This window comes from Nocardia sp. NPDC057227 (assembly GCF_042669725.1).
Taxonomy (GTDB): domain Bacteria; phylum Actinomycetota; class Actinomycetes; order Mycobacteriales; family Mycobacteriaceae; genus Nocardia; species Nocardia asteroides_A.
The window spans coordinates 1-57,123 of sequence record NZ_JBHUXA010000022.1; the positions used below are offsets into that span (position 1 = coordinate 1).

The window sequence follows — 57,123 nt, forward strand, 5'->3', positions numbered from 1 at the left end:
CCCGAGCGGGGGCGGGCCGCGGCGGGCCGGCGGGCGAGCCGGCCTGTAAGCCGGATCCTGTCCTCGGTTCGCACCGAGGGGCGACCATCCATCTGGACACACCGTCGCCGGGTGCCTCTAGCGGTCAACCCGCAGGCTCGGGCGAGCAGCCCTCGAACACCTGCGCAGCCGCACCGCGAGCGGTGCGGCCTTCGACCTTGCTCCGGGCGGGGTTTACCGAGCCGCCCCGGTCACCCGGGGCGCTGGTGCGCTCTTACCGCACCGTTTCACCCTCACCACACGGCCCCGAGGGGCCATGGGCGGTCTGTTCTCTGTGGCACTGTCCCGCGGGTCACCCCGGGTTGCCGTTAGCAACCGCCCTGCTCTGCGGAGTCCGGACTTTCCTCGGCGGCGGGCAGCGACACCGAGGTGCCCGTTCCCGTCGCCGCGGCCGCCCGGCCGACTCGCCCGCCGCTACAGCGTACTCGGTAGCGTCATGTGCCATGGAACGTGTCGAGGTCAGTTTTCCGTCGGGGAGCGATCACTGTGCCGCCTGGCTCTACCGACCGGACGGAGCGCCCAAGCCGCGCCCGCTGGTGATCATGGGACACGGTCTGGGGGCCAATCGGGAAATGGGGCTCGATCGGTATGCCCGGCGGTTCGCCGCCGCCGGGATGGGGGTGCTCGTCTTCGACTACCGGCACTTCGGGGCGAGCGGGGGGACGCCGCGGCAGCTGCTGAGCATCGCCAGGCAGCGCGACGACTGGCGGGCGGCGATCGCCTTCGCCCGCACCGTCCGCGGCTTCGACCGCACCCGGATCGCGCTGTGGGGCACCTCCTTCGGCGGCGGCCACGTGCTCACCGTCGCCCCGGAGGACAGCTACCTGGCCGCCGTGGTGGCGCAGGTGCCGTTCACCAGCGGGTTCGCCGCCGGCCTTCGCAAGGGGCCGATCAGCCTGACCAAGGTGACGGCGATCGCCCTCACCGACGTGCTCGTCGGGCCGCTGCGGCGCAGGCCGATCGGGATCCGGCTCGGCGGGCGCAAGCGGGCCGCCGCGCTGATGAGCGCGGCCGACGTGCCCGCCGGGTTCGGCAGGCTGGCCGAGGAGAGCGAGCGCTACCGGCCGAAGGTGGCGGCGCGGGTGGCCTTCCCGGTGCTCTTCGACTCCCCGGGCAGGCGGGCGAAGAAGCTGCACATGCCGGTGCTGTACACGGTGGCCGACAACGACTCGGTGGCGCCGGTGCAGCCGACGCTGCGGGCCGCCGAGCGCACCAAGCACGCGGTGGTGAAGCGGTATCCGGTGGGGCACTTCGACGTCTACTTCGACGACGTCTTCGAGCAGGTCGTGCGCGACCAGACCGACTTCCTGGTCTCGGTGCTCCGCCCCTGAATCAGCTGTGCCTGCGGAAGATCCGCCAGGTCACCAGCCCGGCGACGGAGCCGAGCAGGACCTTCGGCACCCAGGGGCGGCGGGTGGGGTCGAGCGCGGCGTCCTGGCCGCGCTGCACCAGTTCCTCGGCCTGCTCGCGGATCTCGCCCGCGCGCTCGGCCGCCACCCGCACCGACTCGTCCGGTTCGCCGCCACCGCTCGCCCGTACCTCGGCGGCGATCTCGGCGATCCGCTCCTCGCCCGGCGTTGTCTCGTCCCCGGTGCTGGTCATGGCTGCTTCTCCTTGTCGTGATCGGGAATGTCGCGCAGCGGGAGGAAGGGCTCCTCGTCCGGCGGGAGCCCCTGCTCGATCCGCCTGCCGCGGGCGATCTCGGCGTTGAACTCGGCGCCGAGCAGCACCGCGATATTGGTGATCCAGAGCCAGACCAGGAAGATCACGGCGCCGGCCAGCGAGCCGTACACCTTGTTGTAGGAGCCGAAATTGGCCACGTACAGCGTGAATCCGGCCGAGGCGACGATCCACACCAGCACCGCGAGCACGCTGCCGGGGGTGATCCAGGTGAAGCCGGGCTGCTTGGCGTTCGGCGCCGCCCAGTAGAGCAGCGCGATGGCCAGGCTCATCAGGATTGCCAGTACCGGCCACTTGACGATGTCCCACGCGGTGACCGCCGCTGAGCCGATGCCGAGCCAGCGGCCTACCCGCTCCGCCACCGAGCCGGTGGCGACCACGCCGAGCGCGACGATGCCGAGCAGCGCGACCATGGCCGCGGTGAGCCCGAGCCGCACCGGGACGGTCTTCCAGATCGGGCGCCCCTCCTCGACCTCGTAGATGGCGTTGGCGGCGCGGATGAAGGCGCCGATGTAGCCGGAGGCGGTCCAGAGCGCGGTGGCGATGCCGATGATCGCGAGCGGGCCCGCCGCCGACTGGCTGTTCTGCAGCTCGTTCACCGCGTTCACCAGCAGGTCGGTGCCGCTGCCAGGCCCGAGTTCGCGGATGGTGTCGATCAGCTCGCCGGTCGCGGTGGGGCCGAGCGAGCCGAGCAGGGCGGTGAGCACGATGATGGCCGGGAAGACCGAGAGCACGCTGTAGTAGGTGAGCGCGGCGGCCCAGTCGGTGACATTGTCCCGCTGGAACTCGCCGACGACCCGCTTGAGCACCCCCCACCAGGTGCCCCTGCGCAGCACCCGGGGGCTGCCCGACCAGTCGATCGGCCGGAATTTCGCTCGCATTGCCACATCCGGCATGGTTCACCTCCCGGTCTTGCGCCGGGTACCCGGGTGCCGCTACAGCAAACGGGGGGCGGAAGCCGCTGCGCGGCAGCCGCTTCCACCGGTGACCGGGTACGTGCGGCGCGGCGCCGATCACCCCGCCGCACATACCCCCTGGTCAGCGGCGATCCGCGGCGGCAAGCACCTCGTCCAACCGGGCCGCCACCTCGGCGACGTGCGGCTCCACCATCATGTGCAGGTGGTCGCCCGGCACCGGGAACACCTCGAAGGCGCCCCCGGCGTACTGCGCCCAGCCGTTGTTGTCGCTGTCGAACATGCTGCCGACCATCTTGTGCGCGAAGTCGACGCCCGGCGGCAGCTCGCCCTCCGCGCGGAGCAGCGCGATGTCCCGGTCGAGCGGGGTGAGCTCGTACTCCAGCAGCGCCACGTAGTTGGCGTGGAACACGTCGTAGAGCCGCCGGATGGCCTGCGGCGAGCTCTCCGCCGGGAGGATGCCGGAGTCGATCGCCTCGGCCAGCATGACGTCGAAGAGCGCCTCCGCGCCGTGCACGTCCGGCTCGAACTCGGTGCGCACGGCCTGCTCGCCGCGGGCGTACCAAATGAGCTCGAGGAAGAACCAGCGGATGAGCTGCTCCTCGGCGATCTGCTCGCGGTGCTCCAGCTTGCGCAGCGCCATGGTGTCGAGCAGCGTCACCCCGGCGACCTCGTCGGCCGGGAGCAGCCGCGCCATCTCCAGCGCGACGGTGCCGCCGAAGGACCACCCCGCCAGGTGGTACGGGCCGTGCGGGCGCACCCGGCGGACCGCGTCCAGGTAGGCGGCGGCCATGGCGGGGACGGTCTTCTCCGGGGTGCTGCCCGGGTCGGCGCCCGCCGCCTGCAGCGCGTAGACCGGGCGCTCCGGGTCGAGGTGCCTTGCCAGCGCCAGGTAGCAGAGCACGTTGCCGCCGATCGGGTGCACCAGGAAGACCGGCGCCTTGCCCGGCCGCTCGGTGCCTGGCACGGTGATCGGCACCAGCGGGTCGAAGGTGCGCCGCACCGAGCCGGAGCGCAGCAGCGCCGCCAGCCCGGCCGCGGTCGGCGCGCCGACGAAGGCGTCAAGCGGCACCTCGGCGCCCCAGCGCCGGGAGAGCCCGAGCACCACCCGCATGGCGCCGATGGAGGTGCCGCCCGCCGCGAAGAAGTCGTCGTCGGGGCCGATCTCGCGCAGCCCGGCGAACTCGGCGAGCAGGGCGACCGCGCTGCGCTCGTACTCGTCGCTCGGTTCGCGGCGCTCGCCGGTGGATTCCGGCGCGGCGGCGGCCAGCGCGCGCAGCGCGGCGTCGTCGCGCTTGCCGCTCGGGGTGGTGGGCAGCTCGGGCACCCAGACGAAGCGGCCGGGCACCATGTGCGCGGGCAGCACCGCGCGCAGCTGCTGGCGCAGCGCGCTCTGGTCGGTGATCGCGGAGTCGCCGACCAGGAAGGCGATCAGCGCGCCGTCGATCCCGCCGTAGCCGCGCGCGACGACGGCCGCGTCGGCGATCCCGGGGAAGCGGTCGACCAGGGCGTGGATGGCGATCTCCACCTCGGCCGGCTCCACCCGGAAGCCGCGGATCTTCACCTGGCTGTCGCTGCGGCCGAGGCAGACCACGTCGCCGGTGTTCAGCCGCAGGCCGAGATCGCCGGTGCGGTAGCGGATGCCGCCGCCCGGGCCGGCGACGAAGCGCTGCGCGGTGAGCGCGGGGCGGGCGTGGTAGCCGCGTGCGAGGGTGCGGCCGGCCAGGTAGAGCTCGCCGATGACGCCGTCCGGGACCGGGCGCAGGGCCAGGTCGAGCAGCTCGACGGCGTCGCCGGGGACGGCCCGGCCGATCGGGGGGAGCGCCGGGTACTCGGCGGCCGGGCCGCGCAGTGCGAAGGTGGTGGCGACGTGCGATTCGGTGGGGCCGTACTGGTTCTCCAGCAGGAGCCCCGGTACGGCGGCGCAGAGCGCCCTGATCTCGTCGGTGATGCGCAGCTGCTCGCCCGACGACACCAGCACCCGCAGGGCGACCGGGAAGCGCTGCCACGCGACCGCGGCCTCGGCGAAGGCCTGCAGGGCGACGTAGGGCAGGAAGAGGCGCTCGATCCCGTCGGCGATGACGGTGTCGAGCAGCTCCTCCACGTCGGCGCGCAGGTCGGCCGCGCTGACGCGGAGCGTGGAGCCGGCGGCCAGCGTGCTGAAGATCTCCTGGAAGGCCACGTCGAAGCTGAGCGGGGCCAGCTGCAGGGTGCTCGCCTGGCCGAGCCCGGACGCGGTGCGGTTCTGCCACTCCACCAGGGCGGTCAGGCCGCGGTGCGGCATGGCGACGCCCTTCGGCTCGCCGGTCGAGCCGGAGGTGAAGAGCACGTAGGCGATGGACTCCGGGCGCACCGGGGGCAGTGCCCGCCCGCCGGCCGCGGCGGACGAACCGGCCGCAGCGGACGAACCGGGCGCGGCGGACGGACCGGGCGCGGCCAGCGCACCGGGCGCGGCCGGCACACCGGGCGCGGCCGGCACACCGGGCGCGGCCGGCACACCGGGCGCGGTCAGCGGCTCCGCCGCGGCGAAGACCGCGGCTGCGTCGAGGACGAGCGCGGGCTCGGCGACGATGGCGGCGTGCTCGGCGTCGGCGATGACCCGGTGCGGCTGGGCCCGGTCGATCATCAGGTTCAGCCGGACCGGCGGGTAGCCGACGTCGAGCGGCACGCAGGTGACGCCGAGCCGGGCCAGCGCCAGCACCAGCAGGACCAGCTCCGGGCGGCGGTTCATCAGGATGCCGACCCGGTCGCCGGGGGCGATGCCCGCGCCCGCCAGCGCATGGGTCAGCGCCTCCACCCGCTCCACCAGCTCGGCGTAGGTGAGCCCGCCGGTGTCGCCCGCCAGCGCGATGGCACCGGGGTGCAGCGCGGCCGCCTCGAAGACCAGGGTGCCGACGTCGCGCGCGGTGGCGGGGCCAGCCACCGCGTACGGGTCGGCGACGATCCCGGCCAGCATCCGCAGGTGGGTGAGCGCGACGGTCTCGCACTGGTCGCCGGTGAGCCCGGCGTCGCCGTCCACGCGCAGCCACTGCCTGCCGTCGCGCGGGTCGGCGGCGACCGTGACCAGCAGCTGGAAGTTGGTGTCCTCGCGGGCATCCAGCTCGCCGATGCGCACCGCCCCCTCGCCGAGCAGCGGGGCGAGCAGGTGGTAGTTGACGTAGTTGAAGGCGGTCTCGAAGACCGGCCCGCCCTCGGCCAGGATGGCGCGCAGCGGGTAGCGGCGGTGCGGGTAGGCGGCCCGCTCCCGCTCGGCGATCCGGAGCACCGCGTCCAGCCAGGTGGTCGCGCTCGCGTCCAGCCGGATCGGCAGCGTGTTGAGGAAGAGCCCGGCGACCCGCTCGGCGCCTGCCCGGTCCGGCCTGCCGTGGCCGACGACGCCGGTGGTGACGTCCGGGCGGCCGGTCAGCACCCGCAGGCTCAGGCAGTGCGCGGTCAGGTACACCGCCTTCTCCGGCACCCGGTGCTCGGCGGCGAAGGCGGCGACCCGTTCGGCCAGCGAGCGCGGGACCAGCGCCCGTGCCCGCGGCGGGGCGGCGCCCGCGGGCTGATTGGCCCGCTGCGCGATCAGCGAGGTCGGCTCGGCGCCTGCCAGGCTCGTGCGCCAGAACTCGCGGGACGCCGCGTCCCTGGCGGCGACCGCCTCGGCCCTGGCGTACTCGGCCAGCACCGTGGCCGGGTGCGGCTCGGGGTCGATCGGGGCGCCGCCCGCGCCGATCCGGTGCAGGTAGTCCCGCAGCAACTCCAGCACCGCCGTGGCGACGCTCCAGCCGTCGAGCAGAGCGTGGTGGAAGCTCAGCACGAAGTCGAGCACGACCGGCTCGGCGGCGGTGTCGGTGCGCCGCGAGGCGGCGGTGTCACCGTGCCGCGAGGCGGCGGTGTCGCGCAGGAAGACCCGCGCCTCGTGCAGCGGAGCCACGGCCGGGTCGTAGTCGGCGTGTCTGCGCTGCCGCACGTACTCCTCGACGGCGGCGTCGGCGACGTGCCGCTCGCTCTCGGCGAGGTCGACGACGTTCAGCCGGTGCAGCGCCTCGGCGTGCACCACCTGCAGCGGCACCGAGTACCGGCTCAGCTCGAAGGACGAGCGCAGCGCGGGCTGCCTGCGCACCAGCCCCTCGAAGGCGGTGCGGAACTCGGCCTCCCGCCATGGCAGTTCCAGCCGGTACCGGAAGACGTCCTTGTAGGTGATCGAACCGGCCCGCTCGATGCTGTGGTAGAGCATGCCGAGTTGCAGCGCGGTGGCCGGGAAGGCGTCCTCGGCGCGGTGCAGCGCGGCCCGGTCGATCAGCGGCACCGTCTCCAGCGCCGCGGTGACCGGGGCGGCGAGCGCCGCCGAGCCCGACCCGACCACCTCGGCCAGCCCGGCGATGGTCGGCCGCTGGTAGAAGGCGTCGACCTGGAAAAGCAGCCCGGCGCGCTCGGCGGCGGTGCGCATGCTCAGCGCCAGGATGGAGTCGCCGCCGTGCGTGAAGAAGTTGTCGTGCACGCCGATCCGCTCGATGCCGAGCAGCTCGCACCAGACCCGCGCCAGCGCCGCCTCGACGGGCGTGCGCGGTGCGACCGCGTCCTCCCCCGCGTCGGCGACCTCCGCGGCCAGCGCCCCGCGGTCCAGCTTGCCGTTCGCGGTGAGCGGGATCCGGGCGACCCGCAGCAGCCTGCTCGGCACCATGTACCGCGGCAGCCGCTCGGCCAGCCAGGTCTCGATCCCGGCGGCGGTGGCCTCGCCGACGTAGTAGCCGAGCAGGTGCGCGGTGTGGCCGTCGCGCTCGTCCAGCACCGCGGCGGCCTGCACGCCGGGGCAGCCGAGCAGCGCGTTGCGCACCTCGCCGAGCGTCACCCGATTGCCGCGGATCTTCACCTGGTCATCGAAGCGGCCCAGGTACTCCAGGGTGCCGTCGGCGCGCCAGCGGGCCAGGTCGCCGGTGCGGTAGCGGCGCCTGCCGGACACCCCGCGATCGGCGACGAAGGCGGCGGCGGTGCGCTCGGGCCGGTTCCGGTACCCGCGCCCGACGCCGATACCGGCGATGTTCAGCTCGCCCGCGATGCCGGGCGGCAGCCTGCGGCCGCGGTCGTCGAGGACCAGCAGGTCGATATTGTCGATCGGCCGCCCGATCGGCACCACCGGCACCGGATCCCGGCGCGGCACGTCGAAGTACGAGACGTCGACGGTGCCCTCGGTGGGGCCGTACAGGTTCACCAGCAGCGGCGGCTCCAGCCGCGCCGCGGCGTAGGCGGTGCGGAAGCGCCGTACCAGCGCCGGGGGTAGCTCCTCGCCGCTGCAGAACACCAGCCGCAGCGTGACCAGCCGGTGCACGGCGTCCCGGTCCACCTCCAACTCGTCCAGGAAGGCGGCGAGCATGGAGGGGACGAAGTGCAGCACGGTGACGCCGTGCCGCTCGACCGCGGCCAGGATGCGGCGCGGATCGCGCTCCCCGCCCGGCTCCAGCAGCGCGACCGCGGCGCCGGCGCCCGCCCACCAGAACAGCTCCCACACCGAGACGTCGAAGGTCGCCGGCGTCTTCTGCAGCACGATGTCGGCGCCGGTCAGCGGGTAGCGGCGCTGCATCCAGGTGAGCCGGTTGACCACCGAGCGGTGCTCGATCTGCACGCCCTTCGGGGTGCCGGTGGAGCCGGAGGTGTAGATGACGTACGCGAGCCCGGCCGGGTGCGAGCGGTTCTCCACCCCGCGCGGCAGCGGCCGCACCTCGCCGGGCGCGATCCTGGTGATGCCGAGCCGCCGGTACACCCGGTCGTGCTCGGCGTCGGCCAGCACGAAGCGGGCGCCGCAATCGCGCAGCACCGTCTCGATCCGGCTCGCCGGGTAGCCCGGGTCGAGCGGCACGTAGGCGCAGCCCGCCCGGACGACGCCGTGGATCGCGGTCAGCATGCCGGTGGAGCGGGGCAGCACCACCGGGACGCAGTCGTCGCCGGTGGCGCCGAGATCGGCCAGCCGCGCGGCGATCCCGGCCGCGGCGGCGGCCAGCTCGCCGTAGCTGAGCGGGGCGGCGCCGGGCTCGGCCGGCAGCACCGCGATCCGCTCCGGCCCGGCCTCGACCTGCTCGAGCAGCTGCCGGTCCAGCGTGGTGTAGGGGAACTCCGCGCGCGGGCCCGCCTCCCAGCCCGCGATCCGCTCCGCGGTGCGGAAGCCGACCAGCGGCAGCTCGCCGATCGGCGTCTCCGGGGCGGCGAGCGAGGCGGTGAGCAGCGCGCCGAACGAGCTCAGCGCGGCCTCGATGCGCAGGTGATCGTCGAAGACGTCGGTGTCGTAGAGCAGCTGCAGCGTCACCGAGCCGTCGCTGCCGCTCTCCGCGACCACGATGCTCAGCGCCTCCTGGCCGGGGCCGGGGTTGAGCATGGCGCACTTGGCGAGCAGCTCCTGCACGTAGGCGGCGTCCGGCAGCTTGGTGAAGGAGTAGGAGACGTCGTAGAGCGGCGGCGCCGTCGGGTCGGGCGCGAGCGCCCTGGTGAGGTCGCCGAAGGGGAAGCGCTGGTGCCGCTTGCTCGCCTTGATCTGCTGCGCCACCTGGGCGGCGAGCGCGGCGAGCGGCTGGTCGCGGTCGACCCGGACCCGCAGCGGGACGGCGTTGGTGCGGTGGCCGAGGGTGCGGTAGGTCTCCGCGGTGGCCCGGTTCAGCATGGGGCAGCCGAGCACCACCTCGTCGGTGCGGTGCACCGCGGTGAGCCAGGCGGCGAGCGCGGCGGCGGTGTAGGCGTAGGCGCTGAACCCGGTGGCGCGCACCCGGTCCATGAACTCGCCGGGGATCATGGTGCCGTAGTGGCCGCGTACCACCAGCGGGCGACCGGAGCGGCCGGGGAAGAGCGCGGGGCGCACCCCGTCCAGGGTCGCGAGCAGCGTGGCGCGATCGCTGTCGTAGTCCGCGGAGGCCAGGTAGGCGGCGTCGGTCTCGGCGATGGCGCGGTAGGTCGCGGCGGAGCGGTCGGTGTACTCGTTGACCGGCTCCGGCTGCGCCAGCTCGGCGAGCGGCACGTCGGTCATGCGGTAGGCCGAGTCGAGCTGGGCGATCACCAGGTTCAGGCCGTAGCCGTCCATCATCGCGTGGTGCACCGAGATGAACAGGAAGAACCGATCCGGCCGGTCGACCACCGCGGCCAGCCGGGCCGGGTGCTCGGGGGTGTCGGTGGCGCCGACCGCCTGCCACATCCAGCGCTGCGCGGCCGCCTCCGGGTCCGGCTCGCCGGTCAGGTCGGCGACCCGCACCGGCGCGATGTCGTCGCTCACCCACTGCCGGAACTCGCCGTCGGCGAAGCCGAACCGCAGCCGCAGCGAATCGTCGCCGCGCAGCACCCGCTCCCAGCAGGCCTGCAGCCGGGGCAGATCGAGCGGGGCGTCGATCCGGAAACTCAGCACCGCCTGCGCGACCGGCTCCGGCGCCAGCCGGAAGGCCACGCCGAGCACATCCCGCTGATACGGGCTCACCGGCCAGGTTTCGGCCGAATCCCCCTGCCCGCCTTGCTTTTCGGTTGTCAAAAGGTCACTCCTCGACGCAGTGCGAAATCACGGGCGGCACGACCATCGATGCCATGTCCCCCTGGTCTCGACGGTCAGTTCGTCGGTGTGCACTCGGTGCCGAGCCGTGCCTGGACGCGGACCCTGCCAGCGGTCGCGGTGGATCGTGGCGCGTGCGAATCGGGTCAGAGCGCGCCGAGCAGCCCCCGCACCGTCTCGTCGGCCAGCCGCTCCGCCCGCTCCGCGGAGACGGCGGGCTCGACGTAGCCGAGGTTGATCGCCAGCTCGCCGTTCAGCGCGGTCGCGGTCGCCGAGACGAAGCCGCAGACCGACATGCCCGCCACGAACTGCGCGCCGGAGATCCGCCACGCGCCCAGCTTGTCCGGGAAGGCGGGGCGCTCCAGGTAGGTGAGACACAGGTGCCCGGGGCCGTTCTTGTCCATCATCGTCACCGCCGACCCGGCCTTCGCGGCGGATTTGGGCGACGTCAGCCGGAGCAGCTCGAGCGCGGCGAGATGATCCCGATCGGCGAGCCTGGTGCCGAGCGCCGCCTCCAGCTCGGCGGCGACCTGCCAGAGCGGCGTCCACGGCGCGTACTCCGCGGTGGAGCTGATCAGCCCCTGGTAGACGCCGACCTCGGCATCCGAGACCGGCAGCTGCTCGCGGAAGTTGAGCAGGCTGCCGATGGCGTAGGTGGCAGGCTCCTCGACCCCCGCCTCCCGCGCGGTGGCGCCGATCAGCGCCGCCGCGACCGCCGCCCGCACCCCGACCCCGTGCTGCGCGCACCTGGCGAGCAGCACCTCCAGCCGGTCGCCGTCGATCCGGCGGTGCAGCACCCGGCTGCGCCGCAGCTTCGGCTCGGCCAGCTCGGTCGGCCGCAGGCGCTTCGCCTTCGTGAACCTGGCCCGCTGATCGCGCAGCACCGAGGAGGCCAGGTGCCTGTTCCCGCCGACGCCCTCCGGGAAGAGCTCCTCCGCGCCGGGCCGCACCGGCGCGGCCGGGTACTCCCCGGCCTCGCCCGCCGCGACCCGCAGCACCTGCTCGGCCACGGTCAGCGCGCTCTCCCCGTCGCCGACGGCGTGGTGCAGGGTGATCAGCAGATCCGCCCCCGACCCGTCCGCGGCGTGCACGAGCACCGCGCGGGCGAGCGGGCCCGCGGTGGTGTCGAACGGCTCGGCGAGCTCGGTGCCGTCGATCTCGGCGAGCCAGCCCTCCGGGTCGGCGGCGGTCACCTCGCGCAGCGGGATCTCCCGCTCCGCCGGGACGAACTCGGGCTCGGTGCCGTCCGGCTTCGCGCGCACCGCCACCCGGAGCGCCGGGTGCCTGCGCTGCACCTCGGCCAGCGCCGCGCGCAGCTGCGCGGGCTCGACCGTTCCGTGCACCCGCGCCCGCGCCACCACGTGCAGCGGGGCCAGCTGGTCGGCGATCCAGTGCCAGCGCTCGGCCGGGGTGAGCGCGCGCGGCAGCTCCGCCACCGGGCCCGCGAGCGGCGGGAAGGACATCGGCTTGCTCAGCTCGCGCAGGAAGAACTCGGTTGGCGCGAGGCGGAAGTAGGTATTGCGCAGCGCGACCAGCTTGGCGTCTGTGGTCTGCTCGATCATGCTGAGGCTGCGTGAGCCGTCGACGAACATGGCCGAGCGCTCGATCCGGGACCGCTCGTAGCGCCGCAGCCCGAGCGCCGGGTCGACCGCGGAGCGCAGCGCCGAGGCCAGCGCCACCGCGTCCTCGATGGCGGCGTTGGCACCCTGCGCGAGCGCGGGCAGCATGGGGTGCGCGGCGTCGCCGAGCAGCGTCACCCGGCCCCGGCCCCACGCGGTGAGCGGCGGGCGGTCCTGGGCGGGCACCGCGAGGATGGCGTCGGAGTCGGTCTGCTCGATGCAGGCGCGCACCTCGGGCGCCCAGCCGGCGTAGAGCTCGAGCAGCTCGGCCTTGCCGCCCTTCCAGTCGGCGGCCTCGGCGGCGGGCAGCGTTTTCGTGCCCCACCAGTAGACCCGGCCGTGCCCGATGTCGTGCAGCCCGAACCGCATCCCGGTGCCCCAGTAGTGCGTCGACGAGCCGGGCCGGACCGCCGCGTGCTCGAACGGGATGCAGGCCAGCCAGCAGACGAAGCCGCCGGGGCGCGGGGCGGCGCGGCCGTGCAGCTGGGCGCGGACCACGGAGCCGATGCCGTCGGCGCCGATCAGCGCGGTGCCGTCGGCGACCCGGCCGTCGGCGAACTCGACCCGCACGTGGTCGGGGCCGTCGATGAAGCGGGTGGCGCGGGCGTCCAGGTGGATGGGGGTGTCACCGACCGCGGTGCGCAGCGCGGCGTGCAGGTCGGCGCGGTGGATCGCGATGCTCGGCGCGCCCAGCCGCTCCTCCTGCTTGCCGACCGGCAGCTCCCGCAGCGGTTTCCCGTCCGGGCGGGCGAAGCGGAAGCTCTCGACCCTGGCACCCCGCTCCAGCAGCTCCCGCTCCAGCTCGGGGCCGAGCGTGCGCAGCGCGTGGATGGCATTGGACTGCACCGAGAGCGCCGAGCCCTGCGCGCGCAGCTCCGGCCCGGCCTCGTAGACCTCGACGCCGATTCCGGCCTGCCGGAGCGCGACCGCCGCGGTCAATCCACCGATCCCGGCACCGAGCACAACGACCTTCGCCGGACCGACCATAGAACGCGCAACTCCCATCGAACATCCCCGGCACCGCGGGCCGGGGCGCACCGGCACCACCTGGCGAGAATGCCCTGCTCACAACCGGTTTCACCGGGAGGAGGAAGTGTCCGTGCTTGACCGCGTGAAAGCCTACCGGCGGCCGGGGCCGGAAACGATCCGGAGTGAGATTCACCGCAGGGTTCCCAGTTCGGTGGGCGGAAACCGTTGCAATGCGCGATAATTCGCAGTCCTTCCGGCCGGTAGCAGCGCTGTGGGCGGAGAACCGCAGGTCAGTGAACGTGTTCTAGAGGTACGAGGTGTCGTTCACCAGGCGGACCGAGGCGCCGCCGTCCGGGTAGAACTCGGCGATCGAGAGCGCGGCGAGGTCGAGGTGCAGGCGGTACAGCAGGGTCGGGCCGACGTCGAGCGCCAGCTGCAGCATGGTCTTGATCGGGGTCACGTGGCTGACGACGAGCACGGTCCGCTCCGAGAAGCGGGCCAGCAGGTCGTCGCGGGCCCGTTCGATCCTGGTGCGCACCGCGGCGAAGCTCTCGCCGCCGGGCGGCGGGAGGGCGGGGTCGCCGAGCCAGGCGGCGTGTGCGCCGGGGTCGCGGGTGGCGGCCTCGGTGAAGGTGAGCCCCTCCCAGGTGCCGAAGTCGGTCTCGATCAGGTCGTCGACGACCTCGGCGCGCAGGCCGAGTGCGTCGGCGGCGGCGGTCGCGGTGGCGTGCGCGCGGGCAAGGGGCGAGCAGACGACGGCGTCGATGCCGCCGCGGACCGCGAGCATCGCCGCCGCGCGGGCGGCCTGCTCTTCGCCGACCTCGTCCAGGGGCGGGTTGCCGCGGCCGGAGTAGCGGCGTTCGACCGAGAGGGCGGTCCGGCCGTGGCGCAGGAGGAGAAGGCGCGTCGGCGCGCCCCTTGCCCCGGTCCAGCCCGGCGCCCGGTCGCGCGCGGCCGCCTCGGCAGCGGTCCCGTCCGGCACCCGGTCGCGCGCGGCACTCCGGGCTGCGGTCGCACCGGGCGCCCGGTCGCGCGCGCCACTCTGGGCTGCGGTCTCGCTGCCGACGGCGACTCTCGGGTGCGCGGGCCGACTGCCCGCGCCGCCGGTTTCCGCGGCGAGCGGCGGCACCTCGATGCCGGCGGCGGCGTCCATCGCCTCGTTGGCGAGGCGATCGGCGTGGCTGTTCTCGGCGCGCGGGATCCAGGTGAAGGTGACGGCGTCGAACTTCGCGATCAGACCGCGCGCCTCCTCGGCCAGCGGGATCATCGACGCGTGCTTGACCTTCCAGCGCCCGGAGAGCTGCTCGACCACCAGCTTCGAGTCCATCCGGACCTCGACCCGGTCGGCCCCGAGCTCGACCGCCGCCTCGAGCCCGGCGATCAGCCCGCGGTACTCCGCGACATTGTTCGTGGCCACCCCGATGCTCGCGCGCCGCTCGGCCAGCACCTCGGCACGCTCCGCGTCGAAGACCACCGCGCCGTACCCGGCCGGTCCGGGATTGCCGCGCGACCCTCCGTCCGCCTCGACGACCACCGTGCCCGGCCTGCCGCTCACAGCCCCGATTCCCTGGTGCGCACCAGGATCGCGCCGCACTCGGGGCAGCGCAGCACCGCATCCGGCTCGGCCCTGGCGATCCGCGCGATCTCGCCGCGGTCCAGCTCGATCCGGCAGGCGCCGCAGCGCCGCGCCTGCAGCAGCGCCGCCCCGACGCCGTGCGCCGCGCGCTGCTTGTCGTAGAGCGCGAGCAGCTCGCCGGGGAACTGCCCGATCGACCCGGCCCGGTCGTTCTCGCAGCGCTGCTGCGCCACGTCCAGGTCGGCGACGGCCTCGTCGCGCAGCCGCTGCGCGTCGGTGAGGTCTTCCTCGGCCTTGCTGAGCCTGGCGCCGGCGTGGTCGTGGTCGGCCGCCGACGCCTCGCGCCGCTCCATCACCTCGAGCAGGTCGTCCTCCAGCGCGCCGCGGCGCCGCTCCAGGCTGGCCAGCTCGTGCTCCAGGTCGGTGAGCTGCTTGGCGTGCACCGCGCCGGAGGTGAGCATGCCGCGGTCGCGATCCTCGCGCTTGCGGACCGCCTCGACCTCGCCCTCCAGCTTGCGGATGTCGCGATCCAGGTCGTCGATCTCGATCTCGACCTTGACCGCGGCATCCTTCTGCGTGTTCCGCTCCGCCTCCAGCCGGTCCACCTCCTGCTGCTCGGGCAGCACCTTCCGCCGGTGCGCGATCCGCGACAGCTCGGCATCGGCGGCCGCGAGCCGGAGCAGCGCGGCCTGGATCGATGGTTCGACATTCACTGCGGGCAGACTCCTGGGGTACGGGGGGTGGGGGGCACGAGCCGGTCCACCACCGTACCGCGCAGCGGGGTGCCTACTCGGCGGGCCTGGTCTTGATGGCGTCGCGCGAGATGAACACGTCGAACTCGCCCGGCGTCGCGATCACCGCGTTGCCGTAGGCCGAGCGCACGAAGGGCTCGGTGTACCAGCGGCCCTCGTCCATGTCCTGGAAGAAGTCGCGGTCCTCGCCGTTCAGGAAGAGGTGGTTCTGCGCGGTGGCGACGCCGTCCAGCCGCTGGCCGTAGAGCCTGGTCACCTTGTACCCGGAGTGGAAGCCGAGTGCGTTCACCCACGGCTCCAGCTCGACGATATTGGCCTGCAGCACCCAGAGGTCGCCCTCCACCTGGTAGGTCTCGGTGCGCTCCTCGTGCTGGTCGTCGCCGAAGAGCGTGACCCGCACCTCCATCCGATGCTCCTGCCCGGCAACGGGGGTGGCGACCACGTGCGCGGCCTTCACCTCGCCCGCCAGCCCGAGATAGGTCTGCACCAGGGTGACCACCCAGAGCAGGAGCAGGGCGGCGACGAGCAGCACGACGCCGCTCGTGCCGCGGCCGAGTAGGGCGCGCAGCCCGTAGGAGCGCATACGGACCAACGCCGAAACCAGCAGTGCCAACGCGACGACGATCGCAATGATCAGACCGACCTGCAGCACCCCGAAATCCACCGGGTAACTCATGCCGTGGTTATACCCCTGCCGGAGCGGGAATCTCGCGCGAATCGGGTACGGAACCGAGCCGTCATCTCCGCGTGACGCGCCGTTCGCCGCTCAGTGCCCGCAGCCGACGGTCCACGGATCGGTGCGCAGCGCCGAAACGTGCGTGGTCAGCCCGGGCAGCGCGCGCCGGACCAGCGCCGCGGCCTGTGCGCACCAGGGGAATTCGGTGGCCCAGTGCGCGGCGTCGATCAGGGCGGGGCCGCCCGCGCGCAAGTGCTCGTCGGCGGGGTGGTGCCGCAGGTCGGCGGTGAGGTAGGCGTCGACGCCGAGGCGCGCGACCTTGCCGAGGAAGGAGTCTCCGGCGCCGCCGCACACCGCGACCGTCTCGACGACGCGCTCCGGGTCGCCCGCGGCGCGGACGCCCCAGGCGGTGGCGGGGAGCGCGGCGGCGGCGCGCGCGGTGAAGGCGCGCAGGGTTTCCGGGGTGGGCAGGGTGCCGATGCGGCCGAGGCCGGTGCCGGTGGGGAGCGCGGCGCGGGTGCTGATGTGGAAGGCGGGTTCCTCGTACGGGTGCGCGGCTCGGAGTGCGGCGAGTACCTCGGTGCGGCGCTTCGGCGGGGCGATCACCTCGAGGCTGTCCTCCGGGACGCGGGTCAGCTCGCCCCGCGTGCCGACGGCCGGGTTCGCGCCTGCCATCGCGCGGAATTGGCCGGTGGACGGGGTGATCGAGGCGCAGTCGCGGTAGTTGCCCGTACCGCCGGCGCCAGCGGCGAAGAGCGCGGCGGTGACGGCGTCGGTGTGCTCGCGGGGGACCTGGACGGTCCAGTTGTCCACCGGGGCCGTGTCCTGCGGATCGAGGGGGCTGAGGTCGGTGAGGCCGAGCGCCTCGGCGAGCGCGTCGGAGACGCCGGGGGCGGCGGAGTCGGCATTGGTGTGCGCGGTGAAGAGGGCGCAGCCCGCGCGGACGAGGCGGTGCACGAGGGCGCCCTTCGGGGTGTCCGCGGCGACGGTGTCCACGCCGCGCAGCAGCAGGGGGTGGTGCGCGACCAGGGCCTGCGCCCCCGCCTCGATCGCCTCGGTGACCACGGCCTCGGTGGCGTCGACGGCGAAGTGCACGCGGTGCACGGGTTCGGCCGGGTCGCCGCAGACCAGGCCGACGGAGTCCCAGGATTCGGCCAGCGACGGGGGGTAGGCGGTGTCCAGCACCGTGATCAAGTCGGCCAGGGTGGTCATGGGCGGTGACTCCGTCCGGTGGGGGCAGGGGTGGCCGGGCCGCGGTCGGGCTCGGGCGCGTGATCGCCGACGCCGGCCCGATCGGCTGCGGCGCGATCAACGGTGGCGGCGCGATCTGCAGCGGCAGCGCGATCAACGGTGGCGGCGCGATCGGCGGCAGCGGATCGGTACTCGCGGATGGCGGTGGTCAGGGTGGCGACCGCCGCGGCGTCGCGGACGGCGACGCGGAGGTGGTCGGGGCCGAGGCCGGGGAAGGTGTCGGCGCGGCGGACGGCGATGCCGCGGGTGGCGAGGTGCGTGCGCAGGGCGGCGCCGCCTGCGGCGCGGAGCAGGAGGAAGGGGGCCGCGGCCGGGGTGTGCACGGTGAGGCCGAGTGCGCGCAGCTCGGCGATCATCGCTTCGCGTTCGGCGGCGATGCGCAGCGCCTCGCGCTCGGTCCAGGCGACGGCGCCCGGCTCGGCGGTGGCGGTGATCGCCTCGAGCTGCAGGGTGCCGAGCGGCCAGTGCGGGCGGCCGTGCGCCAGCCGGGCGAGCAGCTCGGGGGCGCCGAGGAGGTAGCCGCAGCGCAGCCCGGCGAGCGCCCAGGTCTTGGTGAGGCTGCGCAGCACCAGGACGTCCGGCGCCGCGAGCCCGGCCAGCGACTCGGGTTCGCCGGGGACCGCGTCCAGAAAGGCCTCGTCGACCACGAGCACCCGCCCCGGTCTGCGCAGCGCGGTGATCGCGGCCGCGGGGTGCAGCACCGAGGTGGGGTTGGTCGGGTTGCCGAGCACCACCAGGTCGGCGTCGTCCGGCACCGCGCTGGGGTCGAGGGCGTAGGGCAGCTCGAGAACGACCCGGCGCACCGGAACCCCGGCCTCGCGCAGCGCCAGCTCCGGCTCGGTGAACGAGGGGTGCAGCACGACGGCCGCGCGCGACCCCAGCTTCGGCAGCAGCGCGAACCCCTCCGCGGCGCCACCGAGCAGCAGCACCTCGTCCGGGCTCCGCCCGTGCCGCGCCGCCACCGCCTCCCGCGCCCGCCGCTCGTCACCGGCGGCCGGGTACCGGGCCAGGTCGCCCAGCCGCGCCGCGAGCCGCTCCCGCAACCACGGCGGCGGCGCGCCGCCGCGCACGTTCACCGCGAAATCGAGCATGCCCGGCCCCGCCTCCACGTCGCCGTGGTGCCGCAGCGCGGCGTGGTCGATGGTGTCCTCGGGCACGTCCGCACACCCTACGTGGCCGGGCATCGGCGGCCGCGGGGACAATGGCGGTGTGGGTGAGCTGCACGTGTCCTTCGTCCGTACCGGCGATATCTGCCGATCGCCGATGGCGGCGCGGGTCGTCGACTCGCACCTGGAGCGGGCCGGGCGGGTGCGGGTGACCAGCGCCGGCACCGACGACCGGCTCGACCGGGTGCGCGCCGAACTCGCCGGGGAGCCGGGCTGATGCGCCGCCTCGCCTTCCTGCTCCGGCCCAGCTGGCTCATCCTGGCCGCGCTGGTGGTGGGGTTCGCATACCTGTGCTTCACCGTGCTCGCGCCGTGGCAGCTGGGCAAGAACACCAGCACCGAGCACCGCAACCGGTTGATCGCCGATTCGGTGCGCGCCGAGCCGGTCGACATCGGCGAGCTGCTCGCCGCGGACTCCGGGGTGCGGCCGGACGAGGTGGAGTGGCGCCGGGTCACCGCCACCGGCGCCTACCTGCCGGACAGCACCGTCCTCGTCCGGCTGCGGCACCTGGACGGCGCGCCCGGCTACACCGTGCTCGGGGCCTTCCGGCTGGACGACGGGCGGGTGCTGCTGGTCGACCGCGGGCTGGTCAAGGCCGTGGACGGATCGCGGCCGCCCGCCGTTCCCGAGCCGCCGGCCGGGCCGCAGCGGATCGAGGCGCGGGTGCGGGACAGCGAGGGAGTGGCACCGGATCGGGCGCCGTCGACGCAGGACGGGTTCCGGCAGGTGTACTCCATCGACACCGGGCAGGAGGCCGAGGTGCTCGGGGTGCCGCTGACCAGCGTGCCCACCGGGGGGCGGGGCGGGTATCTGCAGGTCGACGCGGGGCAGGCGGGGATCTTCACGCCGAGCCCGCTGCCGCAGCTCGATTCCGGGCCCTATCTGTCGTACGGGTTGCAGTGGCTGGCGTTCGGGGTGATGGCGCCGCTCGGGTTGGGGTACTTCGCGTACGCCGAGATTCGTGCCCGGCGGGCCGAGAAGGGTGGTTCCACCCCGGTCGCGGAGATCGCCGAGGTCTCCTCACCCGAGCCGGTCTCGACCGAGCAGCGGCTGGCCGACCGGTACGGCCGCTCACGACGCTGACCGAGGGGCGGACCGCCGACGGCTCAGCGCCGCCTCCCCCCGGGTGACAACACCCCTGCCCCGGCGACGGCGACGAGCACCGCCCCGAGCTGGACCAGCTCGGAGAGCAGCACGGCCCGGCGGAGGTCCCTGACCTCGGGAGCACGACCGGAGCCGAGGACCGGGCGGAGTTCGGTGCCGTGCTCGTAGCGCGTCGGCCCGCCCAGGCGGATACCGATGGCGCCGGCGGCGGAGGCTTCGGCGACCCCGGCGTTGGGGCTCGGGTGCGCCCCGGCATCCCGGCGCCACGCGGCGAGCGCGCCAACGGCACTGCCGCCGAGCAGCGGCGCGAGCACGACGGTCAGCGCCCCGGTGAGCCGGGCGGGTACCAGATTCGCGAGATCGTCGACACGCGCGGCGGCCCACCCGAATCGCAGGTAGCGCGCGTTCCGGTACCCGATCATGGCGTCGAGCGTGTTCACCGCGCGGTACCCGAGCAGCCCCGGCACGCCCGCGACCGCACCCCAGAACAGCGGCGCGACGGTCGCGTCCGAGGTGTTCTCGGCGATGGACTCCAGCGCGGCCCGCGCGAGCCCGTCGGCATCGAGGTACTCGGGATCGCGCCCGCAGAGCGAGGGCAGCAGCGCCCGCGCGGCCACGATATCCCCGGCCTCCAGGGCGTCGGCCATCCGCCGCCCGGTCCGCGACAGGCTGGTACCGCCGAGAACGGTCCAGGTCGCGAGCGCGACCACGGGCCAGCCACCCCGCCCGACGACCCGCCCCAGCGCGAGCACCGAACCCACCGCGATCACCTCGTGCGCCACCCCGGCCACCCGCGCATCGCGATAGCTCACCCGCTCCAGCGCGAGCGCAGCGCTCCCGAACCCCGCCACCGGGTGCCACCGCCGCGGATCGCCGAACGCCCGGTCCAGGGCGAAGCCGAGCGCGAGACCGAGGGACGTGGAGACGGACACCCGGCGACATTATCCGGTCCTGTCACACTCGGAACGGCCACGTCGTCCACCCGATGACGGCCCGAGAGACGAACGGCGGACGGCATGACCGACGAGACGACCGCGCTGGCGCGCGAATTCGAGCAGCACCGCCCCTACCTGCGCAGACTCGCCTACAGCACGCTCGGCAGCCTCGCCGACGCCGACGACGTGGTGCAGGAGGCGTGGCTCCGGCTGCAGCGGCACACCGAGTCCGGCGGCGCCCCGATCGAGAACCTGCGCGCCTGGCTCAGCACCGCGACCGGCCGGCTCGCGCTCGACCACCTCGGCTCGGCCCGCGTGCGCCGGGAGCAGTACGTCGGCGAGTGGCTCCCGGAGCCGGAGGTGACCGCATCGGCCGACCCCGCCGACCGCGTCACCCAGGATGAGCGGGTGACCACCGCGCTCCTCGTCGTCCTGGAATCGCTCTCCCCCGCCGAGCGCACCGCCTTCGTGCTGCAGGACGTCTTCGGCATGAGCGGCCCCGAGGTCGCCGACGTGGTCGGCCGCACCCCGGCCGCGGTCAGGCAGCTCGCCTCGCGCGCCCGCAAGCGGGTGGAGGACGGCACCCCGCGCTTCCCCGCCTCACCGGACGAGCACGAGAAGGTGGTCTCCGCGTTCGCGCTGGCCTGGCGCTCCGGCGACCTGGCCGCGCTGCTCGGCGTGCTGGACGCCGGGGTCAGCATGACCGCCGACGGCGGCGGCAAGGTGCCCGCCATCCGCAGGCCGGTGGCCGGTGCCGAGCTGGTCGCCAAGCTGCTGGTGGGCTGGTACCACGCACCGGCCGCGAAGCACGGCTGGGGCCGGGCGGTGCTGGTCAACGGCAGGCCGGGGCTGCTCGTCTTCGACGGCAACCACACCGGGGTCTTCGCCTTCACCGTGGACGCGGGCCGGATCACCGCCATCCACGTGGTGCGCAACCCGGACAAGCTGCACGACCTGCCCGACGCCGCCGAGCCGGACTGGTACCTCACCGACCCGGAGTGATCAGTCCAGGTCGGGTGCGGCGACCGGGATGCCGTGCGCCGCACCGACCTCCGGCGAGAAGAGTTTCCCGTTCGCCACGGTGAGCCCGGCGACCAGCCCGCGGTCCGCCCGGCAGGCGGCGCGCACCCCGCGGTCCGCGATGGTGCGCACCGCGGGCAGCGTGGCGTTGGTGAGCGCGACGGTCGCGGTGTGCGGGACCGCGCCCGGCATGTTGGCGACGCAGTAGAAGAGCGCGTCCGCCACCCGGAAGGTCGGGGCGGCGTGCGTCGTCGGGCGCGAGTCGGCGAAGCAGCCGCCCTGGTCGATGGCGATATCCACCAGCACGGCGCCCGGCCGCATCCGCCCGACCAGCTCGGTGGAGACCAGCTTCGGCGCCCGCGCGCCCGGCACCAGCACCGAGCCGATCACCAGGTCGGCGCCGCGCACCGCCCGCTCGACCTCGGTGTCGTTCGAGGCGACGGTGACGATCCGGCTGCCGAAGCGCACCTCCAGCTCGCGCAGCCTGGCCTGGTTGGTGTCGAGCACGGTCACCTGCGCGCCCATCCCGGCGGCCACCTCGGCCGCGCAGGCGCCCGCCACCCCGCCACCGAGCACGACCACCTCGCCCGGCCGCACCCCGGGCACCCCGCCGGGCAGCACCCCGGCCCCGCCCATCGGCGCCATCAGGTGGTACGCCCCGACCTGCGCCGCCAGCTTGCCCGCCACCTCGCTCATCGGCGCGAGCAGCGGCAGCGAGCCGTCCGGGGCGCGCACCGTCTCGTAGGCGAGCGCGGTGACGCCGGAGCTCAGCAGCGCCTCGGTGCAGGTGCGGGAGGCGGCCAGGTGCAGGAAGGTGAAGAGCACCTGTCCCTTGCGCAGCCGCGGGTACTCGGCCGCGATCGGCTCCTTCACCTTGAGCACCAGCTCGGCCGCGCCCCAGAGCTCGTCGGCGTCGGAGACCGCGATCGCGCCGGACCCGGTGTAGTCCAGATCCACGAACCCGGAACCCGCCCCCGCACCCCGCTCGACCAGCACCTCGTGCCCGTGCCGGACCAGCTCGGCGGCGCCCGCCGGGGTCAGCGCCACCCGGAACTCCTGTTCCTTGATCTCCCGCGGTACTCCGATGCGCATGGGGCCATCGTGGCGCAAACTCCGCCGACCCCGTGCCCCGGCGCGCCGCGCGTCCGCACGCCGTGCGCGATCCCGCGGACAGTGCCCCGCTACCGCCAGGAACATTCACACCCGGGCGGGCGCCCCGATCCCGAAGACCACTCCCGGCACCGGAATCCGCAACTGCTCAGCCCGCCCGGCGTACTCGAACGTGCGCCGCAGATGCTCGAGCGTCTCGCTGAAATGCGCCCACCCCTCCCCGTGCACCGGTACGACGACCGCCGCGCCGAGCAACTCCGCCGCCCGCACCGCGCTCCGCGCGTTCAGCGTGACATCGGCGTCCCCGAACAGCCCGACATTCGCCGCCCCCACGTTCAGCACCGCGACGTCGATCGGCCCGGCCCGCTGCACGATCCGCGCCACCACCTCGACCGAGGCATTGTCCCCCGACACGTAGACCACCGGCTCCCCCGCCGCCCGCAGCACGAACCCGGTCACCACCCCGGTCACCGGCTCGCACCCCTCCGGCCCGTGCAGCGCGGGCACCGCGGTCACCTCGACCTCGCCGACCGCGACCGTCTGCCAGGCGGCTAGCCCGCGTACCCCCGGTATGCGCTCGCCCGCGCCCGGCGTGGAGAGCACGAGCGGCACCTCCCCGAGCAGCTCCCGCCCGGCGGTGTCGAGGTTGTCGGCGTGCTCGTCGTGCGAGAGCAGCACCACGTCGATCGGCCCGAGCTCCGCCCGCGGCACCGCGGGCCCGTGCAGTTTGTGCAGCAGAACCGGCCCCGGGTAGTCACCCGGCTCGTCGAAGGTGGGATCGGTGAGCCAGGTGCGCCCGGCGTAGCGGAAACGCAGCGTCGGCCCGCCGACGTGCAGTGCCTCGAAGGAAAACGTCATGCCACCGATGCTCGGCCGCCGCACACTCCCGAACCAGTGGCCCGCAAGCCACACACCGCTAAGATCAGGCCATGCACGAGGTCGCGGTGCTCGCCTTCGACGCCATCAGCCCCTTCCACCTCGCCGTCCCGACCCTGGTCTTCGGCCGCGTCGGCATCGACGGCCCGAGCCCCTACCTGGTCCGGGTCTGCGCCGAACAGCCGGGACGGCTCAGCACCCCCGCCGGTTTCGCCCTGCACGTCGAACACGGCCTCGACTGCCTGAGCACCGCCGACACCGTCGTCGTCCCGAGCTGGCCGCAGGACGCGACCCCCACCCCCCAGCTCATCGCCGCACTGCGCGCCGCGCACGCCCGCGGCGCCCGGCTGGTCGGGCTCTGCCTCGGCGCCTGGGTGATCGCCGCGACCGGCCTCGCCGACGGCAGGGAGCTCACCACGCACTGGGCCGCCGCCCACGCGCTGGCCGCGGCCTTTCCCGCGGTCCTCGTCCGCGCCGACACCCTGTGGTCCGATCTCGGCGACATCGTCACCTCGGCGGGCGTCGCCGCCGCGCTCGACTGCTGCCTGCACCTGGTGCGCACCGACCACGGCAGCCTGGCCGCAGCCGAACTGGCCGGCGCGCTGGTCACCGCGCCGCACCGGAGCGGCTCACAGGCCCAGTACATCCCGATCCCGGTCCCCGACCCCGCCGACGACGACCCGGTCGAGCGCGCCATGGTCTGGGCACGGGCCAACCTGGCCGACCCGATCGAGCTGGACGGCTGGGCCGCCGTCGCGCACATGTCCCGGCGCACCTTCACCCGCCGCTTCCGCGACCGCACCGGCGCCAGCCCGCAGCAGTGGCTGCTGCACCAGCGGGTGGACGCGGCCCGGCTGCTGCTGGAGACCACGGACGAGACGGTCGAGCGGGTCGCGGGCCGGGCCGGCTTCGGCTCCGCGGTGAGCCTGCGCCACCACTTCCAGCGCAGGCTCGGGACCAGCCCGGCCGGGCACCGCGCGCAATTCCGGCCCGGCTAGGTTCGGGGGTATGCGAATCGAGATCGGCGGCCACGCCCCTGACATCGACGAACGCGCCTGGGTGGCGCCCACCGCGACGGTGATCGGCCGGGTGACGCTCGCCGCCGACGTCAGCATCTGGTACGGCGCCGTGCTCCGCGCCGACCTGGAGACCATCGCCGTCGGCGCGGGCAGCAATATCCAGGACGGCTGCGTGCTGCACTCCGACCCCGGCTTCCCGCTCACCGTCGGCAGCGGGGTCTCGGTGGGCCACAATGCGATCCTGCACGGCTGCACCGTCGAGGACGACGTGCTGGTCGGCATGGGCGCCACCGTCCTGAACGGCGCGGTGATCGGCGCGGGCAGCCTGATCGCGGCCAATGCCCTGATCCCCGAGGGCGCGCGAATTCCGCCCGGTTCCCTGGTCGCGGGCGTTCCCGGCAAGGTGCGGCGCGAACTCGGCGACGCCGAGCGCGACGGCATCAAGCTGAACGCCGCTGTGTACGTTCACAACACGGCCACCCACCGGGATGCCACTCCGCTGTGATGGATAACACACCCCCGAGCACCACATGGAACCGTTGGTAACATGATCACAGCGCCCCGCCACGGCGCTGGATCTTCCGGCTTACCGCGGGCGTTGCGTGTGGGCAGGAGGTATCACGGTGGCGTACGAGCGTTCGGGTATGCACCGTCCGGGGGGGCGGATCAGTGTGGCCGACATCGCGGCCCAACCGGGGGGAATCGAGGCGCTGCAGCGCAGGGTCCACGAGTTACGGTGTCGCGGGGTGGATTTCGCGGCGAATGCGATCGAGCGGGAAATGGCGGATTTCGACCTGCCCCGTGGCTGACCGGCAATCCGCGCGGGTGAAATAATCTCGACGGATCACTGCACGTCGACGGGAGATTTGATGTCCGCGGTTCCGCCGATGCTCCAGCGCATCCTGGAGAAGCCCGTGGCCGACGGCGAGCGGTTGCTGGAGAGCGCCTTCTCGGCCTTCCTCGACTTCGGCATCAAGCGCACCAGCATGGGCGAGATCGCGCGCCGGGCCGGAATCAGCCCGGCCACGCTCTACCGCCGCTTCGAGTCGAAGAACGATCTGGTGGAGGCGGTCACGGTGCGCGAGGCGCAGCGCTTCGTCGCCGAGATCGACGGCCGGGTGCGCACCGTCAGCGGCTCCGACGACCAGCTGGTGGAGATCTTCGTCGCCTTCATCACGGCGATCGCGGGCAACCAGCTGCTGCGCAGGCTGCTGCGCACCGAGCCGGAGCTGATCCTGCCCAAGCTCACCACCGACGCGGGCCCGGTCTTGGCCATCGGCCGCACCTACCTGGCGGAGAAGCTGCGTGAGCTAGGCGAGCCCGGCGCCGCCGAGCAGATCGACCCCGACCTGATCGCCGAGATCATGGCCCGGCTCGCGCTCTCCCTCGCGCTCACCCCGGACGGGCTCATCCCGATCGACGACGCCGAGGCGGGCCGGGATTTCGCCAGACGCACCCTGCTGCCCATGATCGGGGTCCGCCCCCGGCCCTGAGCCCGGGCGCAGCCCGAAGGCGGCGTAGACCCGCTCGTCGAGCAGCGCGGCCGCGGTGGCGTCGAAGGGGCGGCCCGCCTGCAGCTCGACCGAGAGCGCGATCACCGCGCGGGCGGCGGCGGTGGCCGGGTCCGGGAGCGGCATGCGGGAGACGTACTGGGTGATCCACCTGCGGCGGCCGGAGTAGAGCCGGTTCCCGCAGACCGCGTCGTACCAGCGCAGCCCCAGGGTGGAGTTGGCGACGCCCATGAGCAGCGCGGCCAGCTCCTCGGCCGGCTCGCCCAGGTCGGCGAGCGAGAGCCAATAGCAGTCGCCGTTCACCACCGCGCCGGAGCGGTCGAGGGCGAAGCGCGGGACGGCGCTGATGTCCGGGAAGACGACCTTCGGCGCGCGCCACAGGTGCGGGCGCTGCGGCACCCAGATCTCGAACCACGCGCGCCCGCCCGCCGCCACGTAGTGCCTGGCGGTCAAGGCCTCCCGGTGCGTCGCCAGGTACGCCGCGGCGGCCGGATATTCGGCCAGGTCGACGGGGGTGCGCCGGGCCACGGCGGTGTCGTACGGGTACAGCACCCGGACATCGCGGCCGCGCTCGATCCGCCACGGCGCCAGATCGTCGTGCGTCAGCAGCGGACGCAGCAGCTCCGGCTCCGGGCTCGGCCGCACCGCGTCCCACCGATCCGAGATGAACACCGAATCGGCCGTCGTCTTGATCCCCACCCTGATCCGCCCCAGCTCCCCCGCGCGCCGCCAGGTCGCCGCATCGATCGCACCCAGCCAGGCATCCAGCTCCGGATGCGAGAGCCGCCACGGCCCCGCACTCCCCCGCCCGGAAGCCGCGCCGCCGCCGAGCGCGCCCCGGCCCGCACCCCGCGCAGCCGACGAAACTCCCGCGCCCGCGACGCCCCGCGCCGGCTCACGTCCTCCGCCCACAACCCCGGCAGCTGATCCAGGACCTCCGCCCGCGACCCCCGAGGCCGATCCCGAAACTGCGCCCGAGGCCACCGGGCCGGCCGCGGGAACCCCGGCGGCGGACTCTCCCTCCCCGGTGACGAGCACCCCCACCTCCACCGCGAATTCCCGCTCCCCGAGCACGATCCGCCGCCCCCGCGCCGCGAGCACCGCGTCGAACAGCTCCCCCTGCTCCGCGGCGGGAACAGCACCGCCGACCTGGTACACCGAGACGTACCGGCACGGCCGGTCGGCCGGCCCCTTGACCGCGATCGTCACCGCGGGCAGCACCGCCGCCTCGAACAGCTTCGTATCCCCGAGGTCGTACAACTCGACCGGCGCCAGCTCCCCGCGCAGCAACTCCCGCACATTCGCCCCGGCCCTCGTGGTCAGGTACCGATTCGCGCAGAGCAGCCCGAGCACCCCGCCGGGCGCGAGCAACCGCGCCGCCGACGCGACGAACGGATGCGTCAGATCGATCCGCCCGCGCAACCCGTACCTGGCCCGCAGCTCCGTCGCGGCGACCCCGCCGAGCTGCTGCGTCCGCACATACGGCGGGTTGGTGATCACCGCGTGGAACTCGCCCGCGGGCAGCGCGTCCGCCGCCGCCAGGAAATCCCCGGCCCGCCAGCGCACCGCGACCCCGGCGGCCGCCGCCCGGCTCCGCGCCACCCGCAACCCCGCCGCGTGCAGATCGTGCCCGACCAGCTCCAGCCGCGTCCCCGGCCGCTCCCGCGCCATCTCCCCCGCCACCGCGAGCAGCAGCTCCCCGTCCCCGCAGGCCGGGTCGAGCACCCGCAGCACCGGCCCGGCCGGGGCGTGCGCGAGGAGCCGCCGCGCCAGGAATCCGGCGAGCGCGGGCGGTGTGTAGTGCCGCCCGTGCCGCTTCCGGTCCCGGTCGGGGAGATCGGCCATGCGGCGATTGTGCCGCAGAGTGTGGCGTACGCCACCGAACCCGGCGCGCCGGGTCCACCGCCGGACACTTCTCGACAGCGATTCCCGCTGCTACTGTTCGGTCTCGAAAAGAGACCAAACCGAGGGAGCCCGATGACAGCGATCGAGACCGACCAGTACACCGCGCTGCGTCGCCTGCTGGACGAACGCTGGACCTGCCGTCAGTTCCGCCCCGAGCCGGTGCCGCGGGAGACCCTCGAGCAGCTGTTGCTCGCCGCGCAGCGCACGCCGTCCTGGTGCAACACCCAGCCCTGGCGGGTCGAGGTCACCACCGGCGCGGGCACCGAGCGCTTCCGCACCGCGCTCGGCGAGCACCTGACCGCCCCCGACGGCGGCCCCGACTTCCCCTTCCCGCCCGGCTACGCAGGCGTCTACCAGCAGCGGCGCCGCGAGTGCGGGAGCCAGCTGTACGCCAGCGTCGGGATCGAGCGCGGCGACAAGGCGGCCGCCTTCCGGCAGACCATGCGCAACTTCGACTTCTTCGACGCGCCGCACGTCGCGATCGTGAGCACCCCCGCAGAGCTCGGCGTCTACGCCGCCGTCGACTGCGGCCTCTACCTGAACAGCTTCCTGCTCGCCGCGCAGAGCCTCGGCCTCGGCGCCGCCCCGCAGGCCGCGCTCGCCACCTACGCCCCCTTCGTCCGCCGCCACTTCGGCATCCCGGACGACCACCGCGTGGTCGCGGGCATCTCCTTCGGCTACCCCGACCCCGAGCACCCGGTCAACACCTTCCGCACCAGCCGCGCCGACCTCACCGACACCGTCCACTTCCACGGCGCCTGAGAACTACCAGCCCGGGCTCACCGGCTCGGGCACGACATCCCGCGCCGTCATCTCGGCCCCGCAGTGATCGCACCCCACCCGCACATGCGCCTCCCCGACACACCCCCGGTGCGTGTACCGCACCGGGGGCCCGTCCGGCGCCATGTGCGCGTCACCCCAGTCCCGGATGGCGAGCAGCACCGGGTAGATGTCGTGCCCCTTCGGCGTGAGCCGATACTCCCCCGACTCCACCTTGACCAGGATTCCGTGCTCGATCAGCCGATCCAGCCGATCCAGCAACCGGCTGCGCGAGATCCCGAGCGCGCTCTGGAACCCGTTGAACCGCCGGATCCCGCTGAAGCAGCACTTGAGGATGAGCAGCGTCCAGCGGTCCCCGAACACGACGAGCGGCCGGGTGATCGAGCACGACACGTCGGCGAGATCCTGGTAGCGCATCCGGCGATGCTACCGCCGGAACCGCCTGCTAGAGCGGGATGTTCTTGTGATGGCTCGGCACCGCGGGCACCGAAGCCAGCGCGGCGGCCAGCCTGCTGCGGGTACGGGCCGGGTCGATGACCTCGTCCACCACCCCGATGGCGACGGCCCGCTCCACGCCGCCCGCGATCTGCTCGTGCTCGGCGGTGAGCCGCTCGTGCAGCGCCTCGCGCTCCGCGCCCTCCGGCGCGGCGGCGAGCGCCTTCTTGTGCAGGATGCCGACGGCGGCCTTGGCCCCCATGACGGCGACCTCGGAGCCGGGCCAGGCGAAGACCGCGGTGGCGCCGAGCGCGCGGGCGTTCATGGCGATGTAGGCGCCGCCGTAGATCTTGCGGGTCACCAGCGTCACGCGCGGCACCCTGGCCTCGGCGAAGGCGTGCAGCAGCTTGGCGCCGCGGCGCACGACGCCGTCCCACTCCTGGCTCACGCCCGGCAGGTAGCCGGGGACGTCGGTGAGCACGACCAGCGGAATACCGAAGGCGTCGCAGAGCCGAACGAAGCGGGCGGCCTTCTCGGCGCTCGCCGAGTTCAGGCAGCCGCCGAGCCGCAGCGGGTTGTTGGCGAGCACGCCGACGGTGCGCCCGCCCAGCCTGCCCAGCCCGGTGACCATGCTGCGCGCGTACCCGCCCTGCAGCTCCTCGAAGGTGGATTCACCGTCGACGTTGTCGAGCAGCTCGTGCACCACCGGCTTGACGTCGTAGGCCCGGCGGGGCGACTCCGGCAGCAGCGCCTTGAGGTCGACGTCGCCGTGCGCCGCCGCGGCCAGGTCGAACTCGCCCTGCTCGGCGAACATGGAGACCAGGCGGCGGGCCCGGTGCAGCGCGTCGGCCTCGTCGTTCGCGACGATGTGCGTGACGCCGGACTTCTTGCCGTGCGTCTCCGGCCCGCCGAGCGTGGCCATGTCGACCTGCTCGCCGGTGACGCTGCGCACCACGTCCGGGCCGGTCACGAAGACCCGCCCCGCGGGCGCCATGATCACGATGTCGGTGAGCGCGGGGCCGTAGGCGGCGCCGCCGGCGGCGAAGCCGAGCACGACGGAGAGCTGCGGGATCCGCCCGGAGGCGCGGACCATGGCCTCGAAGACCAGCCCGACCGCGTGCAGCGCCTCGACGCCCTCGGCCAGCCTGGCGCCGCCGGAGTGCCAGAGCCCGACCACCGGCGCGCCGGAATCCAGCGCGGTGTCGATGGCGGAGACGATGTGCTTGCAGCCGTCCACGCCCATGGCGCCGCCCATCACGGTGGCGTCCGAGCAGTAGGCGACGGTGCGCACCCCGTCCACCTCACCGATCGCGGCGAGCACGCCGGAGCGGTCGCGCGGGTGCAGCGGCAGGAGCGTGCCCGCGTCGAAGAACCGCTCCAGCCGGCCGAGCGGGTCGCGCGGATCGGTGGCGGTGTCCGGTTGGAACGCGGGGGCCATGATCGTCATCGCGCTCACCTCCTGTTCGAGGGCAGGGTCGGCCGACGGGCGGCACTGCGCCCGGGGAAAGCTGTGAAAGGACGGACGGGGGCCCGGCGCGACGCCGGGCCCCCGTCGTATTCCGTTGTGCGGCTGGGCTACGTGTTACGCCCGGCCGAAAGCGAGCGCCACGTTGTGCCCGCCGAAACCGAAGGAGTTGTTGACCGCGTACTCGATTTCCTGGCGCCGGGCTTCCCCGTGCACCACGTCGAGATCGATCTCCGGATCCTGGTTCTCCAGGTTCAGCGTCGGCGGGACGATGCCGTCCCGGATGCTGAGCACGGTGAGCACCGACTCCAGTGCGCCCACCGCGCCGATCGAGTGCCCGAGGGCCGACTTCGGCGCGTACACCGAAGCGTGGTTACCCAGCGACTTGGCGATCGCCCTCGCCTCGGCGGTGTCGCCGATCGGGGTGGCGGTCGCGTGCGCGTTGATGTGGGTGATGTCGCTCTTCTGCAGACCGGCGGTCTGCAGCGCGCGGGTGATGGCGCGCGCGGCGCCACTGCCCTCGGGGTCCGGGGCCACCAGGTGGAAGCCGTCGGAGGTGATCCCCGCGCCGAGCAGCCGCGCGTGGATGGTGGCGCCGCGGGCCTTGGCGTGCTCCTCGGTCTCGATGACCATGAGGGCGCCCGCCTCGCCGAACACGAAGCCGTCCCGATCCTTGTCGAAGGGGCGCGAGGCGCCCCTCGGATCATCGTTGCGGGTGCTCATCGCGCGCATCATGGAGAACGCCGCGATCGGCACCGCGTCGATGAAACCCTCGACACCGCCGGTGACGACGATGTCGGCATCGCCCATGACGATCATCCGCCATGCGTTGGCGATGGCCTCGGAGCCGGACGAGCACGCCGAGACCGGAGTGACCACTCCTGCCCGCGCCTTCAATTCGAGGCCGACGACCGCGGAGGGGCCGTTCGGCATGACCATCTGCACGGCCAGCGGGGAAACCTTGCGGTAGCCGCCGTTCTTCAGCTTGTCGACCGAGTCGATGAGGGCGTCGCCGCCGCCGAGGCCGGTGCCGATCGCGACGCCGAGGCGTTCGGGATCGACCTCCGGGCTGCCGGCATTGCGCCAGACCTCACGACCGAGCACGGTCGAGAGCTGCTCCACGTAGGACATGCGCCGGGCCTCGACCCTGGTCAGCAGGGTCTCCGGCTGCACCTTCAGGTGGCCGCCGATGCGGACCGGCAGGTCGTATTCCTCGATGAAGTCATCCTCGAGAACGTCGATGCCGCTCTCGCCGTTGAGGAGTCCCTTCCACGTCGCATCGACGTCACCGGCGATCGACGTGGTCGCCGCCAGGCTCGTGACGACGACGTTGGGAAAGTTCCCGTTCTTGGTGGAAGGAGTGGTCACTGGTTCAGCCCTACTCGGCGTTGTCGAACTTGGCCTTGAGCTCGGCGGCCGTGTCGGAGTTCTCGGCCTCGAGCTTCTGGATGTAATTGACGGCGTCGCCGACCGTCTTCAGGCTGGCGAGATCCTCGTCCGGGATCTTGACGCCGTACTTGTCCTCGGTCTGCACAGCGATCTCGACCATGGACAGCGAGTCGATGTCCAGGTCATCGACGAAGGACTTCTCGACGGTCACCTCGGACGGCTCGATGCCGGTCACTTCCTCGATGATCTTGCCGAGTTCCTCGACGATTTGTTCCTGGGTCAGAGCGGCCACTTTGGTGGCTCCCTTCTTGTTTCTGCTGAGTAGGGCTCTACTGGGTTTTCGATCCGAACCGGACTTTGGTTACCGTCCGGCCGGGTCACGGTCGCGTGTCGATTGCCGCGCGACCGTGGGAAAGCTAGCCGGAGCTCGTGAGCGCGGCCAACGCGGGGAGGTCTTCGGGGGTTTTCAGCGCCAGCGTCGGCGTCCCCTTCAGCTCCCGCTTCGCGATGCCGACGAGGGTGCCCGCCGGTGGCAGCTCCGCCACCGCCGAGACCCCGGCCCGCCTGCTGGTCTCGGTGCACAGATCCCACCGCACGGGGCGGGTGACCTGCGCCGCGAGCTTGTCGATCGCGTCCTGCCCGGAAGCCACCGGCTTGCCGTCGAAATTGGAGAGCAGGGTGCGGACCGGCTCGCCGGGTGTGATCTTCGCGATCGCCGCGGTCACGGCGTCCTGGGCGGGCGCCATGTACTTGGTGTGGAACGCACCCGCCACCGGAAGGGCGCGGATGCGCGCCTTCTCCGGCGGGTTGGCGGCGAGTTCCGCGAGGGCCTCCACCGCGCCCGCGGCCACGATCTGCCCGGCCGCGTTGCGATTGGCCGGAACCAGGTCGAGCTCCGCGAGCCGGGCGAGCACGGCGGCTTCGTCGCCGCCGAGCACCGCGGACATCCCGGTCGGCTCCAGCGCGCACGCCTTCGCCATCTCCCCGCCGCGGATCGCGGCCAGGGTGACCGCCTCGTCCGGCGTGATGACGCCGGCCACGGCGGCCGCGGCGAGCTCGCCGACCGAGTGCCCGGCCACGATGGTATCCGCCGGGAGCGAATCCGGGTCGATCTCCGCGAACGCGAGCAGCGCCGCGGCGACCACGAGCGGCTGGGTCACCGCGGTGTCGGTGATCTCCTCCGCGGTGGCGGTGGTGCCGAGGCGGACCAGATCCAGCCCCGACGCCTTGCTCCAGAGCGCGAGGCGGTCGGCAGCGCCGGGCACCTCGAGCCAGGGCACGAGCATGCCGGGTGTCTGGGATCCCTGTCCGGGTGCGAGCAACGCGATCACGTCTCTAAGAAAACACTGTGAGGCACCTACTACGAGATGTCGGCACCGATGAAGGTTTCCGACTCGTTTTGTGGAGGTCCCACAAACGCCCTCGTGGAGCGGGCCGATCGACCGGACCGGGTTGGCCGTTACAGTCCGTCCGAACCGGCCGGGGAAGAAGTGTCTTCTGATGATGTTGATGACGATTCGTTACGAGTTCGTGTCAAACGACCCACTGTGGCGGCAATCCTGAGCACGTAGGCATCGCGCGAATTCATCGGATCCCGGCCGGTGACTTCCGCGATGCGCTTCAGGCGATAGCGCACAGTATTTGGATGGATGTACAGCTGGCGGGCACAGGTCTCGACCGCGCCCCCGCAATCGAGGTAGGCATCGAGGGTGTCCGCCAGGGCCGAACCGGCCGCTGCCAACGGAAGCACAACGTAGTCGACCATCGCCTCGACCGCAGCACGGTCCCCCAACAAGGCGCGTTCCGGTAACAACTCCGCGGCGTGCACCGGCCGCGGCGCGGCGCGCCAGCCGACCACCGCCTCCATCCCGGCCAGCGCCTCCACCGCGCTGGCGTGCGCGGCGCCGAGCGTGCGGGTGGTCGGCCCGATCACCACCGGGCCGTCGGAGAAGACCTCGGCGAGCAGGTCGCCGAGGAACGCCGACTCCTGCCCCGCCTCGCCGAGCGGCCCGCTGACCACCATCACCAGCCTGGTGCCCTGCACCACCGCGAGCGCGGCCCTGTCGTGCCGCGCCGCGATGGTGTGCACCCCGCCGACCGCCGAGACGCCCTGCTCGCGCGGCGGGATGCCGACGAGCACGGTGGCGGGCGCGGTGGCGTCCCAGTTCAACGTGGCGGCCCTGGAGAGCATGTCCGGCCCGGTGTCGCCGCGCACGACGGCATCCACCACCAGCGCCTCCAGCCTGGTGTCCCACGCGCCCCTCGACTCCGCCGCGCTGGCGTACACCGAGGCGGCCGCGAAGCCGAGCTCGCGCCCGTACCGCAGCACCGCCTCGGTGAGCGCGACCAGCTGCCGGTCGTTGCGGGCAAGCGCGGGCAGCCACTGCTCGAAGAACTCCATGGCCACCCGGACCATGTCGACGGTCTGGCGCAGCGTCAGCCGCCGCGCCAGGTCCTGCGGGAACACCTGGAAGGCGTCCAGGCTGAACCGGATGTCGCTCTCCGGGTCCTGCAGCCACTCCAGGAAGTTCACCACCGCGGTCTGCACCAGCATCTGGACGCCCGCGCGCTGCGCGGCGTCCAGATCGGCGAAGAACGGCAGCCGATCCTGCATCGACCCCACCGCCTCGGTGGAGAGCCTGCCGGAGAACTGCTTGACCCGCTTGAGCAGCGTGTCCGGCAGCGGGTCCCGGTTCTGCCGGTTCGGCGAGAGCGCGCCGGTCGGCAGGTAGACCTCGTGCTCCGACGAGGTGTCCGAGATCCGCCTCGGCCGCGGTGGTTTACGTTCCACGATCCCTTCCGTTTTCGGTGCCGGTGTGTGGTCCCCCGCCGCTACTCGTCGTCGACGTCGGCCTCCGGCGCGGCCGTGACGTCGTCGATGCGGTACTTCGCCGCCGCCTCGGCGGCCTTGCCCGCGTCGATCTTCCCGGCCTTCGCCAGCCCGGACAGCACCGCGACCGTGATCGACTCGGCATCCACATTGAACACCCGGCGCGCGGCCGGGCGGGTGTCGGAGAACCCGAACCCGTCGGTGCCGAGCGTGATGTAGTCACCGGGTACCCACTGGCGGATCTGATCCTGCACCGCCCGCAGCCAATCCGACGCCGCAACGATCGGGCCCTCCGCCTCGGCCAGCGCCTCGGTGATGTACGGAACGCCCGGATCCACATCCGGGTGCCGCAGCGCCGCGATCTCCTTCGCCAGCCCGTCCCGGCGCAGCTCGCCCCAGGACGTCACCGACCAGACGTCGGCCCGCACGTTCCACTCCCTCGCGAGCAGTTCCTGCGCGCGCAGCCCCGCGGGCACGGTGACGCCGGAGACCAGGATCTGCGCGGGCAGCTCGCCCTCGGTGCCCGCCCGGTAGCGGTAGATGCCCTTGAGCAGCCCCGCCACATCCACGTTCTCCGGCTCGGGCGGCTGCGGGTACGGCTCGTTGTAGAGGGTGATGTAGTAGAAGATGTTCTCCCCGCCGAAGCCGTCCACCCCCGGTGTGCCGCCGTACATCCGGCGCAGCCCGTCCCGCACGATGTGCGCGATCTCGAAGGCGTAGGCCGGGTCGTAGGAGACGACGGCGGGGTTGGTCGAGGCGAGCAGCAGCGAGTGGCCGTCGTTGTGCTGCAGCCCCTCACCGGTCAGCGTGGTCCGCCCCGCGGTGGCGCCGAGCACGAAGCCGCGGGCCAGCTGGTCGGCGGCGGCCCAGAGCCCGTCGCCGGTGCGCTGGAAGCCGAACATCGAGTAGAAGATGTACAGCGGGATCATCGGCTCACCGTGCGTGGCATAGGAGGTGCCCGCCGCGGTGAACGAGGCCGTCGAGCCCGCCTCGTTGATCCCCTCGTGCAGGATCTGCCCGACGCTGCTCTCCTTGTAGGCCAGCATGAGCTCGGCGTCGACCGAGGTGTAGAGCTGCCCGTTGCGGTTGTAGATCTTCAGCGACGGGAACCACGAGTCCATGCCGAAGGTGCGCGCCTCGTCCGGGATGATCGGCACGATCCGCTTGCCGATCTCCTTGTCCCGCAGCAACTCCTTCAGCAGCCGGACCAGCGCCATGGTTGTCGCCACGTTCTGCTTGCCCGAGCCCTTGCGGACCGACTTGTACGCCTCGTCGCCGGGCAGCTTCAGCGGCTGCACCGCGGTGCGCCGCTCCGGCAGGAACCCGCCGAGCGCCTTCCGCCTGCCCAGCATGTACTGGACCTCGCGGGAATCCATGCCCGGGTGGTAGTACGGCGGCAGGTACGGATCCTTCTCCAGCTCGGCGTCGCTGATCGGGATGCGCTGCAGATCGCGGAACTCCTTGAGGTCCTGCAGCGTCAGCTTCTTCATCTGGTGCGTCGCGTTGCGGCCCTCGAAGTGCTTGCCGAGGGTGTAGCCCTTGATCGTCTTGGCCAGGATCACCGTCGGCTGGCCCTTGTGCGCCATCGCCGCCGCGTACGCCGCGTAGACCTTGCGGTAGTCGTGCCCGCCGCGCTTGAGGTTCCAGATCTCCGGGTCCGAGAGGTCCTGCACCAGCGCCTTGGTGCGCGGGTCGCGGCCGAAGAAGTGGTCGCGCACGTAGGCGCCGTCGTTCGCCTTGTAGGTCTGGTAGTCGCCGTCCGGCGTGGTGTTCATCAGGTTCACCAGCGCGCCGTCGCGGTCGGCGCCGAGCAGCGCGTCCCACTCCCGGCCCCAGATCACCTTGATGACGTTCCAGCCCGCGCCGCGGAAGAACGACTCCAGCTCCTGGATGATCTTGCCGTTGCCGCGCACCGGGCCGTCGAGGCGCTGCAGGTTGCAGTTCACCACGAAGGTCAGGTTGTCCAGCCCCTCCAGCGCCGCGACGTGCGCGAGGCCGCGCGACTCCGGCTCGTCCATCTCGCCGTCCCCGAGGAACGCCCAGACGTGCTGGTCCGCGGTGTCCTTGATGCCGCGGTCGTGCAGGTAGTGGTTGAACCGCGCCTGGTAGATGGCGTTCATCGGGCCGAGCCCCATGGAGACCGTCGGGAACTCCCAGAAGGTGTCCAGCAGCCGCGGGTGCGGGTAGGACGGCAGGCCGTGGCCGGGGCCGCCGTGGCTGTACTCCTGCCGGAAGCCGTCCAGCTTGTCGGTGGAGAGCCTGCCCTCCAGGAACGCCCGCGCGTAGATGCCCGGCGAGGCGTGGCCCTGGATGAAGATCGAGTCGCCGCCGCCCGGGTGGTCCTTGCCGCGGAAGAAGTGGTTGAAGCCCACCTCGTAGAGCGCCGCCGACGAGGCATAGGTCGAGATGTGCCCGCCGACGCCGATGCCCGGCCGCTGCGCGCGGTGCACCATGATCGCGGCATTCCACCGGATCCAGGCGCGGAAGCGGCGCTCCACCTCCTCGTCGCCGGGGAACCACGGCTCGTTCTCGGTGGGGATGGTGTTCACGTAGTCGGTGGAGGTGAGTGCCGGGATCGCGACGCGGCGCTCCCCGGCCCGCTCCAGGAGCCGCAGCATGAGGTAGCGCGCGCGGCCGGGGCCCTCCCGGTCCAGCATCTGGTCGAAGGACTCCAGCCATTCGCTGGTCTCCTCCGGATCGATGTCGGGTAGGTAGGAGGCCACGCCTTCGCGAATCACCCGCACCCGGCCGGACTGCGGAACGGACCCGGTGGGGTCGGTGCCCGCGGCGCCGGCCGGTTCCCCGGTGCGGTCGTCTCCGGCGGGTCGCGCCGGTGCGGAAGAGTGGATCAGGTCGGTCAAATCGGCTCCTCGTACAGGGGTGGACATGCTGATGGCGTCTGGTTCCCCGGGCGAGCACGCTGGTCGGCGCCCCGCCCGATACGAAAGGTTCGGGCGCACCAACCATCCTTGCCGATGGTGCGTCCCAGGTCATCATTCCAGCCGGGAATCCAGTACGTTCGAGAGGGAACGACGGTGTTGCCGCCAGAGTGCTCGACAGCGGGGAGGACGATGATGCTGAACCCACGCGGGTTCGGACTGATGTGTGCGGCCGTGGCCGTCTCGGCCGGGTTGCTCGTCGCGGGCTGTGCCAACCGGGTCGAGGGCACCGCGGCGGCGAACGAGGCCGAGGTGTCCGCCTACAAGACCGAGGCCGCCGCCTCCTCGGCCGCGGCGACCTCGTCCCGCAAAGCCGCCGCCGAGGCCAAGGCCGTCGCCGACAACTGCGGCCAGTTCCCCGGCATCACCGGGGTCGGCGTGTCGAGGTACAACGAGTTCGTCGACGCGCACGACTCCAACGCCCCCGACTACGTGCCCAAGCGCGACGGCGCCGCCGCCACCCTGGAGGACGCCGCGATCAAGGTCGAGACCGGGGTCAACCAGGCCGCCGGAGCGTTGCCGGGCGATCTCGCGGGCAAGCTCACCGAGTACGTGAACGCCGCAAGGGCCCTCGCGGGCGCGACCAGGGCGATGACCTACACCGCCCCGGTCGGCGGGCTGAACGACGCCAGCAAACGGGTCAACGACGCCCGCAACGCGGTGAAGGACAGCTGCCCCGTGCGGTGATATCAGCGGTCACCGCGTACGACATTCCGATGGCTTTTCGGCCGATCGGCTTGCGCTGCGAGCCAGAACCATGTTCGCTTGCAGCTACCTGTAGTCGGAAGTTGAGGAGGACACCACCGTGGTTGCCGCGGCGGACGCGCAGAACTTCGCAGAGAAGCTTGGCATCACCCACGGCTTGGTTGTCCAGGAGCTGGGCTGGGACGAGGACGCCGACGACGATCTCCGCGCCGACATCGAAGAGGTGAGCGGCAGCGAGATGGTCGACGAGAACTCGGACGAGGTGGTCGACGCCGTGCTGCTCTGGTGGCGCGACGGCGACGGTGACCTCGCCGACGAGCTGATGGACGTCATCAGCCCGCTCTCCGACGACGGCTTCATCTGGGTGCTCACCCCCAAGACCGGCCAGCCCGGCCACGTCGATCCCAGCGAGATCGCCGAGGCCGCCCCCACCGCAGGCCTCACCCAGACCTCCGTGATCAGCCTCGGTGCCTGGGTCGGCAGCAGGCTGGTGCAGCCGAAGGCGCCCTCCAAGCAGCGCTGACCCCTTTCGCTAAGGTTTGCCCGCGGGCAGGCGCGTGTCGCGCCGACCGGAGAGAGGAAGGATCCGCGCATGCCGCTGGAGGTGGGCTCGCCCGCACCGGACTTCACGCTGAAGGACCAGAACAACCAGAACGTCTCGCTCGCCGACTACCGCGGCCGCAAGAACGTGCTGCTCGTGTTCTACCCGCTGGCCTTCACCGGCATCTGCCAGGGCGAGCTGTGCAAGGTCAGGGACGAGCTGCCCAAGTTCCAGAACGACGACGCCGAGATCCTCGCCATCTCCGTCGGCCCGCCGCCCACCCACAAGATCTGGGCCGCCGAACAGGGCTACACCTTCCCCCTGCTCTCCGACTTCTGGCCGCACGGCGCCGTCGCCACCGCCTACGGCGTCTTCAACGAGAAGTCCGGGATCCCGAACCGCGGCACCTTCGTCATCGATCGCTCCGGGATCGTCCGGTTCGCCGAGATGAACGGGCCAGGGGAGGCTCGTGACCAGGCGGCTTGGGAGAAAGCGCTCGCCGCGCTAGATTCATAAGCCGCCGCGCCGGATCGTCTCCGGCCGGTCCAGGGGCGTATAGCTCAGCGGTAGAGCACTGGTTTTACACACCAGCGGTCGGGGGTTCGATCCCCTCTGCGCCCACTTCCATGGACCAGGTGACGATACATACATGTCCGTCCTGCCCTACTCCCGTGAGCTGAGTGTTGCCGATGCCACGCGTCGGCGTGTCGCTGAACTGGATCATTCAGATGCCGACCTGCGTGACCTCGCGTCGGTGCTCGCGCGGTCAGCGGCCGACCACGGTAGCCGTACGTCGCTCGATGACGTGCTCGGGGTCTTCGGGCACACGAGGCAATCTCTCGCCGCACTCGATGACGACGAGTAGACCGTCCGCTACCTTCCGATCAGCGCCGCGGCGGCCACAGTGCCCATACGGCAACAGCGACCGGTAGGGCGATCACGACGACCCACCCGAATGTGATCACCCGCGGACCCGCCGCATGTCCGCATGCCGAGGAAAACTCTCGCGGGGCGCTGCACATTCGACATCGGCCGACTGCAGCAACCGCACCAAGTCCCACGCGGTGAGATGCGCGGCCGACGACAGGAGCACGACCTGGAGCCCCGACGCTTCCACCTGCTCGACCAGATCGAGCGCGCCGCTCGGGTCCGCCCAGCGCACCGTATATCGGAAACGCCGCGCCAACCGGCACACCTGGGCTCGATCCCACTCCGTTGTCACCGACAACGGGTCGATCCATCCGATCGCGTCCATTCCCCTGCCCCTCCTGCTGTCGGTAGGCACCCGCCGCCGAGGACGGTCGGGCTGCGACCTGGCAGCTCGACGCGGGACCGGAGGTAGCGGCATCTTCCCGGCGGCGGGGCTGAAACCGACGCTAGGCGTGGTGTTTTCGTTTCGAGGGCGGGTTGCCGTCTACCGCCGTCTACCACGAAACGCGCGTTAAGCTGGCCTCATGGACACCGAATTCGCTGGTGACAGGCTCACGAGCGCACGGTTGCGAATGGCTCGTGAGTCGGCGGAGCTGAGTCTGACCGACCTGTCCAGGCGCGTCCCCTACAGCCGGTCGACGCTGCATGCCTACGAGAGCGGGCGGCGTACGCCCACCGCCGAAGCCATCGCGTGGATCGAGCGGGTATGTGGCCCGTTGGTCGATGTCGTCACGGCGGCAGCGATCCTGGGCCGCAACGATGTCGACCGGCGTTCGTTCCTGCGCGGCGCGGCCTACAGCACGGCTTTGAGCGCGTCGGCCGCGATGACACCGGAGGGGACCTATCGCCTGATCTCCGTCGATGATTCGCGCCGGGTCGGAGCGGCGGAGGTCACGGCAGTGCGGCAGGTTACGCAGGCACTCCACGTTCTCGATGAGGTGCGCGGCGGCGGCGCCGGTCGGACTGCGGCAGCCGAGTTCCTGTCGACCGACGTAGCAGCAATTCTGCGCGCTCGATTCGCTGACGCCCGCGTGCGCAGCACGGCGTTCTCGGCTGCGAGCGAGCTCGCCTATCTGTGCGGGTTCAAGGCGCACGACGCCGGGGCCGACGGGCTCGCGCAGCGCTACTACATCTCGGCCCTGCGACTGGCCGAGGAGTCCGGCGAACCCGGCCAGGACGGATGGGCACTGCGGGCACTGAGCACCCAGGGCAGCGATATCGGCGAACCGAGCGCCGCCCCCGACCTCGCCGAAGCGGCGCTGTCCCGGGCACGCGGCAAGATATCTCGGGCAGCGCTGGGCATGTTCGCCGTAACCGCCTCTCGGACCCATGCGGAGAGCGGCAACCACGCCGCCGCCCGTGCGACGCTGCCAGACCCCGACGCGACCGACGACGAGTATCCGGTGTGGATGCGGGCGTGGACCCCGGGGCCTACCGTCGTAGACCAGACAGCGAAGACCTTCGAGGCGCTGGGGGACCCGGCGGAGGCCGAGCGCAACCGCACCCGCGCGCTGACACTGTGGAACCGGGAGACCCACCCACGGGTCCACGCTCTCACCGCCATCGAGGCCGGGCTTCTACGCTGGCAGCTGGGAGAGTTCCAAGCCGCCGCCGATATGGTTCGGCCGGCGCTTCCCATGCTGACTGCGATCGACTCCGACCGCACTCGCAGGGCGCTCGCGAGGATCCACACCACAGCTCCCGAGCTCGCTATCGCGGGCTGAGAGGCATTTCCACTCATCCGCCTGCGGCGATGACTTTCTCGAGAACCGCAGGGAAGCGTTTGCGAGCTGGCCACTCCTGAGCGGGCAGCTCGACCCGGCAGCAGGAAGTCTCCGGAGGCGTTCACCGGGCGACCGGCTTCGCCTACCCTGTGCCGCTCGATGTCTAGCTACTACAGTGCGTGGCAACGACCGGGAAGGGAGCACGGTGGACAGTCTCCAGCCAGTACTTGCCGGGCTCGACGTACCTGATTCTGTCCCGCGGGCTCCGCGCCGTCGTGATCTTCGTATCCGCGAGCTGGCGCAGTGGGCGGAGGCCCAATTGGGCTGGCTGGCGCGCAAAAGCCGCGCCGATAAGGAGAGCGACCTCTTCCTCTACATCCAAGCCGCCAAGCTCGTGGAGGAGGTCGGCGAGCTCCACGCCGAGCTGCTGGCCCGTGGCAAGCGCCAGCGCCAGGGCAAGCAGGCCGATCCGGGCGACGTCGACGGCGAGCTGGCCGATGTCATGATCTGCGTCGCCATCATCGCCCAGACGCTCGGGGTCGACCTGACCAAGGCACTCCAGGACAAGATGCAGGTGGTCGATGATCGGGTGACTCGGATAGCGAAGCCCGCCGGATAGCCGACCGGCTCAGGTGAGCAGGCGGAGACGTTTCTCCAGCGCCGCTGCCGCCTGCGCGGTCGCGGTGCGGGTACCGTCGCTGCCGGGGAAACGCCGGTAGCGGATGCGCCGGTCGGCGGGATCCCACTGCCAGCGCCCGACCACCCGACCGGCGTGCACGATCGAGGGCAGGACTTCGCCGATCTGGTTGAAAACCTTCCGGGCGGGCAGCGCGCCGAGGTAGCGCCCGCGCGACTCGAAATACGCTTTCAGAGCGATGTCTTCGTGCCCGAGGAGAGCGGCACCGGCTTCATCCACGGACGAATTCGGCTGTCGGAGGAAGGCGTCGTAGTCGGAGCGGAGCATCCAGAAGGGGCTCGGCGCCCAGGGTAGCCGCATCCGGACGACGTCACGGGCGGCGAGTGCCTCGACCACCGCCTTCGCGGGGATAGCCGCCCACCACATCACATCCTTGACGGTCGCGGGCCCGTAGCGCTGGAAGTACTGTTCGATCAGCTGATCGCGAGCGGATTCGGGTTCGAGCGTCGTGATGAACCCGGGATGGGTCAGCGAAGCCAGCGAGAACATCCGGGTTTCGCGCAGCCACCGATCCGAGGTGTTGCGGTAGACGACGTCGCCGCGTTCCCAGAGCAGCTTCAACGCGATCCGCGCCGGGATCGGCGATTGGTTCGTCGGTGTCACCGCGCGTTCGACGTCGCGGTGCGAGGCCGACGCCGCGTCGAGGAGATACCCGTGAATCTTTTCCTGTAGTGCGGTCAGCTCCCCCTGGCTCACCTCGGCGCGCACCGCGAGGCGCTGAACATCACGGAGGCGGTAGTGCCGGGTGGCGGCGTGGGCCGAGCTCGCCAGGTCGAATGGCAGGGTGTGCAACGTCTTACGCATGCACCGGATGGTGATCAGGGCATCGTCGGTGGCACCGACGAGGGGCGACAGGTCGACATCGTCGTCCACCCGGACAGCGGCAGCCACCAGGGGCGAGGACAGGCGAGCGGCGTGCAGACCGAGCGAGCGGTTCGCGGCGGCACGAACCGAATCCGGCTTGGCGGGAGTGCCGATTCCCTGTTTCGCGAGAACCCAGTTCCACAATTTCTGGGGATGTTCCACCGAAACGATCGGTGCGGAATCGCGCGCCACCGCCGGTACTGTACACGCGGCTATTTCTGGGCTCCCCACCGCTCTTCCACGAATCGCTCGAGGTCGGAGAACGCGGACTGCACTTCGACGAATTCCTGCTCGGATCCCCACCAATGGCGATCGTTGTGGTGGATGTGGAACTTCTCCCAGTCGTGATCCCAGCCGGATGCGAGGTGGGTACCGTGGATGACCTGGTGACCGTCGATTCTCTGTTCGTAGACCTCGGTTCCGGGAAGCGGGACGAACCGGAACAGCGACACCCGGGAGAGCCGGTCGGACAGCGTGTCGAGCAGGCCGATGGTCTCGTCGGTCGTGCGCTGGTTCTCGCCCGGGTAGCCGTGGATGATGAACGCCTTGGCTTCGATACCGGCCTGGACAGCGGAGTCGATCGCCCGGGTGATCTTGGCTCGGGTGGTGTTCTTGCGCATCGCCCGCAACATCGTCTCGCTACCCGACTCCACGCCGAACTTGATCTCGATGCATCCGGCCCTGGCCATCGCGGTCAGCAAGTCGGCATCAACGGTGTCCACCCTCGATAAGGCCGACCACCGCAACCCCAGGTCTGCGATGTGGGTGCAGATGTCCCGCACCCGCTCCTTCGCCACGACGAAATTGTCGTCAACGATCGCGAAACCACCGATATCGTATGCGGAGATCAGATGCTGCAGTTCCTTCCGGGCGGAGTGGCCGTCGCGGTACTGGATGCGGGTCCTGCCCGCCGCGCAGAACGAGCACGGAAACGGGCACCCTCGGCTCAGCATCACGTGCGCCATCCGGATGTCACGGCCCGCAAGGCGATCACTCATCACGAAGTCCTTGTCGGGCAGGAGTTCGCGTGCGGGCAGCGGCAGGTGACTGATGTCACGCCGCGGGACGACAGGTGTCGTCCGAAACACCGAACCATCGGCTCGGCGCGCCACCACGCCGGGCACTCCCGAGAAGTCACGGTCCCCGGCATGATCGAGAAGCTGCAGAATCGTCTCTTCGGATTCTCCGTACGACACGACGTCGGCGTCGAAATCCGTGAGAGTTTGCTCGGGATAGAAATTGGCGTGCACGCCCCCGGCCATCAGCAGCACCCTCGGGCTCAGTGCGGCCCGCCGGATCGCCTCCAGCAGGATGCCGTACGTCGCCGAGGACGCCAAACTGACACCCACCGCATCGTAGGAGGTCAGGTCCAACGGTGGATCGACCTTCGTCACTTTACGAACCGCGACTTCGTGACCGCCGTCGCGAACCGCCGAGGCCAGGTAGAGCACGCCGAAGGGCGGAAACTCCTTACGCCCCTCCCGGAACCTTGCCATGTCGTAGACCTCGGGGTACAGAAGAACAACACGCATTACGGACCCTCCCCCTGAATACGGCCGCCGGGCACCGGCCGAATTTCAGTATCAGCCGCTCACCAATTCTGCGCAACGATTTCGGGGAGAGGCCGCCCCCGCGCCTCACAATGAAATTGCATATGCACGCCCTCGGATCCGTCCGTCGAAAGACGATTACCGTTACCCACCTCGGCAGGCAACACCCCGAGATCTCCGCTCAGCCGCCGGCGGCGATGAGTTTCTCGAGAACCGCAGGGAAGCGTTTGAGGACTGCCCGCTCCTGAGCTGTCAGCTCGACTCCCGCGGCCCGCGCGATCCACTCCGCCCGGCTCGCCTGCTCGTCGTCGAGGCGAGCACTACCTTCCGCCGAGAGCGACACGACGACGCGCCTCCGGTCGTCGGGATCGGCGCCGACGTGGACCAGCCCCTGGTCGGTCAGCAGCTTCACGGTTCGCGCCATGGTCTGGTGGCGGACGCGTTCCCGCTCCGCCAGCGCAACGATCGCCGAAGGGCCATTCCGGCGCAGGTGACCGAGGACGGCGGCCTGGCCTGCGGGCATGGTGTCGGCACTGCGGACGCGGCGCACGAACTTTCCGACCGCCAGGCGGAGGTGCTCGGCGTCGGCAACGGAGTAGTCGGGTTCGTCCACTGGACAAACTATACAGCTTCGCTGTACGTTCTGATATGTACAGCAAGGCTGTATAAATCGACTCGATCCAGGAGGATCCGACAGTGAGCTACGACCCCTACGCACTCGCCTTCCCCGCCACCGAATTCACCCTGAAGAGCGATGATTTCGAGAACGGCGGCGCGCTCCCCGCGGCCTGCTACAACACCGAGAGCGGGGCAAATCGCGCGCCCGGGCTGGCTTGGTCGGGGCTGCCCGAGGGCGCCCGCAGCCTGGTCATCACCGCGTTCGACGCCGATGCGCCGATTCCGGGCGGGCTCTGGCACTGGGTGGTCAAGGACGTGCCCGCCGAGGCCGGACGCATCGAGGCGGGTGGCGAACTGCCCGCAGGCGCCGTCGCGCTGACCAACGACCTGGGGCAGGCGGCCTACTCGGGCGTGCAGCCGCCGCCCGGCACGGGCATCCACCGGCTGTTCGTCTGCGCGACGGCGCTTTCGGTGGACCGCCTGGAGGTTCCCGAGGGTGCGAGCCTCGCGCTGCTCAATATCCTGATGATTCCGCACACGGTCGGGCGCGCGGTCCTCGTCGGCACGAGCGACGCCGACGCCTGACGAACGTCAGACCGACGTCGCGTCCGCGGTGGGGACGAAGCTGAGGGCGGGGGCGCCGGCGTCGGTGTTGGTGGGGTCGGGGCCGTGACCCGGTGCGACGAAGGACAATTCGGGGAGACGCAAAGGGCTGCGAGCGAGAGGTGGCGCCTCCTGCCAGTGCGGCGCAACGGCTTCCAGCGCGAGCCCGATCTCGAGCAGCTCCAGCTCGTCCCACGGCACCCCGCCGAGCTGCACCCCGAACGGCATGCCGGTCGCCGCCGACCGCCCGGCGGGCAGCGAGATCACCGGAGCGCCGGAGAAATTCGCCCAGGTCACCGGCACCTTGTCGGCGCCGAGGATGGAGGCGGCGGAGGCGGCGACGCGCGGCATACCGTCGGTGGCGGCGCCGGGCAGCACGATGGCGGTGAGGCCGTTCTCCGCGAAGACCCGGTTGTAGGCGCGCTGGTACACCGCGCGGTCCCGGCTGAACTGCAGGTACTGGGTGGAGGGGATGCTGAGCGCGGCCAGCCCCATCTCGACGACGGCGGCGCTGAAGGGGCTCAGCCGGGTGACCTGGTCGGCCCACTGCCGGTGGTACATGCCGAGCTCGACGGCATTGCCGTCGAAGAGCCCGCCGGGCTCGGCGGGCAGCCGGACGTCGCGCAGCTCGCCGCCGAGCTCGACGATCAGCTCCAGGAAGCCGGTGAAGAGCGCGCCGAGCCCGGCGGGGAGCGCCTCGGCGGCCATCGGGATGCCGAAGACCTTTCCGCTCAGCGGTTTCGCGCCGTCGGCCGCGGTGGTCGGCAGCCCGCCCGCCGGGAAGGCGGGGGCCAGCTGGGTGACGGGGTCGTGCAGGTCCGAGCCTGCGATGGCGTCGAAGAGCAGGGTGGCGTCGGCGAGCGAGCGGCCCATGGGGGCGGGGTGGTCGCGGCTCCACATCACCGGGATGACGCCGTAGCGGCTGCACCGGCCGAAGGTCGGTTTGATCGCGCTGACCCCGCAGCGGGAGGCGGGCAGCCGGGCGGAGCCGCCGGTGTCGGTGCCGAGCGCGAGCGGGGCGAAGCGGGCGGCGAGCACGGCGGCGCTGCCGCCGGAGGAGCCGCCGACGCTCTCGTCGAGCTTCCAGGGATTGCCGACCTGCGGGGTGGCGGTCATGATGGCGAATTCGTCGGTGTGCGTGTGGCCGATCAGCACGGCGCCGCTGTCGCGCAGCCTGCGCCAGATGGTGGAGTCGCCCGCGGCGATATTGCGCTCCAGGATCTGACTGGAGGCGGTCAGCGGCAGCCCGCCGACGGCGAAGAGATCCTTGACCGCGATGGGCAATCCGCACAGCAGCGGCGCGTCGCCCTCGGCCAGCCGCGCGGCGGCCGCCTCGGCCTGCTCGTAGGCGGGCTCCGGGTAGCTGCGGATCCAGGCGTTGGTGCCGCCGCCGTAGTCGGCGCTGCGCTTCAGGCAGGCGTCGAGCAGCTCGGCGGGGTGCAGCTGCCCGGCGTGCAGCAGGCTCGCCGCCTCCAGCGCGGAGAGCAGCGCCGGGTCGGTCGCGCGCACCGCGGCGGGGTCGGGCAGCCGGGGCGTGCGCCGCCGGGCCGGCGGGCGGGCGCCCGCCGCGCCGGGGAGCACGGTGGCGCCCACCGCTCCCGCACTCGCACCGCGAATGAAGGACCGGCGCGAGACGCGCTGCAACACAGAGGATCACCCAGCTCTCGTCGAACGACGAACTCCCGGCCGCGTGCCGATTGCGGCGAAAGTTACCAGGTGGAGTTCCACATAACATCTTTAGGGAGGCGAACCAACCCGGAGTCGAACTTCGAGTCTCGGACGGACTGTCGCGAGCCGCGACCGGTCGGTTCGACCGGGGTCAACCCACATCGCGGCGCAGCCAGGTGACCTCGGCACCGGTCTCGTATCCCCCTCGGAACGCCTCGAGTTCCTCGTCCCACGCCGTGCCGAGCGCGCGCTCGATCTCGGCGGAGAGGTCGTAGTACCGCCCGATCTCGCGGGCGGCGTCGAGCATCGAGCGCAGCCGCATCTCGCCGACCTGCACGTCGCCGTTGGCGCTGGTGCTGCCGTGCCACAGCCCGAGGCCGGGCACGAAGCTGTAGCGCTCGCCGTCGACGCCGTCGCTCGGGTCCTCGGTCACCTCGAAGCGCAGCACCGGCCAATCGCGCAGCGAGCGCGCGATCCGGGCGGCGGTGCCCACCGGGCCGACCCAGTCACTGGTGGCGCGCAGCTGGCCCGCGGCGGCGGGCTGACCGGTCCAGGTGAGCTTGGCGGAGGCGCCGAGCGCCGCGGTCAGAGCCCACTCCACGTGCGGGCACAGCGCGGCAGGCGAGGAGTGGATGTACACCACTCCCGCCGTCGCATCAGAGAACTGACTCGATGCGCGCACCATTGACACCTCCAGCTTCGACGAGGGACGTCTTCCCCAACGGCCCGACGGAGCTGGCGTTGCCCGAGTGTACTGGAGTGCTCCGAGTTACAAGTGTTACTCGGCCCCCGTGTCGACCCCGAGTGACTTCTCGGCGATCACCGCGTCGCTGAACGCGGGCCACGCCCCCCGTGCCCAGTCCCCGAAATTCTCGTCGCTCAGCGCGACGCACGCCACCCGGATTTCCGGGTCCACCCACAGAAAGGTGCCCGACTGGCCGAAATGGCCGTACGAGCGGCCGGAATTGGTGCCCCCGGTCCAGTGCGGGGACTTCCCGTCGCGGATTTCGAAACCGAGTCCCCAGTCGTTCGGGCGCTGCCTGCCGTAGCCGGGGAGGATTCCGTCGAGCCCGGGGAACTGCACGGTGACCGCCGCCCCGTGGGTCTCCGGCGAGACCAGGGCAGGCTCCAGCAACTCGGCAGCGAACCGGGTCAGGTCGGCCACCGAGGAGGTGGCGCCGTGCCCGGCCGGGCCGTCCAGCGACGAGTGAACCATACCGAGCGGTTCGAAAATGGCCTCGCGCAGGTACTCCGGGAACGCGATCCCGCTCTCCGCCTCGAGCAGCTCGGCCAGCAGCTCGAAGCCGGCGCTGGAGTAGATCCGCTTGGCGCCCGGTTCGGCGACCACCTCGCGGCTGTCGAAGGCGACGCCGGAGGCGTGCGCGAGCAGGTGCCGAACGGTGGCGCCGGGCGGCCACGCCTGCTGATCGAGCTCGATCGCGCCCTCCTCGACGGCGACCAGAACCGCGTACGCCACCAGGGGTTTGGTCACCGAGGCGAGCTGGAATACGTGATCGACGTCACCGGTGGTCGCCACCGCGCCGTCGGCGGTGACGACACCGGCCGCCGCGTTCCCGACCGGCCAGTTCCGTAGTTCCTCGAAGGCGCGCACGCCGCCGAGCCTACAAAAACGGACGGCCCCCGGCACCGTGCGGTGCCGGGGGCCGCTCCGCCGCGATCAGCGATCGGCGTCCGAGTACTTGATGATGCCGCGGATGTTCTTGCCGTCGAGCATGTCCCGATAGCCCTGGTTGATGTCCTCCAGCCGGTAGCTGCGGGTCACCATGTCGTCCAGGTTGAGCTGGCCGGACTTGTAGAGCCGGAGCAGCGCCGGGATGTCCTGGCGGGCGTTGCCGCCGCCGAAGATGCAGCCCTTGACGGTCTTCTGCAGCATGGAGAGCAGGAAGCTGTTCAGCTTGACGTCGGAGGCGTCCATCCGGCCCATCGAGGTGACCACGACGGTGCCGGCCTTGCTGGTGAGGATGAGCCCCTCCTCGATGTAGTCGCCGTGCATCTCCCCCATGGTGAGCACGACCTTCTCCGCCATCCGGCCCTCGGTGGCCTCCATGAGCGGCATGATGGCCTCGGCCATGCTGGCGAAGGCGTGCGTGGCGCCGAACTTCTGCGCCTGCTCGCGCTTCCACGGGTTCGGGTCGATGGCGACCACCTTGGAGGCTCCGGAGAGCACCGCGCCCTGCAGCGCGCTCATCCCGACGCCGCCGATGCCCGCGATCACCACCGTCTCGCCCGGCTGCACCTGCGCCACGTGCGTGGACGAGCCGAAGCCGGTGGGCACGCCGCAGCCGACCAGGCAGGCGACCTCGAACGGGACGGTGGGGTCGATCTTCACCACCGAGGTGTGGTGCACCGTCATGTACGGCGAGAAGGTGCCGAGCAGGCACATCGGGATGACGTTCTGCCCGCGCGCCTGGATCCGGTAGGTGCCGTCGCTGATGGCCTGGCCCATGAGCAACCCCATGCCGAGGTCGCAGAGCGCCATGTTGCCGCTCACGCAGGCCGGACAGCGGCCGCAGGCGGGGATGAACGAGAGCACCACGTGGTCGCCGACGGCCAGGTCGGCCGGGACGTTCGGGCCGAGCTTGGTGATCACGCCCGCGCCCTCGTGCCCGCCCATGACCGGGAAGGACGGCATCGGCGTCGCGCCGGTCACGATGTGGTGGTCGGAGTGGCACATCCCGGCTGTCTCCAGCTGGATCTGCACCTCGCCGGCGACCGGGTCACCGACCTCGATCTCCTCCACCGACCACGGCTCGTCGATCCCCCACAGGATCGCGCCCTTCGTCTTCATTTCGCGTCGACCTCTCGCATGCGCATGGCTGACTGTGACAGCCCTTACACTACGAGAAGATTGAAACACGTTCTAGTGCTGTCGCGAAATTGCCCTGCCAAAGATCGACCGACGGGCGGAACACGTTCCAGATTCAGATCAGACGCTGCGCCCGCTCGAAGAGCTCGAGGGTGATGGCGTGCAGGAAGTCGCCGACCTGCTTGGGCGCCTTGCCCGCGAAGGCGCGGGCGTGCGTGCCCTCCAGCACGATGCCGAGCTTGAAGCAGGCGAGCACGGTGTACCAGTCGACGGCGCTCAGGTCCCGGGTGGAGAAGCGGCCGTAGTGCTCGACCATCTCGGCCGCGGTCGGCAGCCCGCCCGCCGCGCCGAGCAGCCCGACCAGCGCGGCGCCGGTCGTCCCCGGCTCGGGCCTGGTGGCCAGCTGCCAGCCGAGGTCGAGCAGCGGGTCGCCGATGGTCGACATCTCCCAGTCGACCAGCGCGGCGACCTCGGGGCCGTCGTAGGAGAACATGATGTTCGCCAGGTGGCAGTCGCCGTGCAGGATGCCCGGCGTCCACTCGGCCGGGCGGTTGCGCTCCAGCCAGTCGCCGACCGCGTCGATGCCGGGGATCCGCGGCCCCGGGTACCCCTCGTTCTGCGTATACGACTCCAGCTCGCCGAGCCAGCGCGGCACCTGACGCTCCAGGAAGCCGTCCGGGCGGCCGTAGTCGGCGAGGCCGAGCTCGCGATAGTCGAGCGCGCCGAGCCGGGCGATGGCCTCGACCGCGGAGAGCCCCATGCCCCGGCGCAGCTCGGGGTCGCTCGCGTGCGGCTCGGGGAGTTCGGTCTGCGGGTTGAAGCCGGTGATCGGCTCCATCAGGTAGAAGACGGCGCCGATCAGCGTCTCGTCCGGGTTGGCTGCGATCACCCGTGGCGCGCGCACGTCGGTGCCGTTCAGCGCGCCGAGCAGCCTGGCCTCGCGCCGGATCACCTCGTTGGACTTGGGCCGCAGGTGTTCGGGGCCGCGGCGGAGCACGTACTCGCGGCCGCCGCGGCGGAACCGCAGCATGATGTTCTGGGTGCCGCCGCCGAGCGCCACCACGTCCTCGAACGGTCCGCCGGGCAGCCCCTGGTCTTCCATCCACTGACCGACGACCGCGAAGTCGACCACATCACGTTTCACGTCGGCCGGTTGCGCTACAGACATGCCGACATTCTGCCCTAGCTCCGCCGCCCAACTGAAGGCGTGCGGCAGCAGTTGCTCCGGTGCTGCTCGGCGTAGGGTTCGGGGCACGATGCGCACGCTCCTGATCGACAACTACGACTCGTTCACCTACAACCTGCACCAGTTGCTCGGCGAGGTGAACGGCGTGCCGCCGGTCGTGCTGCGCAACGACGCGGTCACCGAGCTCGCGGAGCTGGAGCTGGAGCGCTTCGACAACATCGTGATCTCGCCGGGGCCGGGGCGGCCGGATGTCGTGCGCGACGTCGGCATCTCGGCGGCGGTGATCCGGGACGCCGCGCTGCCGTTGCTCGGGGTGTGCCTCGGGCACCAGGGGATCGTGGTGGACGCGGGCGGGGTGGTGGCGGCGGCGCCGGTGCCCCGGCACGGGTACCCGGATCGGGTGTCGCACGACGGGGAGGGGCTCTTCGCCGGGCTGCCCGCGGATTTCACCGCGGTTCGGTACCACTCGCTGGCCGCGCGCGAGCCGCTGCCCGGCTCGCTGCGGGTGACCGCGCGGAGTGCCGACGGGGTGGTCATGGGGGTGCGGCGGCTGGATCGGCCGCAGTGGGGGGTGCAGTTCCATCCGGAGTCGGTGTCGAGCGAGTTCGGGGCGGCACTGCTCCGCAATTTCGCGGAACTGACGCGGCGGGAAGGGGTTTCCGCCCGCGGCGGAAGCGGCGCGGCACCCGGGAACCCGGCCGGAAGCGGACCCGCGTCGGTACCCGGTCCGCACGCGGGGCCGCCGCGGGACGTGGCACCGCGGCCGGCACCGGCACCGCACCGCCCCCGCTATGTCCTGCGGCACACCGCGATCCCCCGCGCCATCGACACCGAGGCGATCTTCCTCCGGCTCTACGCCGACTCCCCCACCGCCTTCTGGCTGGACAGCGAGCACGTCGAGCCGGGCCTGGACCGCTTCTCCTTCCTCGGCGACGCGAGCGGCCCGCTGGCCGAGGTGGTGCGGTACCGGGTCGGTGCGGGCGCGGTGCGGGTGGAGTCGGCGGGCGGGGTGCGGTACGTGCCGGGCAGCGTGCTGGAGTACCTGGCGAGCGAGCTGCGCCGCCGCTCCGACGTCCGGCGGCCACCGCTGCCGTTCGACTTCGCCTGCGGCTACGTCGGCTACCTGGGCTACGAGATGAAGGCCGAGTGCGGCGGGAACGCGGCGCACACCGCCGAGACCCCGGACGCCCAGTGGATCTTCGCCGACCGCATGGTGGTCGTCGACCACGTCGCCGCCCGCACCCACCTGCTCGCGCTGGACGACGGCAGCGACGACGCGAACACCGCCTGGCTGACCGCCACCGAGGCCGCGCTCACCGAGCTGCCGACCTGGAGCAACCCGGCCCCGCTGAACGTCCCCGCCGACCCCGCCGCCATCGCACCGCTGCTCGGCCGCGGCCGCGACCGCTACCTCGCCGATATCGCGGTCTGCCTGCGGCGGCTGCACGCGGGCGAGTCCTACGAGATCTGCCTGACCGACGCCGCGCGGGTCCCCGACGACCGCGACGGCCTCGCGCTCTACCGCACCCTTCGCCGCTGCAACCCGGCGCCGTACGCCGCCTACCTGCGCTTCGGCGAGCTCGATATCGCCTGCTCCTCGCCGGAGCGCTTCCTGCGCATCGACCGCACCGGCACGGTGGAGAGCAAGCCGATCAAGGGAACCGCGCCGCGCGGCGCGACCGAGGCCGAGGACGACCTGCTGCGCCGCGAGCTGGCGGGCGACCCGAAGACCCGCGCCGAGAACCTGATGATCGTCGACCTGCTCCGCAACGACCTCGGCCGGGTCTGCGAGATCGGCAGCGTGCACGTCCCCGAGCTCATGGCGGTGGAGTCGTACTCCACGCTGCACCAGCTGGTCTCCACGGTGCGCGGCACGCTGCGGCCGGACGCGGGGCCGGTGGACGTGCTGCGCGCCTGCTTCCCCGGCGGCTCGATGACCGGCGCGCCCAAACTGCGCACCATGGAGATCATCGACGAGCTGGAGACCGAGCCGCGCGGCGTCTACTCCGGCACCATCGGCTACCTCGACGTCTCCGGCACCGCGGACCTGAACATCGTCATCCGCACCGCGGTGCGCTCGGGCGGCGGCTGGCGGATCGGCGCGGGCGGCGCCATCGTGCTCGGCTCCGATCCGGAGGCGGAGTACCTGGAGATGGTGCTGAAGGCGGCGGCGACGTATCGCGCGCTGGCCCCAGCGCCGGTCCGCGGTTAGACCGCGGCCCGCACGGCGCCTGCCTCGGGACCGCGCGGCCCCGCGGTGCGCACGAAGGTGACCGGCTGCCCGGCGTGCAGCGTGCGGTACCCCGGACCCTCGATACCGGTGTACTCCACGAAGACCGGGGCCGGGTCGTCATCGGCGGCTAGGAATCCGAACCCCTTCGCGGCATCGAACCAGCTCACCACCCCGGTACACCGATCTGCCGAAACGACGGGCGCGGGCGACAGGGCAGGGCTGGCCACGATGCTGATCTCCTGGTGCTCGGCGAATCCGCAGCCACCGTACTCCGGCGCGCGCCGGACGGCACGCCCGAACCGTCCGGCGCCCGCTCCGGCGGTCCGGGCGTGTCGGTGCCCCGTGGCATAGTTCCCTTCACCATGGAACGATCCACCACACCGGAGCTGAGCAGGGGCGCGCACACCGAGGTCCCGGGTTCGCTGCTGGCCGTGGTGATTTCGTGGCGCTCCGAGCACGCGATGGACGCGGTCGCGCTGCTGCTCGGCGCCGATGGCACGGTCCGCTCGGATCGGGATCTGGTGTTCTTCAACGCTCCCCGGCACCTCTCCCAGGCCGTCACGCTGGATCAGCAGCCGGAGCCGCACACCGCCCGGCTCAGCGTCTCGCTGCCGCGCACCGAGGCGGCGGTGCAGCGCATCGTGATCGGCGGCGCGCTGGACGCGGGCACCTTCGCCGAGATGTCCGGGCTGACGCTGGAGGTGCTGGACGCGAGCGGCCCGGTGACGCGGTTCGCCGCCACCGGCGCGGAGCCCGTCCGGGCGCTGCTGTTCGGCGAGTTCTACCGGCGCGACGGCGGCTGGCGGTTCCGCGCGGTCGGCCAGGGCTGGGCGAGCGGGCTGGCCGGGCTGGTCACCGAATTCGGTGTCGCCGTCGCCGAATCCGACCGGCGCGGACCGGAGCTCACCCGGCCGCACCGGGCGCTGCCGCCGCCACCGCCGCCCGCCCCCGAGCGCGCGGACTGGCACCCCGACCCGGACGACCGCACCCGGCTGCGCTGGTGGGACGGCTCCGGCTGGACCACCGAGACCGCGGTGCACGTGCCGGCAGGCTCCCGGCGCTGCCCGCGCTGCGGCGCCGAGCTGCGCCGCCGCGTGCTCGGCGGCCTCGCGCCCTGCCGCGGCTGCGAGCAGCGGGTCGCCGAGTACCTCGCGCAGTGGCAGGCGCGGGCCCGCCGGGTGCTCGCCGCCGACGGCCTCGACGGCACCGGCTGGGACGACCTGCTCGCCGCGCTGCGCTATCGGCGGATCGAGGAGCACCGGGGCCGGGAGCTGCTGCGCGAGATCGGGATCGCGCACGCGGAGCGGCTGGTCACCTTCGCCTTCGCCGACGGCGAGGTGCTCGACGACGAGCTGGAGTCGTTCGAGCACGCCGTCACCGAGCTGCGGCTCGGCGGCCCGCTGATCGACGACCTGCGCCGCCGGATGCAGCGCGGGCACACCCTGAGCAGGCTGCGCGGCGGGCAGCTGCCGCTGGTGCGCGCGCCGGGGCTGCACCTCGACCCGGAGGAGGCGGTGCACCTCGACAGTCCCGCCGTGCACCTGCGGATACTCGCCCGCGGCCCGCGCCGCACCGAGGGCAGGCTGATCGCGAGCAACAAGAAGCTGCGCTTCACCGGGCACGGCATCGGCACCGAGCTGCCGTGGGCGCGGGTGGTCTCGGTGCGGGTCGAGGGCGGCGCCGTGGTGGTCGCGGCGACCTCGGCGCGCGGCGGCGCCACCTTCACGGTGGCCGACCCGGAGTACGTGGCGGCCGTGCTGGAGGGCGCGCTGCGGGTGGCGAAGCGGCTGGTGCTGAGCCCGGGGCAGCGCGATTCGCGCAGCGTCCCGCAGGAGGTCAAGGCCGCGGTGTGGCAGCGCGACGGCGGGCGCTGCGTGGAGTGCGGCGACGGCCACTACCTGGAGTTCGACCACATCATCCCGATCAGCAGGGGCGGCGCGACCAGCGCCGCCAACCTGCAGATCCTGTGCCGGGCCTGCAACCGGGCCAAGGGCGCCCGGATCTGAGCGGCCTCAGATATTGAGTACGGCGTTCATGATGGTGCCCGCGCTGGTCGCGACGACGCCGCCGATCATGGCGCCGGCGATCTGCTTCGGCGACTGCAGCCCGCTGCCGCTCCACTTCTCCCAGGCGAAGCGGCCACCGGCGTAGATGATCGCGATGATGCCGGAGAGCAGCGCGAACCAGGTGATGTACCGGACGAACTGCATGATCTTGTCCGACAGCGGCGGTGCCTCCGGCGTCGGGTTGCCCACCTGGGCCAGCGTCGTGAAAGCGTCCCCCACCGACGCCAGGATGATGCTCACCGCTGCACTCCCCTCTTCAGGACACGTTCTGCCCACGGACAATTCGCTACCCGTCGAGGATACGGCTCCGACCCGCCCCGCCGCCGCTGTCGGGCCCGGCGCCCGAGCGCTGCCCCATCCGCCCCTGCGCTGCCACCTCCCCGCCGCGACCGCCCGGCCCCGGCTGCGCGAAACCGGACGACGCGCGCCGACTCGAGCCGGACGTGGCACACGCACCCCGGCGACCGGATACGATTCCATGAGTGTTCCCCGCCCTGACCCACGATCCGGAGTGAGCAGACCATGATCATGGCCTCCGCCCTCGACACGCTGGCGTTCTACGACACGCTGGCGCAGATCGGTAACCCCAGCCCGGAAGCGCCGCCGATCTCCGACAAGTTCCTGCAGCTCGTCCGCTACTTCACCTGGTTCGTCCTGCTCGCGGGCATCGTCGCGATCATCTTCGCGGGCGGCAAGTTCGCCTGGGAGAAGTGGACCGGCGGCGGGCTGGAGTCACCGAAGATGGTGGCGGGCGCCATGATCGGCGGCGTCGTCGCGACCAGCGCGGGCACCATCATGAACGCCGTCATCGGCTGAGCCGACGGCTCAGCCGGTGACACCGGCCGCGCGGGCGGCCCGGAGCCAGTCCGGGAACTCGCCGAGCAGCCGCGCGTAGAGTTCGGCGTCGTCCACCAGGTCGACGTCGTCCAGCGCGAAGAACCCGGCGTTGTCGACGACGCGGCCGTCCATCTCGTCCAGCGAGCGCAGCAGCCCGTAGTTCGCCTTGCCGAGCCCGACGAACTGCCAGAACGCGGGCAGCCGCGCCGCGGTGCGCATGAGCTGGGCGATCTCGCGCTTCCTGGCGAAGCCGCCGTCGGTGAAGAAGAGCACGAGGGTGGGCGGGCCGCCGGGGCGCAGGGTGGAGATGATCTCGCCGATGATCGGCAGCTCCTCGTTGCGGGCGCCGAGCGCGCCGTAGTCGATGCCGCCGTGCTCGCCGTTGAGGTGCAGGAACGTCTCGCACCACCGCTCGGCGTGCTCGACCGTGATCTCCGGCAGCTTCGCGAACTTCAGCGCGTAGAGGTACGGCTCCAGCGTGCCGTCGTCGTCCAGCTGGATGGCGATCGGCACCATCCGCTCGACCACCCGGTGCACCACCTTGCGCTGATACTGCTTGGCCATGCTGCCGGTCTTGTCGATCACCAGGACCACCCGCGCCCTGACGTCA

The 57,123-nt window shown here is 72.2% G+C and carries 48 protein-coding genes, 1 tRNA gene, 1 other RNA gene and 3 pseudogenes (1 of these 53 only partly in view); 20 read left to right on the forward strand and 33 right to left on the reverse strand.

What is annotated here, in order from left to right:
• Positions 1–30: 30 nt before the first annotated feature.
• Positions 31–446, reverse strand: an RNA gene (rnpB, locus tag ACFUJ1_RS25770) — RNase P RNA component class A.
• A 36-nt stretch (positions 447–482) separates the two neighbouring features.
• On the opposite strand from rnpB, the gene ACFUJ1_RS25775 reads away from it, so the two are divergent.
• Complete coding sequence (locus ACFUJ1_RS25775; protein WP_378649600.1) at positions 483–1,370, forward strand: alpha/beta hydrolase; 888 nt, start codon at positions 483–485, stop codon at positions 1,368–1,370.
• Between the two features lies 1 nt (position 1,371).
• Here the strand turns inward: ACFUJ1_RS25775 and ACFUJ1_RS25780 are convergent, their stop codons facing one another.
• From ACFUJ1_RS25780 to cobC, 9 genes and pseudogenes are all read right to left on the reverse strand, one after another.
• On the reverse strand, positions 1,372–1,641 hold the full coding sequence (locus tag ACFUJ1_RS25780; protein ID WP_378649601.1) for a hypothetical protein: 270 nt from the start codon (positions 1,639–1,641) through the stop codon (positions 1,372–1,374).
• The gene (locus ACFUJ1_RS25785) at positions 1,638–2,600 is read right to left on the reverse strand and encodes a YihY/virulence factor BrkB family protein (protein ID WP_378649603.1); all 963 of its coding nucleotides are present in this window, start codon (positions 2,598–2,600) and stop codon (positions 1,638–1,640) included. The genes ACFUJ1_RS25780 and ACFUJ1_RS25785 overlap by 4 nt, the downstream gene beginning before the upstream one ends.
• A 157-nt stretch (positions 2,601–2,757) precedes the next feature.
• Positions 2,758–10,068, reverse strand: a complete 7,311-nt coding sequence (locus ACFUJ1_RS25790; RefSeq protein ID WP_378649605.1) for an amino acid adenylation domain-containing protein — start codon at positions 10,066–10,068, stop codon at positions 2,758–2,760.
• A 215-nt stretch (positions 10,069–10,283) separates the two neighbouring features.
• The gene (locus ACFUJ1_RS25795; protein WP_378649607.1) at positions 10,284–12,743 is read right to left on the reverse strand and encodes an FAD-dependent monooxygenase; all 2,460 of its coding nucleotides are present in this window, start codon (positions 12,741–12,743) and stop codon (positions 10,284–10,286) included.
• A 286-nt stretch (positions 12,744–13,029) separates the two neighbouring features.
• A complete protein-coding gene (locus ACFUJ1_RS25800; RefSeq protein ID WP_378649609.1) occupies positions 13,030–14,280 on the reverse strand; it encodes a bifunctional RNase H/acid phosphatase in 1,251 nt (416 codons plus the stop codon).
• Positions 14,277–15,014 carry a zinc ribbon domain-containing protein gene (locus ACFUJ1_RS25805; RefSeq protein ID WP_378649611.1) on the reverse strand — a complete coding sequence of 246 codons (738 nt, stop codon included), beginning with the start codon at positions 15,012–15,014 and terminating at the stop codon, positions 14,277–14,279. Before ACFUJ1_RS25805 ends, ACFUJ1_RS25800 begins: the two co-directional genes overlap by 4 nt.
• Positions 15,015–15,087: 73 nt before the next feature.
• Entirely contained in the window at positions 15,088–15,729 is a 642-nt protein-coding gene (locus ACFUJ1_RS25810; RefSeq protein ID WP_378649613.1) for a hypothetical protein, read from the reverse strand.
• A gap of 90 nt (positions 15,730–15,819) precedes the next feature.
• On the reverse strand, positions 15,820–16,941 hold the full coding sequence (locus ACFUJ1_RS25815) for a Nif3-like dinuclear metal center hexameric protein (RefSeq protein ID WP_378649615.1): 1,122 nt from the start codon (positions 16,939–16,941) through the stop codon (positions 15,820–15,822).
• Positions 16,942–17,111: 170 nt separating this feature from the next.
• Positions 17,112–18,164, reverse strand: a pseudogene (cobC, locus tag ACFUJ1_RS25820) (Rv2231c family pyridoxal phosphate-dependent protein CobC); the annotation flags it as partial.
• 25 nt (positions 18,165–18,189) lie between these two features.
• On the opposite strand from cobC, the pseudogene ACFUJ1_RS25825 reads away from it, so the two are divergent.
• Both ACFUJ1_RS25825 and ACFUJ1_RS25830 read left to right on the forward strand, forming a co-directional pair.
• A pseudogene (locus ACFUJ1_RS25825) lies at positions 18,190–18,318 on the forward strand (protein tyrosine phosphatase); the annotation flags it as partial.
• Positions 18,319–18,362: 44 nt separating this feature from the next.
• Positions 18,363–19,229: an SURF1 family protein gene (locus ACFUJ1_RS25830; RefSeq protein ID WP_378649617.1), complete on the forward strand. Its 867-nt coding sequence runs from the start codon at positions 18,363–18,365 to the stop codon at positions 19,227–19,229.
• A 23-nt stretch (positions 19,230–19,252) separates the two neighbouring features.
• Here ACFUJ1_RS25830 and ACFUJ1_RS25835 read toward each other — a convergent pair whose 3' ends face one another.
• The gene (locus ACFUJ1_RS25835; RefSeq protein WP_378649619.1) at positions 19,253–20,182 is read right to left on the reverse strand and encodes a cobalamin biosynthesis protein; all 930 of its coding nucleotides are present in this window, start codon (positions 20,180–20,182) and stop codon (positions 19,253–19,255) included.
• An 84-nt stretch (positions 20,183–20,266) separates the two neighbouring features.
• On the opposite strand from ACFUJ1_RS25835, the gene sigJ reads away from it, so the two are divergent.
• Complete coding sequence (gene sigJ / locus ACFUJ1_RS25840; RefSeq protein WP_378649621.1) at positions 20,267–21,187, forward strand: RNA polymerase sigma factor SigJ; 921 nt, start codon at positions 20,267–20,269, stop codon at positions 21,185–21,187.
• Here the strand turns inward: sigJ and ald are convergent, their stop codons facing one another.
• Positions 21,188–22,297 (reverse strand): alanine dehydrogenase, encoded by a 1,110-nt coding sequence (ald, locus tag ACFUJ1_RS25845; RefSeq protein ID WP_378649622.1) that lies wholly within the window; start codon positions 22,295–22,297, stop codon positions 21,188–21,190.
• Positions 22,298–22,402: 105 nt separating this feature from the next.
• Entirely contained in the window at positions 22,403–23,173 is a 771-nt protein-coding gene (locus tag ACFUJ1_RS25850) for an MBL fold metallo-hydrolase (protein ID WP_378649623.1), read from the reverse strand.
• 71 nt (positions 23,174–23,244) lie between these two features.
• Here ACFUJ1_RS25850 and ACFUJ1_RS25855 point away from each other — a divergent pair, with 71 nt between their 5' ends.
• From ACFUJ1_RS25855 to ACFUJ1_RS25870, 4 genes are all read left to right on the forward strand, one after another.
• Positions 23,245–24,189 carry a GlxA family transcriptional regulator gene (locus ACFUJ1_RS25855; protein WP_378649624.1) on the forward strand — a complete coding sequence of 315 codons (945 nt, stop codon included), beginning with the start codon at positions 23,245–23,247 and terminating at the stop codon, positions 24,187–24,189.
• Positions 24,190–24,199: 10 nt separating this feature from the next.
• Positions 24,200–24,715: a gamma carbonic anhydrase family protein gene (locus tag ACFUJ1_RS25860; RefSeq protein WP_378649625.1), complete on the forward strand. Its 516-nt coding sequence runs from the start codon at positions 24,200–24,202 to the stop codon at positions 24,713–24,715.
• A gap of 166 nt (positions 24,716–24,881) precedes the next feature.
• Positions 24,882–25,019 carry a hypothetical protein gene (locus ACFUJ1_RS25865; protein WP_233016653.1) on the forward strand — a complete coding sequence of 46 codons (138 nt, stop codon included), beginning with the start codon at positions 24,882–24,884 and terminating at the stop codon, positions 25,017–25,019.
• 60 nt (positions 25,020–25,079) lie between these two features.
• The gene (locus ACFUJ1_RS25870) at positions 25,080–25,703 is read left to right on the forward strand and encodes a TetR/AcrR family transcriptional regulator (RefSeq protein WP_378649626.1); all 624 of its coding nucleotides are present in this window, start codon (positions 25,080–25,082) and stop codon (positions 25,701–25,703) included.
• Between the two features lie 1,260 nt (positions 25,704–26,963).
• Here the strand turns inward: ACFUJ1_RS25870 and ACFUJ1_RS25875 are convergent.
• Positions 26,964–27,566, reverse strand: a pseudogene (locus ACFUJ1_RS25875) (Eco57I restriction-modification methylase domain-containing protein); the annotation flags it as partial.
• 132 nt (positions 27,567–27,698) lie between these two features.
• Between ACFUJ1_RS25875 and ACFUJ1_RS25880 the strand changes: the two are divergent.
• Entirely contained in the window at positions 27,699–28,388 is a 690-nt protein-coding gene (locus ACFUJ1_RS25880) for a nitroreductase (protein ID WP_378649627.1), read from the forward strand.
• Between the two features lie 3 nt (positions 28,389–28,391).
• Here the strand turns inward: ACFUJ1_RS25880 and ACFUJ1_RS25885 are convergent, their stop codons facing one another.
• From ACFUJ1_RS25885 to aceE, 7 genes are all read right to left on the reverse strand, one after another.
• Positions 28,392–28,823, reverse strand: coding sequence for a winged helix-turn-helix transcriptional regulator (locus tag ACFUJ1_RS25885; RefSeq protein ID WP_378649628.1), 432 nt, complete (start codon positions 28,821–28,823; stop codon positions 28,392–28,394).
• Between the two features lie 28 nt (positions 28,824–28,851).
• Positions 28,852–30,288 (reverse strand): acyl-CoA carboxylase subunit beta, encoded by a 1,437-nt coding sequence (locus ACFUJ1_RS25890; RefSeq protein WP_378649629.1) that lies wholly within the window; start codon positions 30,286–30,288, stop codon positions 28,852–28,854.
• A gap of 135 nt (positions 30,289–30,423) precedes the next feature.
• Positions 30,424–31,674, reverse strand: a complete 1,251-nt coding sequence (locus ACFUJ1_RS25895) for a KasA/KasB family beta-ketoacyl-ACP synthase (protein ID WP_378649630.1) — start codon at positions 31,672–31,674, stop codon at positions 30,424–30,426.
• Positions 31,675–31,684: 10 nt separating this feature from the next.
• Positions 31,685–31,987 (reverse strand): meromycolate extension acyl carrier protein AcpM, encoded by a 303-nt coding sequence (acpM, locus tag ACFUJ1_RS25900; RefSeq protein WP_378616556.1) that lies wholly within the window; start codon positions 31,985–31,987, stop codon positions 31,685–31,687.
• A gap of 124 nt (positions 31,988–32,111) precedes the next feature.
• Positions 32,112–33,026: an ACP S-malonyltransferase gene (locus ACFUJ1_RS25905; RefSeq protein WP_378649631.1), complete on the reverse strand. Its 915-nt coding sequence runs from the start codon at positions 33,024–33,026 to the stop codon at positions 32,112–32,114.
• Positions 33,027–33,154: 128 nt separating this feature from the next.
• The gene (locus tag ACFUJ1_RS25910; RefSeq protein WP_378649632.1) at positions 33,155–34,486 is read right to left on the reverse strand and encodes a PucR family transcriptional regulator; all 1,332 of its coding nucleotides are present in this window, start codon (positions 34,484–34,486) and stop codon (positions 33,155–33,157) included.
• A 41-nt stretch (positions 34,487–34,527) separates the two neighbouring features.
• The gene (aceE, locus tag ACFUJ1_RS25915) at positions 34,528–37,386 is read right to left on the reverse strand and encodes a pyruvate dehydrogenase (acetyl-transferring), homodimeric type (RefSeq protein ID WP_378649633.1); all 2,859 of its coding nucleotides are present in this window, start codon (positions 37,384–37,386) and stop codon (positions 34,528–34,530) included.
• A gap of 240 nt (positions 37,387–37,626) precedes the next feature.
• Between aceE and ACFUJ1_RS25920 the strand changes: the two genes are divergently transcribed.
• The 5 genes from ACFUJ1_RS25920 (at position 37,627) to ACFUJ1_RS25940 (ending at position 39,575) form a co-directional block, all read left to right on the forward strand.
• On the forward strand, positions 37,627–38,151 hold the full coding sequence (locus ACFUJ1_RS25920) for a hypothetical protein (RefSeq protein WP_378649634.1): 525 nt from the start codon (positions 37,627–37,629) through the stop codon (positions 38,149–38,151).
• 118 nt (positions 38,152–38,269) lie between these two features.
• Entirely contained in the window at positions 38,270–38,692 is a 423-nt protein-coding gene (locus tag ACFUJ1_RS25925) for a DUF3052 domain-containing protein (protein ID WP_378616563.1), read from the forward strand.
• A gap of 69 nt (positions 38,693–38,761) precedes the next feature.
• Positions 38,762–39,226, forward strand: a complete 465-nt coding sequence (locus tag ACFUJ1_RS25930) for a peroxiredoxin (RefSeq protein WP_378649635.1) — start codon at positions 38,762–38,764, stop codon at positions 39,224–39,226.
• Positions 39,227–39,259: 33 nt separating this feature from the next.
• Positions 39,260–39,331, forward strand: a tRNA-Val gene (locus ACFUJ1_RS25935).
• Positions 39,332–39,359: 28 nt separating this feature from the next.
• Positions 39,360–39,575, forward strand: coding sequence for a hypothetical protein (locus ACFUJ1_RS25940; RefSeq protein ID WP_378649636.1), 216 nt, complete (start codon positions 39,360–39,362; stop codon positions 39,573–39,575).
• 96 nt (positions 39,576–39,671) lie between these two features.
• Here the strand turns inward: ACFUJ1_RS25940 and ACFUJ1_RS25945 are convergent, their stop codons facing one another.
• Positions 39,672–39,965 carry a hypothetical protein gene (locus ACFUJ1_RS25945; RefSeq protein WP_378649637.1) on the reverse strand — a complete coding sequence of 98 codons (294 nt, stop codon included), beginning with the start codon at positions 39,963–39,965 and terminating at the stop codon, positions 39,672–39,674.
• Between the two features lie 199 nt (positions 39,966–40,164).
• On the opposite strand from ACFUJ1_RS25945, the gene ACFUJ1_RS25950 reads away from it, so the two are divergent.
• Together ACFUJ1_RS25950 and ACFUJ1_RS25955 are read left to right on the forward strand one after the other, a co-directional pair.
• The gene (locus ACFUJ1_RS25950) at positions 40,165–41,364 is read left to right on the forward strand and encodes a helix-turn-helix domain-containing protein (protein ID WP_378649638.1); all 1,200 of its coding nucleotides are present in this window, start codon (positions 40,165–40,167) and stop codon (positions 41,362–41,364) included.
• A 205-nt stretch (positions 41,365–41,569) separates the two neighbouring features.
• Positions 41,570–41,983, forward strand: a complete 414-nt coding sequence (locus ACFUJ1_RS25955) for a hypothetical protein (protein WP_378649639.1) — start codon at positions 41,570–41,572, stop codon at positions 41,981–41,983.
• Between the two features lie 9 nt (positions 41,984–41,992).
• Here the strand turns inward: ACFUJ1_RS25955 and ACFUJ1_RS25960 are convergent, their stop codons facing one another.
• From ACFUJ1_RS25960 to ACFUJ1_RS25970, 3 genes are all read right to left on the reverse strand, one after another.
• Complete coding sequence (locus ACFUJ1_RS25960) at positions 41,993–43,117, reverse strand: DNA glycosylase AlkZ-like family protein (protein WP_378649640.1); 1,125 nt, start codon at positions 43,115–43,117, stop codon at positions 41,993–41,995.
• Positions 43,118–43,137: 20 nt separating this feature from the next.
• Positions 43,138–44,457 carry a B12-binding domain-containing radical SAM protein gene (locus tag ACFUJ1_RS25965; RefSeq protein WP_378649641.1) on the reverse strand — a complete coding sequence of 440 codons (1,320 nt, stop codon included), beginning with the start codon at positions 44,455–44,457 and terminating at the stop codon, positions 43,138–43,140.
• A gap of 199 nt (positions 44,458–44,656) precedes the next feature.
• Complete coding sequence (locus ACFUJ1_RS25970) at positions 44,657–45,088, reverse strand: MarR family winged helix-turn-helix transcriptional regulator (RefSeq protein ID WP_378649642.1); 432 nt, start codon at positions 45,086–45,088, stop codon at positions 44,657–44,659.
• 83 nt (positions 45,089–45,171) lie between these two features.
• Between ACFUJ1_RS25970 and ACFUJ1_RS25975 the strand changes: the two genes are divergently transcribed.
• A complete protein-coding gene (locus ACFUJ1_RS25975; RefSeq protein ID WP_378649643.1) occupies positions 45,172–45,678 on the forward strand; it encodes a YbhB/YbcL family Raf kinase inhibitor-like protein in 507 nt (168 codons plus the stop codon).
• A 6-nt stretch (positions 45,679–45,684) separates the two neighbouring features.
• Here the strand turns inward: ACFUJ1_RS25975 and ACFUJ1_RS25980 are convergent, their stop codons facing one another.
• The 5 genes from ACFUJ1_RS25980 to ACFUJ1_RS26000 form a co-directional block, all read right to left on the reverse strand.
• Positions 45,685–47,343 (reverse strand): amidase, encoded by a 1,659-nt coding sequence (locus ACFUJ1_RS25980; protein ID WP_378649644.1) that lies wholly within the window; start codon positions 47,341–47,343, stop codon positions 45,685–45,687.
• A 172-nt stretch (positions 47,344–47,515) separates the two neighbouring features.
• Positions 47,516–48,046 (reverse strand): DUF3145 domain-containing protein, encoded by a 531-nt coding sequence (locus ACFUJ1_RS25985; RefSeq protein ID WP_378649645.1) that lies wholly within the window; start codon positions 48,044–48,046, stop codon positions 47,516–47,518.
• 96 nt (positions 48,047–48,142) lie between these two features.
• Positions 48,143–48,976, reverse strand: a complete 834-nt coding sequence (locus ACFUJ1_RS25990; RefSeq protein WP_378649646.1) for a serine hydrolase domain-containing protein — start codon at positions 48,974–48,976, stop codon at positions 48,143–48,145.
• Positions 48,977–49,042: 66 nt separating this feature from the next.
• The gene (locus ACFUJ1_RS25995; protein WP_378649647.1) at positions 49,043–50,173 is read right to left on the reverse strand and encodes an NDMA-dependent alcohol dehydrogenase; all 1,131 of its coding nucleotides are present in this window, start codon (positions 50,171–50,173) and stop codon (positions 49,043–49,045) included.
• A gap of 133 nt (positions 50,174–50,306) precedes the next feature.
• On the reverse strand, positions 50,307–51,359 hold the full coding sequence (locus ACFUJ1_RS26000) for a phosphotransferase family protein (RefSeq protein WP_378649648.1): 1,053 nt from the start codon (positions 51,357–51,359) through the stop codon (positions 50,307–50,309).
• 88 nt (positions 51,360–51,447) lie between these two features.
• On the opposite strand from ACFUJ1_RS26000, the gene pabB reads away from it, so the two are divergent.
• On the forward strand, positions 51,448–53,589 hold the full coding sequence (pabB, locus tag ACFUJ1_RS26005; protein WP_378649649.1) for an aminodeoxychorismate synthase component I: 2,142 nt from the start codon (positions 51,448–51,450) through the stop codon (positions 53,587–53,589).
• On the opposite strand, the gene ACFUJ1_RS26010 is transcribed toward pabB, so the two are convergent.
• Positions 53,586–53,780 (reverse strand): cold-shock protein, encoded by a 195-nt coding sequence (locus ACFUJ1_RS26010; protein WP_378649650.1) that lies wholly within the window; start codon positions 53,778–53,780, stop codon positions 53,586–53,588. The genes pabB and ACFUJ1_RS26010 overlap by 4 nt on opposite strands.
• 192 nt (positions 53,781–53,972) lie before the next feature.
• Between ACFUJ1_RS26010 and ACFUJ1_RS26015 the strand changes: the two genes are divergently transcribed.
• Entirely contained in the window at positions 53,973–55,616 is a 1,644-nt protein-coding gene (locus ACFUJ1_RS26015) for a TerD family protein (RefSeq protein ID WP_378649651.1), read from the forward strand.
• Between the two features lie 6 nt (positions 55,617–55,622).
• On the opposite strand, the gene ACFUJ1_RS26020 is transcribed toward ACFUJ1_RS26015, so the two are convergent.
• Positions 55,623–55,916, reverse strand: coding sequence for a hypothetical protein (locus ACFUJ1_RS26020; RefSeq protein WP_067654870.1), 294 nt, complete (start codon positions 55,914–55,916; stop codon positions 55,623–55,625).
• A 282-nt stretch (positions 55,917–56,198) separates the two neighbouring features.
• On the opposite strand from ACFUJ1_RS26020, the gene ACFUJ1_RS26025 reads away from it, so the two are divergent.
• Positions 56,199–56,492 carry a hypothetical protein gene (locus tag ACFUJ1_RS26025; RefSeq protein WP_233016630.1) on the forward strand — a complete coding sequence of 98 codons (294 nt, stop codon included), beginning with the start codon at positions 56,199–56,201 and terminating at the stop codon, positions 56,490–56,492.
• Positions 56,493–56,501: 9 nt separating this feature from the next.
• Here the strand turns inward: ACFUJ1_RS26025 and ACFUJ1_RS26030 are convergent, their stop codons facing one another.
• Positions 56,502–57,123: the 3' portion of a VWA domain-containing protein gene (locus ACFUJ1_RS26030; RefSeq protein WP_378649652.1), read on the reverse strand. 593 nt of this gene lie beyond the right edge of the window; only the last 622 of its 1,215 coding nucleotides appear in the window; its start codon lies beyond the right edge, outside the window — the gene reads right to left on this strand; it ends in the stop codon at positions 56,502–56,504.

Excerpts from the sequence above, each read along its gene's own strand:
- ACFUJ1_RS25780 (WP_378649601.1), bottom strand. The coding sequence starts at position 1,641 with ATGACCAGCACCGGGGACGAGACAACGCCGGGCGAGGAGCGGATCGCC.
- ACFUJ1_RS25850 (WP_378649623.1), bottom strand. The coding sequence starts at position 23,173 with ATGACGTTTTCCTTCGAGGCACTGCACGTCGGCGGGCCGACGCTGCGT.
- ACFUJ1_RS25920 (WP_378649634.1), top strand. The coding sequence starts at position 37,627 with ATGTGTGCGGCCGTGGCCGTCTCGGCCGGGTTGCTCGTCGCGGGCTGT.
- ACFUJ1_RS25945 (WP_378649637.1), bottom strand. The coding sequence starts at position 39,965 with ATGGACGCGATCGGATGGATCGACCCGTTGTCGGTGACAACGGAGTGG.
- ACFUJ1_RS25965 (WP_378649641.1), bottom strand. The coding sequence starts at position 44,457 with ATGCGTGTTGTTCTTCTGTACCCCGAGGTCTACGACATGGCAAGGTTC.
- ACFUJ1_RS25870 (WP_378649626.1), top strand. The coding sequence starts at position 25,080 with ATGTCCGCGGTTCCGCCGATGCTCCAGCGCATCCTGGAGAAGCCCGTG.
- ACFUJ1_RS25860 (WP_378649625.1), top strand. The coding sequence starts at position 24,200 with ATGCGAATCGAGATCGGCGGCCACGCCCCTGACATCGACGAACGCGCC.
- pabB (WP_378649649.1), top strand. The coding sequence starts at position 51,448 with ATGCGCACGCTCCTGATCGACAACTACGACTCGTTCACCTACAACCTG.
- ACFUJ1_RS26000 (WP_378649648.1), bottom strand. The coding sequence starts at position 51,359 with ATGTCTGTAGCGCAACCGGCCGACGTGAAACGTGATGTGGTCGACTTC.
- ACFUJ1_RS25995 (WP_378649647.1), bottom strand. The coding sequence starts at position 50,173 with ATGAAGACGAAGGGCGCGATCCTGTGGGGGATCGACGAGCCGTGGTCG.
- ACFUJ1_RS26015 (WP_378649651.1), top strand. The coding sequence starts at position 53,973 with ATGGAACGATCCACCACACCGGAGCTGAGCAGGGGCGCGCACACCGAG.
- ACFUJ1_RS25795 (WP_378649607.1), bottom strand. The coding sequence starts at position 12,743 with ATGGTCGGTCCGGCGAAGGTCGTTGTGCTCGGTGCCGGGATCGGTGGA.
- ACFUJ1_RS25950 (WP_378649638.1), top strand. The coding sequence starts at position 40,165 with ATGGACACCGAATTCGCTGGTGACAGGCTCACGAGCGCACGGTTGCGA.
- ACFUJ1_RS25940 (WP_378649636.1), top strand. The coding sequence starts at position 39,360 with ATGTCCGTCCTGCCCTACTCCCGTGAGCTGAGTGTTGCCGATGCCACG.
- ACFUJ1_RS25885 (WP_378649628.1), bottom strand. The coding sequence starts at position 28,823 with ATGCGCTACCAGGATCTCGCCGACGTGTCGTGCTCGATCACCCGGCCG.
- ACFUJ1_RS25815 (WP_378649615.1), bottom strand. The coding sequence starts at position 16,941 with ATGACCACCCTGGCCGACTTGATCACGGTGCTGGACACCGCCTACCCC.
- ACFUJ1_RS25890 (WP_378649629.1), bottom strand. The coding sequence starts at position 30,288 with ATGACGATCATGGCCCCCGCGTTCCAACCGGACACCGCCACCGATCCG.
- ACFUJ1_RS25810 (WP_378649613.1), bottom strand. The coding sequence starts at position 15,729 with ATGAGTTACCCGGTGGATTTCGGGGTGCTGCAGGTCGGTCTGATCATT.
- ACFUJ1_RS25880 (WP_378649627.1), top strand. The coding sequence starts at position 27,699 with ATGACAGCGATCGAGACCGACCAGTACACCGCGCTGCGTCGCCTGCTG.
- ACFUJ1_RS25855 (WP_378649624.1), top strand. The coding sequence starts at position 23,245 with ATGCACGAGGTCGCGGTGCTCGCCTTCGACGCCATCAGCCCCTTCCAC.
- ACFUJ1_RS25785 (WP_378649603.1), bottom strand. The coding sequence starts at position 2,600 with ATGCGAGCGAAATTCCGGCCGATCGACTGGTCGGGCAGCCCCCGGGTG.
- ACFUJ1_RS25775 (WP_378649600.1), top strand. The coding sequence starts at position 483 with ATGGAACGTGTCGAGGTCAGTTTTCCGTCGGGGAGCGATCACTGTGCC.
- ACFUJ1_RS26025 (WP_233016630.1), top strand. The coding sequence starts at position 56,199 with ATGATCATGGCCTCCGCCCTCGACACGCTGGCGTTCTACGACACGCTG.
- ald (WP_378649622.1), bottom strand. The coding sequence starts at position 22,297 with ATGCGCATCGGAGTACCGCGGGAGATCAAGGAACAGGAGTTCCGGGTG.
- ACFUJ1_RS25930 (WP_378649635.1), top strand. The coding sequence starts at position 38,762 with ATGCCGCTGGAGGTGGGCTCGCCCGCACCGGACTTCACGCTGAAGGAC.
- ACFUJ1_RS25830 (WP_378649617.1), top strand. The coding sequence starts at position 18,363 with ATGCGCCGCCTCGCCTTCCTGCTCCGGCCCAGCTGGCTCATCCTGGCC.
- sigJ (WP_378649621.1), top strand. The coding sequence starts at position 20,267 with ATGACCGACGAGACGACCGCGCTGGCGCGCGAATTCGAGCAGCACCGC.